The organism is Polynucleobacter sp. UK-Gri1-W3, assembly GCF_018881595.1.
In the GTDB taxonomy this organism is placed as follows: Bacteria; Pseudomonadota; Gammaproteobacteria; order Burkholderiales; family Burkholderiaceae; genus Polynucleobacter.
Window position 1 is genome coordinate 1 of sequence record NZ_JACVQA010000014.1, and the last position, 57,671, is coordinate 57,671.

Genomic DNA, 57,671 nt, shown 5'->3' on the forward strand with positions numbered 1-57,671 from the left:
CGTTCAGTTTGGCTAAGGTGTTGATAGGTCATGGCTACTTTGACTTGCAGGTCTAGAAGCTTTGGATACTAAAACATCCTTAGCCTCCTTAACTAGTTGTTCAAAGTTGCACTTCGTAGTTGAATCCACCCCTTATTATTGGAATAATTTTGATCCTTTGAGTCTGCGAAGCCCTACCTTAAACATCATGCAGATGCATCAATTCAAAGCACTACTGACCGTCCTGATGTTGTCTAACTTCAAGCTTGCGCTCGCTCAAGATGCAAATACATTTTTCGACACACTCACCCCGGGAAAAGAACGGCTTATTTCTAGTGAGCGGCAATTACAAGCTCAAGATAATGTTGCCTCTGTACCCATCTATTTCAACTTTGACCAAAAAGTAGGCCTAGGACATCAAGGCTCAACTCAATACACCCAAATAGAGCCCTGGCTTCCTTATCGTATTAATTCTGACTACAGCTATGTAGTGCATCCCCAGATCACCTATCAATCCTTCAATAATTTCGATGGTTACTCTAGCTCGGGATTTAAACCAGTCATTATTGAAAGTTTTTTTACCGAATCCAATGCGACTAGACTAGAGAACTCATTTGGTTTTGGTCCAATGGTACAGATCGGCACCAATATGCCTACCATGTATGGCAGCTCACAAAACGCTGTGGGATACAGCATGGGCGCTATTCATCGAAGCGAGGATTGGATTGTGGGTGCTTATGCATATCAATCGTTTGGCCTTGGAGCAATGCCGATCAATGGTCCTAGCGCCAATAATGTTGGATTTCAACCTTTTATCACCTACATCACCAAAAGATATGGGAACATTACTCTTGATTGTGAATCGGTCACGAATCTTGATACCGGCGCTCATGCCTATCCAATCAATTTAATGGGCAGCAAATTGATTGAAGTGGGTGACCTCCCCCTGCTTTTTACAGTCGGTGCTCGTTATTACACTGTCAACACCAACCAAGGTGGCGCGCAAGGTTGGGGTGGGCGCGTTGGGATTACCTATGCTTTTTCACATTAATACCTTTTAAAGAAACCTCATGACATCAAATCAAACCCTCTACTTCAACGGCAATATTTTGACTATGGCCGGAGATAAACCTGAGTATGTCGAAGCAGTGTTAGTTGCAGATGGAAAAATTGCTTTCGCCGGCAGCAAACAAGAGGCAAATGCTTTGGCGAGTCCAGATGTCAAAAGGCATGACCTTCAAGGACATACCCTAACCCCAGGATTTATTGACACTTGGGGGCACTTTGGTTTGTTTGCCCAGCAAACATTAAGCTTGAATGTTGGTTACTTCGCCGACAATCCTCCACGCAGTAGATCTGAGTTAATTACACAACTGAAAAAAGACGGCAAGCTTCTTAATGGATGGTTGATCGCAGCCGAGTACATGGATGGCTTAATGAAAGACGGACCATTAACCATTGCTGATTTAGATGCTGCTTTTCCAGATACGCCGGTACTTGTTCAAAACATTTGCACACTAGCGGGCTTATTTAATACAGCGGGCCTAAAAAAACTAGGCATTACTGCAGATACTAAAGTTGAGTCTGGCACGATCGTAGTTGATCCCACTACTCATCAAATGACGGGCATCATTATTGGGCTACCCTATCTGAACGCAGTAGCGGCGGCTTATGACCAATTTTCTCAGGATCTCACTTTTAAGACTTATCAAAGCGCAGAGAAAATTTATGCCTCGTATGGCACTACGACTGCCCAGCACTATCAAGCCAGTCCTGAAGACATTCAATTGATGCGTCTCGCATCTGATAGCGGTGTTATTTCAATTGATTTAATTGCCCTCCCAATGAGCGATACGGTAGACACCCTACTAAAAGGGAATCCCAACTATTCCTTTGGTGTCTACAGCAACGTTGATCGAGGCTTTAAGGTTGCAGGCATATTGATGTCAACAGATGGAGGGCCGCAGCTCAAGCTGGCCTACCTCTCTAAACCCTACAGCGATACCACAGGCTTCCCAGATGGCTGGCGGGGTATGGCTTACTACACTCAAGATCAGGTTGATCACTACACTAAGCTGGCCTACGAAAAAAATATCCCGTTCTTTTGCTACAGCAATGGTGATGCAGGCATTGATATGGCCTTAGCCGCGATAAAAAAAGCAATTGCGGAAACTGGGATTACGGAAGATCGCCGCTCGACCATCTCCCATTCATTTTTTGCAAGGGAAGATCAGCTTGACGACTACAAAGCCAATCATATTATTGCCATTACTTTATCCAATCATATATGGCTGTATGGGGATATCTATTTAGATATCGTTGGCGAAGAACGCGCCGATCATTTTTGTCCCATGGTGACAGCACATAACAAAGGGATAGTGGTAGGAATCCATAATGATGTTCCCTCTTCTGGGCCAGATTGCTTATTTACCATTTGGAGTGCAGTCAATCGCAAAACAATGTCTGGAAAAACATTGGGTACTCAGGAAAAGATGGATCCTTACCTAGCATTGCAGGCTTTCACATGTAATGCTGCTTATGTATATCGCGAGGAGAATACGAAGGGTAAGATCCTGCCTGGCATGTTGGCAGATTTAGTGGAGTTAGATCAAAATCCTTTAACGATTGATCCAGATGCAATCAAAGATATTAAGGTGGTCAACACCATCAAAAATGGCAAAGTGATTTACTCCAGGAGTGTCGAGTAGACTTAAGAATGCGTCGCATTCATCCACGAAGGTATTCGCTGAAGCTTATAGCAGCCGCCCCACTCTTTGAGGGCCATTTTCTGAGCTCATTAAACCCCCTTTTGGCCTGCTGGTTGTGAGCTCGAATCGCCCAACCTACCAGCTATACAAAAGCCACCTTCGGGTGACTTTTGTATATCGCTGCCCACATGGCATCATAGAAGCATGGCAAATAAACTATACGACTTATTTCTAGAGAAAAAACCTAGCCTGCAAGAGCGGCTAGATTTAGGAAAATCTATTCGCAAACAGGTTGGTCGATCTTCGATCGGGCAATTGAATGTCGAAACTCTACGTCAAACCTCAGTTGATATCTTGCTTTCTCAAGATCAATCACGAATTCCTGAATATATACCGATTCGCCATGCACGCATGGCAGTTGATCCCTTTGCGTTTTATCGAGGTGGGGCTGCAATTATGGCCAATGACCTAAGCCGCACCCAAAGCCCACCTATTAAAGTGCAGTTATGTGGAGATATGCATGTCAGCAACTTCGGGTTCTTTTCCACAACCGAACACCAGCTCGTTTTTGGAATTAATGATTTTGATGAAACACTTCCCGGTAACTTTGATTGGGATCTGAAACGTCTTACAGCAAGCGCAATGATTGCCTCTCGGCAATTAGGCAAAGACCATATCTTTGGTGAAATGATTGTCAGGACGATAGTGAAATCCTATCGTAATCTTCTACAACAATACTCAACCCTACCCTATACCGATCTCAAGCGAGCTTATATTGATGAAAAGGTATTAACGCAAGCTGCGGCAAAATATGCGAATCCGGTAAGTCAAAAATACTTACAAAAATTGCTTGATAAAGCAAGGAAAAATAATGGTCACGGCCTCATTGGAAGGCTTACTGAAGATACCCCAGAAGGTATGCGATTGGTTAATAAACCTCCATTGATTGAGCACTTAGAATTTTCGCTTCATGGCAGCAAAATATCGGAATTGAATAACGAAGGACTAAATTCTTACATTCAGTCACTAAACCCAGATCGCAGGCATTTATTATTGCGTTACCAATTGATTGACTGGGCTAGAAAAGTTGTTGGCGTAGGAAGTGTTGGCAACGCCTGCTGGGTAATGTATTTTGAAGGTCTCAATGCCAATGACCCACTTTTTCTCCAAACAAAACAAGCCCGAAAGTCGGTATTGTCTTCATTTTTTCCGGACACGCATTTCGAATCAGAGGGAGAACGCGTCGTTCAAGGTCAATCCCTCATTCAAGGTGCCCCAGACCTCTTTCTAGGCTACGGCAAGACCACAGAAATGGATTTTTATGTTCGTCAATTGCGTGACATGAAGGGTGGAATTTCTGTTGGTGATGACGGCATCAATGCCAAAGTATTTCCTGACTTTGCAAAACTCTTTGGATGGGCGTTAGCCAATGCACACGCTCGGTCAGGTGATGCAGCGCTACTGGCAGGCTATTGTGGCAAGAGCGAGGCATTAGATGATGCCCTTGTGAGCTTTGCAGCTTCATATAGCAAGCAAAATTTGGCAGACTACGACACTTATTTAAAGGCGATAAAGTCAGGCAAGATTTCCTGCGCGACTGAAAACTTTTAATTCGCTGGTTGCGAGTTTAAAAACAAATTTTTGGCGCTGCCAATCTCGCCTGACTCACCAGTATCAAGAAACCCTCACTAGCAGTAGTGGGGGGTTTTATCTTTCTGGGTTGGTGAAATATGGCAACTACCAAATATCAAAAGTTGATCTATAGGGTCGTTGCCGGTCAGGAAGGTCTACGCTAAGTAATCGATTGGACTATGAGCGTCTCGAAACAGGATAATTCTTGGGTAAATACTTGAATAGCTGGCGGGTAGCTAACAACCCAAAGCGGAGAATGGCCGAAAATCAAAACCCGCCGAAGCGGGTCTTGATTAAAGAGTTTAAACACTTACTTTCACAAAGTGTTTTTATAGATCTTTCCATCTTTCATAATGACGCGGAAATTTTTGGCTGGATCGGCAATGATGTCCAAGTTTTGCGTTGGATCGCCATCCACCAACAACAAGTCAGCGTAAGCACCTTCTTGAATCACACCCAACTTACCCTCTGTATAGGGGTTACGCTTACCAGATAATGCAAAAAGCTGGGCATTGTCATGGGTCACAATTTTAAGGGCATGGGCTGGAGTCATGAACTGCTTCATGTTAACTAACTCTGTGTTTTGCCTGTACATATTTTGAGGCTCGAATAATAAATCCGTTCCCCATGTGTAGTCACCCCTGTGGATGCCATCTTTTTCAAGGTACCTTGAATGGCACCCATTAACTGAGCTTCAGTAGGAGCAGGCATCTTAGCCATAAATGGCAAATAAGAAGGTGGCTCTACCAATTTTCCAGTGAGCTTACCCTTAGCATCCTTCACAAAAATACCGCCACCAGCAGGATTAGGCGTTTGATCAGTAACACCGGCAAGTTCTAGGGCCTTATGATTAACATAACCGATATGCCCGGATTGGTTCACAATAAAAATTGGAACTTCCTTAGAAACTTTATCCAAATCGTCTGCAGTAAGCTCAGCCATAAAAGGGGTGGTACGTGATGGATCAACCCCAAAACCAAATAGCCAACCCCCAGCAGAGACGTCTTTGAGTGCGGCCTTCATTTTCTGAGTCAATGACTCTTTGGTGTCATAAGGCAAAGTAAAGTTACTTAAATTAAGCCCAAGACCTTCGAGGAAGGCGGTAACAATAATGTGCACATGCGGCTCAACAAATCCTGGCATTAGAGTTTGACCCTTGAGATCAATTACTTTAGTGTTATCAGCTTGCCATTCTTTTGTAACTGCATCTTTAGTGCCAACTGCAACAATCTTGCCATTCTGCACTGCAAGCGCCTGCACTTCTTCATTCTTAGCATTGACAGTAACAATGGGGCCACCATAAAAAATAGTGTCAGCATTGCCTTTGGCAAATACCAATGCGCATTGCGCCATTAATAATGTGGAAAGTAGTTTTGGTGCAAATTTCACATTAGTCTCAGATTGGGTTTAAACGATAGGTATCGAATCTGTAAATATATCAATATCTAATAGCAAATCCTTGCAAAACTTCAAAAATGCCAAGGCATCGATCTCTATTTAGGGAAAACCATTAAATAATTATTAAGAACTAAGAGCGTTTCTTATTGGCCTTGGATTCAACCGATCGATGCAACAGATTGGACAAAAGTCACCCAAAGGGGTTAAACAAAAAGCCACTCCGAAGAGTGGCATAGATTTATTGTTTACTTCTTGGCGGTATTGATACCCAGTATTGAGTAAGCTGGGCAATTACCGATCATTCCCGTTAACAGAGGAACGATGCCTATCCAAGCCCAAGGGCCAGTGATACCAAAGCCAGCTAAACCCATTAGCGTTACACCAACAGTCATTCGTAAAACGCGTTCAGTATGTCCGATATTGCATTTCATTTGAAGCTCTTTTTTTACTAGGCAGCTTTGTCAGTTGCCTTATTTGCTTACTTTAGCTAGGCGCTGTCTTAATGCCTCATATAAGCATACGCCACTTGCAACAGATACATTCAGACTTGAGACAGCACCTTGCATAGGAATACGTACCAACTCATCACAGGTTTCTTTTGTAAGGCGGCGCATGCCCTCGCCTTCAGCCCCCATCACAATCGCAATTGGGCCTGTGAGGTCGAGGTCATAAATTGATTTTGTGGCCTCATCATCCGTGCCGATCAGCCAAACACCTGCTTCTTGCATCTCTTTCATACTGCGCACGAGGTTAGTAACCGTAATGACTGGTATCACCTCTGATGCACCGCTAGATACTTTACTAACAGTGGCATTGATAGATGCAGAGCGATCTTTAGGGACCACTACGGCATCTACGCCAGCGCCATCCGCTACACGCAGACAGGCGCCAAAGTTATGGGGATCAGTAATGCCATCTAACACTAGGAACAATGGCTTTTTCTGAGCACCCTCAGCATCCTCCACCACTTCAGTAACAGTGCGCGCAACAGTCATTTTGTCTGCCAAGGCAACGACACCCTGGTGACGATCATGACCTGTCAGCTTATGCAAACGCTCAGCATCAGCGGCGTGCAAGCGTTCACCTAAAATCTCTTCCGCTTGTTTTAAGAAATCCCCCATACGCCTATCGCGACGACCAGAGTCAAAGTACACAGACTTCAAACTATCTGGATCAACTCGTAAACGCGCTTGCACTGCATGAAAACCTACTAGTATTTGCTTCATTTCGTTTGCTTCATCTTATTTTTTTGTTATTTTTCTGATTAATCTTTATTTGCGGCGTGCTTTAGTGCTGCGAACCGGAGGCTTGCTGCCTGCCGGCTTGCCAACAGACCTGCCTGGGTTAGCAGACTTGCCGTTTTTACTATTTTTACTGGCCTTACTCTTTGACTGCTTAGCCCCTAGAGTTCCAGCAGATTTAGCGGCATTGACATTGATGCCGCTTGGCTTTTGCGGAACCCTATTGTCAGAACGGCCTCTTTGAGGAGCTGCCTTTTTATTAGGCCTACCTGTGTCGGTTGCTAATATCAACTGACGACGATTGGAAGAACCACCAGGCTCTGCACCAACTGATTTAACAAGACTAAATTCAATCTTGCGCGCATCTAAGTCAACGCGACTTACCAATACATGCACTCGATCGCCTAAGCGATAGCGGATACCAGTTCGTTCACCACGCAACTCTTGACGAGCTTCGTCATATTGGAAGTAATCTCCGCCAAGCTCGGTGACATGCACCATACCTTCAACAAAAAGATTTTCTAACTGAATGAATAAGCCAAAGTTGGCAACACCAGTGACTGTACCGGCATATTCTTGGCCTAAATGATCGCGCATGTAGTAACACTTCAACCAAGCTTCTACATCACGTGATGCTTCATCAGCACGACGCTCATTAGATGAGCAATGCACACCTAATTGACCCCAGATTGGCAATGCGGCATTGGCGCCCTTAGGTGTTTTTGCACCCTTGGCCACTCCTGCTTTGGCATCACTTTGGGACTTCTTAGCATTGACGGCATTCTCACGACCTTTGCCTTTACGCGGCAAGGTGAGATTGAGTGGAACCATTGGTGGCAATACTGGAACGTATGGTTTTTTCTGGAGAATCGACTTGATCACTCGATGCGTGAGCAAATCAGGATAGCGACGAATCGGACTCGTGAAATGGGAATACGCTGGGTAAGCTAAACCAAAGTGGCCTTCGTTATCGGGCTGATACATCGCTTGTTGCATAGCACGCAGAACAACCGACTGGAGCATATTGGCATCAGGGCGATCTTTAATCTCCCGAATCAATTTAGCAAAATCACGTGGTTTAGGCTTTTCACCACCGCCCAATGACAAGCCTGAGGTTCTGAGAACCTGGCGCAGGGTGACCAACTTCTCTTCTGATGGTTCGCCGTGCACACGATAGAGGCTCAGGTGCTTATTTTTATCAATAAAGTCAGCAGCGCAAACGTTCGCAGTCAACATGCACTCTTCAATTAAGCGATGAGCATCATTGCGCAGACGCGGCTCAATACGCAAAATCTTACCAAGCTCATTACTAATGATTTGCGTCTCAGTCGTTTCAAACTCAATAGCGCCCCGCTTCTCACGTGCAGCCAACAGAATCTTATAAAGTGAATATAGGTTGCCTAGTAATGGGCGGAACTGTGCAAAGCGCGTTGCCTCAGGACCCTTACTATTTGAGAGAATCTCCCAAACAGTGTCGTAAGTAAAGCGCTGCGCTGAATGCATTACCGCTGGATAAAACTGATACGCCAAAACAATACCGTTGTTGTCCACAACAGAATCACACACCATACACAGACGGTCTACGCCGGGATTTAACGAACAAAGACCATTCGAAATCTTCTCAGGGAGCATCGGAATGACACGTCTTGGGAAATACACTGAAGTGGCGCGCAATAAACCTTCATCATCCAATGGCTGACCTGGCTTCACATAATGAGATACGTCAGCAATCGCCACAATCAGACGCCAAGCTTTAGTCTGACCGTACATGACGGGCTCACAATAGACAGCATCATCAAAGTCGCGTGCATCAGCACCATCAATAGTGACTAAAGGTATATCACGCAGATCAACACGGCCTTCTAAGTCTGACTGCTGCACTGTATCTGGTAATGCTGCCGCTTCTTTCATGGCAGCAGCAGAGAATTCATGGGGGACGCCATACTTACGCACAGCGATTTCAATTTCCATACCTGGATCATCAATCTCGCCCAAGACTTCAACTACTCGACCTACTGCTTGGCGATAACTATCTGGGTAATCAATAATCTCAACACTCACCACTTGACCTAATTTAGCGTTTCCCTGCCCTTTAGGTGGAATTAAGATGTCATGACCAATGCGCTTATCTTCTGGCGCAACAATCAAAACACCGTTTTCATTTAAGAGACGACCGATCACTACTTTATTGGCGTGCAGAACGACCTCGACAATTTGCCCTTCTGGGCGACCACGTCGATCTGTTCCTAATACTCTGACATTGACTCTGTCACCATGCATGACACGTGACATTTCTCTTTCTGATAGAAAGATATCTTCGCCACCATCATCGGGAATAACAAATCCAAATCCATCTCGATGCCCTTGAACTGTTCCTAAGCGGTCAGCCTCACGTGGCACCAAGTCTTTTGCTTTACGCATTTAATTCCTTCGGCAATACATGCCCTGTATATATCTAGTGATATCTATTTTTGTTATGAATAAGGCTACTGTATCAAACCACCAAGTCTGAAGGGAAAAAGCCAAATGGGGGCGGAAATGACCTCAAAACGCCCATCCCTCTATAATAAAGGTATGCCCAGGTGGCGAAATTGGTAGACGCACCAGCTTCAGGTGCTGGCGATCGTAAGGTTGTGGGGGTTCGAGTCCCTTCCTGGGCACCAAACAAGGTTTAACGGCTCTCTACGCCCGTTATTACATGGTCAGTATAAAGAAAACTGGCCGATTCTACATAAAACTACATAAAGTCTATATGGGGGTGCTTTCTTAGAATGCAACCCCGCCTTTTTAAGATTTGCTTAGGAGTCACGGTGGTCCCTGCAAGATCTCAAGCCCGCCAATTTTTTTTAAAATTTTTTCATTCATGAAGTTTAAAGACGGCCTAATGGTTCGGTCTTGTTGAGTTATTTTTTCAGGCAAATTGTTGTGAGATACAAGCCTTGGCCAGGGGTTGAGATTGCCGCCCTAATGCAGAACGGATTGATATCAAACTCTATAATGGGCACATGAAAAAACATCTTTTTGGTCTTGTCTGCGCCACCCTGTTAAGCAACTCCTACAGCGTCATTGCCGCCCCAGAATCTAGCAGCTCTAGCACCTCAAACATCAACTTCTTTGCGACCGTGAACAACACGATGCTGACAAAGGGCTTGCTAGATCTGAACGTGGAAGCTGCTGTAGCGCAAGGTCAGAAAAATACACCGGAGCTTCAAAAAGTCTTAAAAGATGAGCTCATTAATCGCGAGCTACTAGCCCAACAGGCTGAGCGCATGGACTTGGAAAAAAATATTGATTTAGATGATCAATACACGCAGCTACGCCAAACGCTTTTAATTCAGGCTTTAGTGGAAGATCACCTTAAGCAATCCCCTATTACGGATAAGCAGCTACGTGAGGAATATGACCGCCAACGCAAGCTAACTGGAGATGCCACCACTGGTTTTCAGTATCGCGTGAGTGAAATTGTTGTCGCTAACGAATCGGATGCTATTGACCTCATTAATCGCATCAACAAGGGTGAACTGTTTGGAAAATTAGCCCAGCAGTACTCTATCGCTGAGGGCGCTAAGGGTAATGGCGGTCAACTGGGTTGGTTATATCCAGGGCAACTTAATCCAGAACTACAGCCGCTTGTTGCCAAGTTAAACAAGGGCGCAACTTATGGCGCACCCATCCAGGTACAAGGTGGCTGGGCCATTATTAAGTTAGATGACAAGCGCAACTACAAACTACCTACTTTTGAAGAATCTAAACCCCAGCTTCGCCAAGCTTTTATCCAGCAATACTTGGTAGAGACTGTCAAAGACCTGCGTGGACGCGCCAAAATTACCCAGTAAACAGGTAGCCTAGATCATGATGTCTTGAAGAAGTCTTGATCCCGGTAAGGGCTGGAAAGGCTGAGCTGGCGTAGGAGCTACTGGTTTTGGCATCACCTTTTTAGCGTTGCCCGCTTCTTGCAATGCTTTTCTCACGGCCTCAAAGCCGCCATTCAGACTAAAGCGGGAAACTCCAAAGGAACTGTTTTGCAGTGGTACTGCAAAGCTCACCATGCCACCTCGCCTAACCTCATCCAGTACCGTATTAAATGGCTCAAGAATCTGAAAGAGGACCCCATTTATTTGGGCGCACTGCATATTAAGGGATGCCGCATTGCCCAGCCCACTCATCAAGATAGGTGATCTACTCCCAGGATGGCATCTTAAGCTGTCATGAAGGTAGAACATGCACTGGTCTGACTGACAGTACATTCCAAAAGAGGTTGAGCCCGCACTTGTTGAGGCCTCAATAGACCCAGGAGAGGCTTGAACAATCCAATTGCCAATAACTACCCTCTCAATTGCCCATAGATTTCCACTAAAGAAAGCCAGTAGAAAGGCAATATAAAGTCCTCTCAAGAAAGACTTCATTACTTCTTTCTCAGAAATTCTGGAATGTAAATATCATCATCGGGGTTATTGTTAAGCCCCTCAATATCCTTCAAGCTAACACCCAGCACTTTAGCGTATGTTTGGATTGCCACAAGAAGATTAGATTGTGAGCGCGCAAATGCCAATGTGTCGCCGCGCTCTATCGCTGTTAATTGCACAACTGAAAGATCGCATTGCCCAGCAAGTATGGCCAAGTTATGACCTTGAGATTCTCGGGCTTCTTTGAGTTGCCTACCTAAATTCCGCACATGCTTCGGGGTGTTAACTGAAACCATGAAATCAATCAGGATGGTTACTTAGTAACCACCATAATCTTCTGGCTCAATGTCTGAGTGCCACGCATTAAGGTTACTTTTACCGATAGTGGCAATGTAACGTTACCTAGCTTAGGCACCACAAAGGTGTTAGTTCCTGCGTCGTACTTAATGCCGGTCGGTAATGCTGCACCATCTGGCAGGGTTACCACTAACTTACTTCCCTTAGGTAGCAACAGCAACTTATAGCTACCAGCCTGTTTAGCCAATGCAGCATTCTCACCTGATAAGTTAATCAAGTCTTGAATAATCGAATCCGGTACTGGGAATTTGAAAGCACCAGTTGAGGGAACTTCAATCGCTTGCAAGTACTCAGGCAAGTTGTCTTTATCGCGGACATAAATCAAGTCGCCCTTATTGATGAGATAAGTTGGGCGCTCTGGCACAAATTCTGGCGTAGCCTGCTGCTGCACAATTGCCATGTTGTTGATGGTTTGTGGTGGAGATGTAATATCCGCAACCAATGGGAAAGTCACATCGGCAATGTAATAGTTAGGGTTTCCTAAAATTAAAGCATCTAACATAGCTTTAACCAAAATTCTATCAGCCGGATTTGCACTGGCAAAAATACCAGCAAGTACAGAGCCCGATAAAGTAGAAACATCAGATCCTAATAGCCCCGCTATTACAGGGTTGCCCGTGATGATGGCCGCAGTAGTGCCATCAAATACCTTGTTCTGAGCAAGCAACCCACTAATCGTCACGGGCGCTTTAGTAATGTTGGCATTCGCTGTTACCGGCGCTGTTCCTAATACATAGTTTGCCGCAGCAGCACCAGACAGGGTAATGCCGTTAAATGTCACTGTTGTACCGTTATTGGCATTAGGGCTAGCAAATGATGCGCTTGTGTAATTAGCTGTCACAACATCGCCCGGGAATAAACCAGTCATCGCCAAGCTACCGGTTGCGCCAGTAGTCGTGTTGTAAACCCTGTTATTAGCAGAAGCACTAATTGCCAGGCCACCCACAACGGATCCCAATACGTATGGAGTAATAGTCAGATTAGCGTTGATAAAGCTTGTTTGATAGTTTCTAGCATCTGTGCCAGTCGTGGCCAATGCAGAGAAATAATTACCGACATTCTTACCTGCCGTTGCATCCGAAATAGTTACCAAATCTCCCGCAACAATACCTGCTGTTGAGGCGTTATTAGCCAACACCCTAACGGTACCGTTGTATACATAAGAGGCAGGTGTTGCAGTAATCGTGATTGCGCGTGGGGTTACCGTTAGGTCACCAGTAACCACTGGAGCAATATTAGTAATGTTATTACCTGTAATGGCAAAGTTAGCAGCCGATAGGCCATAAGTCCCTACGCTCACATTATTCGAACCACTCATTACTGGATTAGTTGGTGCAAAGTTAAAGCTCAAGCTTGCCCCTGCCCCATCAGAATAGGCGTAGGTTGTAATGCCATTCACAGTGCTACTTGCTGTGAGGTAAAGATTGTTAATAATGGCGCCGCCAGAGGTTGCATAAGCCACGATTGGATTAGCAAAAGTAGCTGCGGTTGTATAAGGCGTCACCGCCCCGCTACTCTGAATCAGCAGCTGACCAGCAGGAACAATGGTGTATGTACCTGGTATGTAGGTTACTTGGTAGTTAGCAATCGCTGCGCCAGTAGCGCTTGCTGCGCCAATAGCGTAACTACCAGCAGGCATGGAGCTTGATGCTGTAGTTGTCAATGTAACTCCGGAAATCACATCGCTACCCAACAAACCTATAGATGAATATGACAAGGGATTAGTAGCCTGGGTAACAAACGAGGCCTGATTATTGGCGGTGATCGTTAATGGGGCTTTAGTGATGTTGGCTGTTAATGCAGTAGTTGGGCCGGTCACATAGTAATTACCTGCAGCGGAACCAGATAGGTTTACGCCTGCCATAGTCGTATAACTTTGGCCGTTGATGAGGGTTGTGACTGTAGCTTGAGAAACTGTTAATCCATTGCCAATGCTTGCCTGACTAAAGCTGCCTGTGTATGGACCGGAAGAGCTGACAGCTAAATTCGCTGCATCAGAGCCAAGGACGCCAGCCAATGTTTGTGTACCGATGGCTGCGATAACTCCTGCAGCTGTGGTGTCGTACACCTTATTCTGAGCCACCAAGCCAGAGCTAATCGTCAATGGCGCAGGCGTGATGTTAGCAGCCAAAGGCGCCGTCAAGCCTGTAATCACATAGTTACTGTTACTTAAGGTCATACCACTTAAATTTGCTGAAACCGTAATGCCGTTTGCTACATTTGGTGATGCGAAGGTTCCGACTGCTGTGCCAGTAGCGGTAGAGGTATCAGAACCTAACAAACCAGTCACAATTGGCGTGCCTGAAATGACATCAGCGGTGGTAGATGTGTACACCTTATTATTTGCAACCAAACCACTGATGGTGACTGGCGCAGGCGTAATGTTGGCAGTGGCAGTAATTGCCCCGCTAGCAATGCTGTAGTTGCTTGCTGATGCACCAGACAAAGTCACACCACTAAATGTCACAGTTTGTGGGCTAGCTGGCAGATTGACGTTGGCACTAGCAAAGGCAGCGCTACTGTAATTAACAGCAACAGAATCTCCCGGGAACAATCCAGCCATCGCCAAACTACCTGTGGCAGCAGTAGTCGTGTCATAGACCTTGTTATTAGCTGCGGTTGTCAAACGAGGGCCGGTGGTAGAGCCAGGTGTAACGACATAAGGCGTAATGGTGATGTTCTTATTCACCAAGGTGAAGGTGTAATTAGAGGCATCCACACCGCTAACAGCCAAATTCGAGCCATATACCCCGACGTTTTTACCGCTAGCTGCGCCAGAAACCGTTACCAAGTCATTTGTCAAAATTGCTGGCGATGCTACTGCAGGACCCTGGGTCTGAACTTGACCGTTGTAAGTCAGTGCAGCAGTGGTTGGCGCAGTAATCGTTACAGCCAACGGAGTAACAGTCAGATTACCGCTGGTGATCGCAGATCCAGAGGTCAATCCAGAGCTGGCAGATACCAAATTACTTGCAGCGTAGGCATAGCTACCCACCACAATATTTCCGGAAGTGCTGGTGGTTGTACCGGTTGGGATGAGATTAAAGCTCACTAAAGCGCTAGTCGCATCACGGTATACATAGCTTGTGACATTACCAACTGTAGCTGCACTAACAAATGTTAACGCACTGATATTAGAGCCGCCAGTGCTATAGGAGGCAACTGGTTGTGCTGGAGTAATGATATTGCCAGACGTGCTGGTGCCGTATGGTGTAGTGGCACCAGCAGTTGTGATCATCAAGGCACCGGGGGCAACAATCGTATACGTCGCAGGAATATAGGTGATCGAATAGTTACCGATGCCGCTGCCAGTAGCCGCGCTAATTGCAATTGGGTAAGCACCAGCCGAGGCATTCACCCCAGTAGTTGATGCAGTTGTGCTAATCGTTGCGCCTGTAACGGTATCGCTACCTAAGAGCCCTACTGCTGGGGCTTGAGTTAAGGTCGCTAAAGATTGGCTATAGAAGCTTGATTTATTTACTGCGGTAATTGTTAGAGGGGCTGGAGTGATATTGGCTGGTGCAGTAATTGCAGTTGAGCCAATTGAGTAATTAGCAGCGCTTGCACCAGACAGGGTTGGCGTGTTGAATGTCACGGTAATGCCGTTAGCCACATTTGGGCTAGCAAAAGTAGCAGTCGCGTAACTAACCGCTACTGAATCGCCCGGGAATAAATTGACCATCGACAATACGCCGTTTGCAGTATTGGTGGAGGTATAGACCTTGCTATCTGCTAGCGCTGTGATGTTTGGACCTGTGCCAGCAGCACCGAAATTGATGATATACGGGGTGATATTGGCAGTAATTGGGCTAGTAATACCTCTCACGTAGTAGTTAGAGGCTGCACCACCAGTAAGTGTTACACCGCTCATAGCGTTATAGGTGCCGCCAGCAATCACTGTCTGGGTGGTATTTGGTGTAACGGTAATGCCGTTAGCCACATTTTTACTTGCAAAGGTAGCGTTGTACGGACCGGATGAGCTTACAGCCACGTTATTTAAGTCCGCCGCCAATACACCCGCTAACGTTTGAGAGGCCGAGCTGATGGTAGCTGCAGTTGTGCCGTCGTACGCCTTATTGTTTGCAGTTAAGCCAGCGTTAATGGTCAAAGGTGCCGGTGTAATGTTAGCCACTAATGTCTGAGGCCCTACTCCCGCCACGTAGTAGTTATTTGCTGCTGCGCCTGTCAAGGTTACGCCGGTCATGGTTGTTACGCCATTCACAACAGAAGTCGCCGGTGTCACTGTCAAACCTAAGCCTACGTTGGACTGGCTAAATGTTGCACCCGTGTATGGGCCGGTAGAACTTACTGATACCACGTCTGTACCCAGCACCCCAGCTAAAGATTGCGTACCCGTTACGGCAATCGTAGCGGCATTGGTTGTGTCGTAGACCTTGTTATTAGCAGTCAAGCCAGCGCTAATGGTTAATGGCGCAGGAGTGATATTGGCTGTTGCAGTAGGCACACTTGCAACTGAATAGTTAGCAGCTGCAGCACCCGATAAGGTAACCCCACTAAAGCTTACTGTTAGGCCGTTAGCCACGTTAGGGCTTGCGAAAGCTGCGCTTGTATAGGCAACCGATACAGAATCACCAGCAAACAAGTTCGTCATCGCCAGTGCGCCAGAGGCAACAGTCGTAGTGTCATAGACCTTATTGTTAGCTGTAGCTGCAATGCTTGGAGCGCCACTACCACCAGAGCCGATGATGAATGGCGTGATAGTGAGGTTGGCATTCACATAGGTAAAGTTGTAGTTACCAGCATCCAATCCGCTTGTCGCTAGATTTGAACCATAAACACCCACGTTTTTACCGCTAGCCGCACCACTCACAGTGACTAGATCATTAGTCAAAATTGCAGGCGATGCTGTTGCTGCCAGTTGAGTTTGTACGGCGCCGTTATAGGCATGAGTAGCTGCAGGGGCCGTAATTGTTACAGCCAATGGCGTAACCGTGAAATTACCCGATGGAATAGCTGAAGTTAAGCCGGTGGAAGATACGAGGTTGGAAGCTGCGTAAGCGTAGCTGCCAACAGTAATATTGCCTGAAGTGCTAGTAGTAACGTTAGATGGGGCTAAGTTAAAAGTCACGTCATTGTTAGACGCATCGCGGAAGGTATAGCTAGTCACTTTAAGGGTTGTAGATGAGCTGACATAAGTTAGCGAACTAATTACGCCGCCAAGAGACGATGTGTAGCTAGCTGTTGGCAATGCAGGTGCAAGGATATTTCCCGATGTACCCGTGCCATATGGTGTGGTAACACCAGCAGTGGTAATCACTAAGGCGCCAGGCCCTACGATTGTGTAAGTTGCTGGCACATAGTTAATGCTGTAGTTCGATAAACCAGAACCGGTTGCAGCGCTAATCGTAATTGGGTATGCACCAACAGCAGCATTTGTACCTGTAGAAGTTGCAGTAGTCGTAATCGTTGCGCCAGTTACCGTATCGCTACCTAAGAGCCCTATTGCTGGCGCTTGAGTTAATGTTGCCAAGCCTTGGCTATAGAAAGAAGACTTATCCACCGCAGTAATGGTCAGCAATGCAGGAGTAATGTTTGCAGTCGCTGTCACTGGAGTGGAGCCAATGCTGTAGTTAGCTGCAGATGCACCCGATAAAGTGACGCCATTAAAAGTAACGGCAGCGCCAGTAGCTACATTCGGGCTTGCAAATGCAGCGCTGGTGTAACTTACTGATACTGAATCCGTACCAAACAGGTTCACCATACTCAAGCTACCGTTTGCTGCAGTAGTCGAGGTGTAAACCTTGTTATTTGCCACAGCAGCAATATTAGGACCCGAACCACTGCCGAAATTAATGACGTATGGCGTAATGTTGGCAGTAATTGGTGCGCTTAAGCCAGCAACATAGTAGTTTCCTCGCGCGCTACCAGATAGGGTTACGCCAGTCATCGCGTTATAAGTACCGCCAGCAATCGTAGTTGGCGTCGTACTTGCGCTTACTGCTAAGCCTGTACCGACGTTTGATTGGCTAAACGCACCAGTGTATGGGCCAGATGAACTAATAGCGACATTACCAACATCAGATGCCAATACGCCTGCCAAGGTTTGGGTAGCTGAACTAATAGTAGCTGCAGTAGTGCCGTCATAAGCCTTATTGTTAGCAGTTAAGCCAGAGCTAATTGTTAATGGTGCCGGTGTAATGTTCGCTGTTAAGGTTTGCGGCCCTACTCCAGCTACGTAGTAGTTACCTGCTGCAGCGCCTGTCAGAGTTACGCCAGTCATAGTTGTTACACCATTTACAACCGAAGTTGCCGGCGTCACTATTAAGCCAGATCCAACATTAGATTGGGTAAACGTAGCGCCAGTGTATGGGCCAGTTGATGACACAGTAACCACATCTGTACCGAGTACGCCAGCAAGCGTTTGATTACCAGTCACCCCGATAGTTGCAGCATTGGTGGTGTCATACACCTTATTGTTAGCAGTCAAGCCAGCGCTAATAGTCAAAGGCGCTGGTGTAATAGTCAAAGTACCATTTGTAATAGCGCCAACGGTGTAATCACTTGACGTATTGAGAACGAGGTTGCTGTTGTAGGTACCAACATTAGTACCAGTAGCCGTACCAGAGCCTGCAGTTGCAGTGTCAGCACCTTTGAGGCCTGTCACCACAAAACCAGTAGTTTGTGAGGCAGCGTTGTACATCACGGTTGCAGTATTGACCGCAGCAGTAATCACGATTGGCGTAATTTGCAAGCTGCCCTGTACATAAGTTACGGTGTAGTCAGCTGGACTAGACACGGTAGCTACTAATACATCAGGAACAATACCTTGGGCTACGTGCGTAGCAGTTGCATAACCAGCAACAGTTGCTGTGTCAGACCCTTTGAGGCCGCTGACAGATGCGCCAGTATTGGTTTGTAATGCACCGTTATAAGCGTATTGATTATTGGTACCAGTAACTAACAATGCCGCTGGATTAATAGTCAATGCACCATTGTTGTAGGTAATGCTGTAGTTGCTTGCGGCAGCGCCAGTCGCTACCAATGCATCAGCCGTAGTTCCAGCATGAGTACCAGTAGCTAAGCCAGCTACCGTCAAGGTATCGCTACCCTGCAATCCAGCAATTGTAGCTGCTGCATTAGTTTGTAATGTGCCATTGTAGGTACGGGTTGTCAATGCACCATTCACTACCAACGGAGCGGTATTAACAGTCAGCGCACCTGGAACAACAGTCACTGCATAGTTTGAGAATCCACTACCTACTGAACCATTGATTGCATATGGTGTTGAGCTCGCATTAATAGCGCCAACTGCTGGGCCGGTATACACAACACCACCTAAGCCTGCAATAGTTTGGCTATTCATTAAAGCACCGGCAGTTACAGTCACACCGTTAGCCACTCCGCCAGTGAGGCTTGCCGCTGTAATTTGGGCCGCAGTTACGGCATTGGCGTTGTAGGTTTTGGATACATCAGCAACTGTCAGCGTCAATGGTGCTGGAGTAATCGTCAATGTATTGGTAATTGTGGATACGCCGGAGAACGGGCTGCCTGACTGTGTGTAGTTATTAATATTGCTTACAGCATTGGTATATGAACCCACATTCCAAGTAGTGCTGGAACCACTAACTACCGGGGCAACGCCAACACTAGTAGTTGTTGGCGTAATCGTGATGGAATAACTGCCATCGGTCCAGATATTGCCAGAAGAATTAGTCAAGGTGGTAACTGTTACTGGACCACTTCCTGCTGGGGTAGCGTACTGAACCGTAGAGGTTGTTGGTGTTGCTGCTGTGCCATAGGTTGTCGAAGCAGCATTCATGGTAATTACCAGAACACCTGTTGGTGAAATCGTAAACACACCCGGCACATAACTAATGTTGTAGTTGCTATTACTGCTTACTCCAGCTGCAGTAATTGGATATGCCCCTACCGTATTTCCAGCTGCGCGAGTTAGTGAATAGCTTGGCGCTGTATCGCTACCCTGCAATCCAGCAACTGAGGCTGTCAGAGTTGGTTCTGGTACAACACCGTAGAAGGTATTGGCATTATTAGCAGTAATGACCAGGTTGGCTTTATTAATCGTAAGCGTCGGTGTATTGGAGGTGACGGTGTAGTTGGTTGCATCAGTACCGCTCGCTGAATAACTTGCGCCATAAGTGCCCGCATTTGCGCCAACACCACCAGTTGTTGCTACAACCACGTTATCGCCTGCAATTACACCCGCAACGGTTGGTGATGTTAACGATTGTGCTGCACCGTTATAGGTCGTTGTTAAGTTGCTACCAGTGATCGTTAATGGTGCAGGTGTGATATTGGCTGTAGTCGTCGTGTTAGCACCACCAGACAGTTGGTAGTTCGCTGATGAACTGCCACCAAGTACTACCCCACTAATATTGACAGTTTTAGCTGTTCCAACATTCTTGTTTACGAAGGTACCGGATAAGTTAGAGGTGTTTACTGAAACGGTATCACCAGCAAATACACCGCTGTAGGTAATCGTTCCAATGTTCAAGGTGGCTGCAGTTGTGGCGTTATAGACCTTGTTGTTAGCGGTAATGCCGCTGATCGTAATGGTTGCTGGAGTAATGGTAATCGATCCATTGGTTACACCGATTGTGTAGTCACTTGAATTGCTAAGGCCAACAGTTAAGGCATCAGCATAAGTACCTACATTTTTACCGGCGCCATAAGAACCACCAATAGTGGCTGTATCGCTAGCTTTTAGTCCAGTAACAGTTGCTACAGAATTCGTTTGAGTAGTCGCGTTATAGACCTGAGTGGTATTAGCGCCAACAACAGAAAGTGCTACCGGAGTAATGGTAATTGAGCCAGGCGCGTAGGTGAAGGCGTAGTTTCCTGATGCACTACCCGATACCGAGAATACGTCTGGCACTGTGCCTTGGGATACGTGGGTCGCAGTAGCGCTTCCGGCAATAGTGACATTGGCGGTATCACCACTCAAAATACCGGTGGTTGTGTAGGTATTGGTTTGTAGAAGCCCGGTATATGGATTAACCGTAGTTGCACCAGTAACAGTGGCAGCCAATTTTGAAATCACCAATGAACCATTTGTCTTGGTAATGGTGTAGTTAGAGAGCTGAGTTGCGCCAGCTGCTGTAACGGATAAAGCATCGTTATAGGTGCCAGCATTAGTACCTGAAGATTTACCAGTGACGGTGACGCCATTACCGGATTGCGTATCAATTCCAAGCAATCCAGAAACTACAGGATTGCCGTTATTTTGCAAGCTACCGTTATAAGCAACATTGCTTGTAGCGCCTGCAACAGTTAATGGCGCTGGGGTAATCGTGAGTGAGCCTTGTGCTGAAACACTAATGTTGTAGTTACTAAGTGACCCGCCGTTCGTTACGCCTGTAACGGTTGGATTGCTTCCTGAGGTAGTAATCGTATTAGCATAAGTTCCAACATTTAATCCAGATGCCAGGCCATTAGTGCTAAATACTAGGGCTTGGCTATTCTGCATACCAGTTACGGTAAATCCAGTAGATGGATTGAATGTTTGAGCTGCCCCGTTGTACATCACGGTCTGACCGGATGCGGAAACGTTCGCTGGTGTAATCACTACGTTAGCAGGGGTAACGGTGAGATTTCCTGGGCTGTAAGTGATGGCATAGTTAGTTGCGCCAAAGCCGCCAGTACCTGTTGCACTGCTTGCAACGATTCCACCGGTATAAGTAAGCGCATTAGTAGTGCCAGGAACAGTTGCGGAGCTGTTGTACTGCAATGTCACCCCAGAAATTGTGTCGCCATTCGGCAAGCTTGACAGGCTGCTGGTGTAAGCCGTTGTTCCTAATGCTAGCGCTGTTCCATATACAGTGCTTTGGGAATTGGCAGTAAGGGATACAGCCAATTTATTAACCACCAAGTTGGCTGGCGTATAGGTAATGTTGTAGTTGGTAGAGTTAAATCCGCCGGTACCAGTCGCTGCGCTTGTAGTAATCGCAGCGTTATAAGTAGCTGCCCCAGTGGAACCGGGTACGGTTGTGGAATTCGTAGTGCCATTGTAGTAATTGACGGCGACGCTTGTTAATGTGTCGCTTGCACCCAAACCAGAGCCGCCTATTGTGTAGCCTGTTGTTTGATTTTGTGAAACTGTAACCGGCGTGCCATATGTGGTGGTGATACCAACGGCAGCAATCGTAATTGGCCGAGGTTGAACTGTCATTAGCGCAGAAACATAGTTCAGCGTGTAAGGAACAGTGCCGGTAATCACTGCTGCAGATGGGGTGATTTGGTAACTACTACCTACTGGCGCTGTTGCTATTCCACCCAAGCTAGTTAAAGACAGTCCAGTTAAAGCATCTCCATTGGGTAAGCCAGCGATGGAATAGCTTGTTCCGCCAATCGTCACCACTCCCAAGCCATTACTGTTATAAGTTACGCCGTTAGTAGTTGTACTATTACCGTAAATTTTGGTGTCAGCAAGTGCGGTGATGGTGACGATTGCACTTGAAGAAGATGTAAGGGTTCCGCCCACATAAGTAATTGCATAATTCGCAGCACCACGTGATCCAGAAACCGGGGCAAATACCGCAGCGCTTGGGGTGATGCTATTGACGTTTGGAGGAGCATAAACTCCAGACGCCAAGGTTGTCGGAACCGTGGTTAAACCATTGGATGTTAAGGTTGAACTCGTAATGGAATCCCCTAAAGTTACTCCATCAACTGTAGTTATGAGACCGGTGCTAGTGAAAGCGGTGGTTCCCAAAGGCAAGGCTGTTCCTGACTGCACAGCCTGATTCGATGCGGTAATAGTCAGAGGTGTAGGTGTAATAACCAGGCCAACATTGCCAAAACTTGAGCTATTGATAGTCACGCCAGAACTTACGCTAATGCCGTGTGTGCTTGTGATGTTGTAGGTGTAGCTTGTGCTATTGGTATTAACCTGCTCACCCGCAAGCGTGCCATAACTTGTGCGTGGAGTTGGGGGCAAAGCCTGCAAAGAGTTAACAAAGGCGCCCAATGGAACGACAAAGTTCACGCTATTAACAGTGATCAGCGCACATCCATCTGTACTTGCACAGGTAATCGCCGAAGAACCTGTTCCTACTACCGTACCATTAGACACCCAGCCTGAATTATTAGTCGTTTTTGTATAAAGGGCCTGTAATTGATAGTCAAGACTGCCTGGAGTAGTAAGGTTACCCGCAGTAGCTAATGGGTCGTTTGTTCCATAAACCTTAGTCACGTTGCCTGATAACGTGGCTGTGTAACTTGGTGAAATACGGAACTGAATTACTGGGCCAGTATTTGTAGAAGTAATTGCACCAGTATTCCAGCTAGTACCGCCTGTACCACCTGCTACGTTTGCAGTATTAATGCCGCCTAATGTAAAGATAGGCAATGATGTAGCTGCAACGTTACCAGCGGCATAAGCCTGGCTAAACAATGTATTGCTGAATGTGAAATCACCCAAGCTAGGAGAAAGCAATCCTAAGGAGGCTTGTGTGGAAGTTGTTCCGGCGGTAACTCCAGGCGAACCGGCATACAAATAGACGTTACCGTTTGGCGACGTGATGTTGTTACCAGAAACAGCCGTGATCTGACCACAAGCAGTGGCAGCGCATGATGTAGAAACAGTGCCAACCGCAAGGTAAGCACCAGCTTCAATAACTACTGGGCCAGTGCCGTTATTAACAATTTTCGGTGGTGTTACGTTTCCGTTATTGGATGTTGCAATGAATACGCCAGCATTAGAATTTTGGGTAAACAGGGTTCCAGCAACAGTTACGATATCAGCACTTGTTCCAATGGCGCTTAACTCAAGAGCACCTGCAGTAGATGCATTTGTAATTGATACCGCATCACTATAGCGGCCATTATAGGCAATGATGTTGGTATTACCGCCATTTGCATTATTGGTGATCGTTACCGCACCTGAAATCCCAATGGCATTACCCTTCACCGTACTTGTGGGTAAGGCATTTGTGGTGACTACAAACTGAGGTGTGATGCCAACGATATTAATGGCGTCTTGTCCAGCTGCAAATGTGCCTGTAGTGACAAAAGTAAGAGGTGCTACACCATAAATCGATACAGCATCAAATAGCTGATTAGCGGATGAAGTGGACGCCCCCACTACTCCACGCAAATAAATACCGAAATTCGCATTTAAGCTACCGCAGGCTGCTGTAGTTGCACAAGTAATTGCTAAGCCATTTGATGCGGTGGTTCCATACTGCCAAGCATTTGTAGCATTAATTCCGCCCTGTACACCTGCTAAATAGGTATTGTCAAAGGTGATTGAGCCAGGAACATTAAGCGCACTATTCACAATTATTGGAGCACCGCTAGCGATGTTGTTGTAATTGATGTGGCTTGTTGAAGTGCCTAGGAAGGTTACTGCACCTGCATTAATAGTGGATAACTTATTGCCATTGGTGGTGTTATAGCTAATGACGGAATCGATACCGCTAGTATTTTGAGCAATCGAAATGTTTCCAGCCTGGCTGATCTGATTGTTCGAGATGAAATAGATACTGCCGCCATTGGCATTTTGGGTTATTGCGCCTGTCTGGGTAATGCCTGTATTTCCACCAGCAGCAGTATCGTTGCCAGTCACAGAAATATTATTGGAGTTACACGCAACCCCTGCCGAACAGGCATTAATTGTCATTGCACCCAAGGAAACCACGGTTGCTGCTGTAGTACCGGTACCTGTAACAGCAATAGAGTTACCAGTAATGAGTGCGGTATCCGATACAGCCATAGCAGTAGTTGAAATTCCGGTGATACTTACAGGTCCAGCTGCAGAGGTAATGGTTGCCGTATCTGATACACCCCCACCAGTTGCAGCGCCATTAGGCCCGCCAAAAATAGTGACTCCAGCGTAACCGTTGATAACTCCAGTAATATATGCGCCATAGTAAGCAGCGCTTGAGGTAGTTCCCGTGACTGAAACGGTTCCATTGTTAGAAGTAATGGCTGCAGATAAATTAAGTGCTGCAGCAAGACCTGCATCAGTTTTAGACGTGCTAATTACCACGTTAGCATCTGCAGTAATAGTGCCAGCAATATATGCAGCGCTATAATCAACTGCAAACCCTTGAGCGTAAATATTAATATTGCCACCAACACCACCAACAGTAGTTGCCCTCAATGTATTGAAGGATGATGTGACGCCATTGATACCTAAAGCACCTTTAATAGGGGTGGCTGATGTGCCGAAGTTAATGTTACTACCATAAGCATTGGCTGATACTTTTGCAGTTACAGCAGTATTCATAAAAAATCCGCTACAGCACGACGAGCTAGTAACAGCTAACACATTAATGTCGCCACCTACCAAAGTAGGACCAGTACCGGAATTAATGGTGACATTACCCATAAAAGCTAAACCATGTCCTACGCCATTACTAAATCCACTAATATTGATTGTGTTACCTGCACTTACCTGGGAGCCAGAAATAGTGCTAGCAGCCAGAGTAACCGCACCACTATTTATACCTGCAATTTGACTCGCGCTTGCTCCATTAATCGTAATGGAACTTCCCGCACTCAACGAACCAGTCACATAGACACCAGTTGAAGCATTTGATGTACTAATGGTAGACATGTTTAAATATCCGCTCGCTGGAGTACAACTAGCCACTGTGCAGCCATAGGTATTGTCTACCAAAATATAACCAGGAACTGTTGTTGCGCCAATTGCTAATGCAGAGCCGCTTGATTTTTCTATGTAATTAATTGCAGAGCTGCTAGTTCCAGCGCCAATGGTTAATGCACTAGTTGAAATCGTAGATAGTTTATTTCCGCTAGTAGTGTTGTAAGTAATATAGCTAGCGGTACCGCTGGTATTGGGAGCTACCGTTACTGCACCACTTTGACTAATCGCATTGTTAGAGGTGAAAGTGATACTGCCGCCATTGGCATTTTGGGTTATTGCGCCTGTCTGGGTAATGCCTGTATTTCCACCAGCAGCAGTATCGTTGCCAGTCACAGAAATATTATTGGAGTTACACGCAACCCCTGCCGAACAGGCATTAATTGTCATTGCACCCAAGGAAACTACTGTTGCTGCTGCTACGCTTGTTCCGGTTACCGCTATAGAGTTGCCTGTAATTAAACCAGTTGCAGTAACTGCCGTGCCGCTTGTACCAGTGCCTTGGTTGATGCCCGTAATGGTCGCCGAACTATTATTTGAGGTAATGACCGCGTTTGTAGCAAGCGCAGATACAGTTGACGTTGATGCAGAGTTCTTAGCATAGATCGTAACAGCTGAATCAGCTGTGATAGTTCCACCAAATGCTGAATCTCCACCGCTTATGGTACTTAAACCATAGATGTTGATGTTCCCACTCCCTGCGCCAACAGTGGTAGCACGTAACGTACCAAATAAATTACCACTATTTGCAAGAATTGCATTGCCACCAGCCAAAGGGGCTAAGGAAGTTCCTAAGTTGATGTTTGCACCATAAGTGGTGATGCTGATATTCCCTGTCGAATAACCATACAGCGCGATCCAACCACTATTGACTGCATTTGCTAAGAAATTCACATCCCCACCAACCAGGGCAGTAGTACCAGATGTAATCGTGACTGAAGCAGCAGCTCCGGCAGATGTTCTCATCATGATGCCGTCACCGGAGAGACCAGTGGCAGCAGTGATATTGACGCCTTGGCCACTAATGAGCGTTGACGAACTTATGTTTGCACCCAATTGAACCCCTGCATTAGAAGCATTTGTGCCGGCGGTTGCACCGTTAAGGGTTACATAAGTACCCGCACTCAATGCGCCCGCAACGAGAACACCACTAGTGGTGGTTGTATTGCTAGTAGTAATAGTAGCTGCGTTTAAATATCCGCTCGCTGGAGTACAACTAGCCCCTGTGCAGCCATAGGTATTGTCAGCCGTTATTGATCCCGAAACAGTTGTAGCACTAACAGATAGATACCCACCACTTGCTAACTCACTGAAATTGACTGGATTGCTTGCAGGAGAAGAGCTAGCTGTGTATGTGAGAACTCCAGCTACGATAGAAGCATTCTGATTCGCTGATGTTACGTCATATGTTACTGCCTGAGCATGGCCGGTATTATTCGCGGCCAGAGTAACGGCCCCAGACTGAGATACATCTCCATTGGATTTAAATAAGATATCTCCGCCGCTTGATTGGACTGCAAGCGCACCTGTTGAAGTAATTCCAGGATTACCGATATTGGCCGTGTTTTTATATCCGATTACTGAAATTGCGTTTACACCTGCAGTCAGGAATGAGGCAGCACTAGTAACGGTTAAACCATTTGCGCCTAATGCAACGGCAGCATTAGAGGCGCTGGCATTAATGCCGTTGATAGTAATACCCTGCCCTGATGTCTGCGCACCTGTTAAAGAAATACCAACAGATGCGGTGGTGTTAACTGTTGTGGCAGATGAAGCAGTTAGCGGTGTTGAACAGGTATAACTTGCATTTGATGCGCAAGTATTGTCCAGCAAGATTGTTCCAGACACGGTTACAGCTGGGACAGTTAATGCAGAACCATTAGACAGAATCTGATAGTTGACCTTACTTGTGGCACCGGTTGCGTTAAAGGTAAATATGCCAGCTGTAATCTGACTATTTAAATTACCAGTACGGGTGTCATAAGTTAAGGTTTGTACGTGATTTGTAGTGTTTGCTGTTGCAAAGCTGACCGCAGATGTTGCTGTAATGTCGCCATTGGTCTTAAATGTGACATTACCGCCATTGGAGTTATTAGTGATGGCACCTGTAGTAACGTTGATGCCGCCAGTTGTTCCGTTGGTACCAACAGTAGTGGTGATATTTAATGCATCCCCTACTGATGCATAAGTGTCAGCCACGTTCGTTATCGTAACTCCACCGGTAACAGACGCACCCAATCCACCTGCAGTGCTATTAGTTCCAGTGATAGTCACTTTTGGCGCTGTAATTAGACCAGCCAGCGATTCAGCGTAAACACCAGAGCCAGTAGATATGCTGGTAATAGAAATCGTGCCGGCTGTTGTAGTGAGGGTTCCAGCAGCATAACTCTGTACGCCTATGGCACCAACGTTGGTATTGTTGATAGTGATGCCAGTGGCCGCAGAAATAGCTGCATTAATTGTGATTCCACTTCCATTGCCGGTACTGGTGTTGCTTATATTTACACTACCGGTATAAGAAGTTAAAGTTGTACCAGCACTGAGATAGATATCCTGGCCAACTATTCCAGTTGAGGAGCTATTGGCGGTAATAGTAATATTGCCAGCCGCATTAATTGGTCCAGCCCCGTAACCGGCAATTACATAACCGTACGAATTGGTACCTGCAGATTTTGCTTGAATATTAACGAAGCCGCCAATATTTAAGGTGGCGCCACTACTCTCATAGGCACCCATGGTTCCTCCGGATACGGCATCGTAACCGGCACCAATAAAGTTGCCACCTGTTGAAGTAGCGCTTACTACTCCAGCATTTGTGGTGGTGTTGATGCTTGCTTGGGGATAAATGTTTTGTAGATAGCCAACATTGACTGTGCCCATTGTGATGGTTTGATGAACTAAATCAATAGTACCGCCCGTACCGTCCATGATGACATATCCACCCCTCGTCGTTATGGGGGCAGTATTTAAAACGGTAGCTCCTGAGCCAGAATTGGTAGTGTTAGTCTGCCAATAAGATTGCATGACCACATTTATTGGGCCGCTGCTTGCTGTAATTGCACCACTAACGAGTGATTGACCGCCAGCAAGGAATTGCAAATTAACCGTACCTGCGCCTGAAGAAGTAATTCCACCTGAAGAGGTAATGCTTGACCCTTGAGTTAAATGGTTATCCAAAATCAAGGTGCCTGTGATGCCTGTAGCTGGCGCAAATGCTAAAGCGCCAGTCTGAGTAATTGCGCCTGTTGCTACTACGTTGACCGTATTGCCGGCATTAATGGCCGCAACAATATCCGCCGTGCTGATATTTGACGTACCAGTGGCTGCAAGTGCGTTAGCCAGTGTGCCGCCCGTTGAAGCAGTAGCGGTAATAGTGACGGTGGTTGGGTCAAGCAGCCACTCATTTGATACAACCGCTGTATTTTGAGTGCCCAACAAATCACCAGAGGTCTCTACGCGGTTTGCAGTCAATGTGGAGTTAGAAATTGCAACTAAGCTAGCTACTGCGCCTTGACTATAGCTTGGACGGCCAATAGCAATGTCGCCATTGATGGCTGCTAGAGATGAATTGTTGATTTGGATCTGGTCACCGAAGACGACGATAGTGCCGTTTGGTGCATTGATGCCAGTTTGGCTATCAAGATTGATGTTGCTGCTAGTGATGCTGTTGTTTGAATCTACTGCCGCTGCTACTGCTGTGTTCACGAAATTTGTGAGTGCTGGAGGTGCAGTTGCTGGTGGCGCAAGGATAGTGCCATTACCCAAATTATTTACTTGGCCAAGATTAATCACGCCGCCCTGACTTACACCCTCGGAACCAATGAGGGCTGCAATGATATCAGTTTGGGTTTTGCCAACAATGGCGATATTGCCGCCGTTAGTTGCTTTACCGATTGAATCGACAATACCGTTAATCGTTGTTTTGCCGGCTGTTGAAACAATCGTGATTATTCCCCCATTAATACCATTTGCTGAGATATAACTATTGCTGCCGATATTGATATCACCAGTTGCCAGAATATTAATTAAACCGCCGTTACTTGTATAAGTATTACTGTCTGCATTTAAACCATTTTGACCATTGCGACGATTATTCGCAGTAGTCGTATTTGCAGAATTTAAATTGCTTAAATTGGTATTATTCGAATTATTACTGTTGCTGCCATTGGAATTAATATTACCGAGAATATTAATAATGGCACCAGCTAAATAAATATTGGAATTATTTCCACCGTTGGTATTAATAGAACCATTCACATTAATAGCCTGGGCTACTGCATATACTTGTCCAGCAGTAATGTTGCTATTGATATCAATCTGACCGCCAGTAGCGATCAAGTTCAATGAGGTTGCTGTATTGCTTGAATAGATATCGGCACCAGCCATGATACGAATCAATGCAGATTGACTGGCCGTGCATGAACCAAACGCGCAGGCGCTACCCGTTGCATCTAATGTCACGCTGGTGCTATTCAAGGCATTGCTGATAGCGGATGCTGCTGCGCTATCAATAATTAAGGCTTGCGGATCTATTGTCCACATGCCGGTTTTGCCTTTTGGGGCAGATGTATCAATGATTGAGCTAGCTGCAATGGAGACGTTGCCCTTAGAGCTAGTCTCGATGAAGCCACCATTACCGCCTTGTGCCCCACCCTTTGCGAAGAGGTTTCCAGCAATTAAGGTCTTGATTTGAGACCAAATATTGATGGTTCCACCGTTACCGTTTTGGGTAGCAGATGCATCTACAGTTGCGTTAGTTTGTACGGAAACTGTGTTTGCTAAGGAATTGTTTTGTATAGCGTCTTGAACTGATTGATTGTTTGCGTTGTTTACGCCAACATTAATAGTTCCGCCGGCTGCTGCACCAGTGGCAGTGGTTTTTGAACCGCTTGCTAAAGTAATGTTATTACCTTTAAGGCTAATATTGCCACCCGTTGCTTGTGCAGAATTGGCTTCAATCACACCACTTTGCTCGATTGTGTCGGCAGTTAATGAGATTTTTCCACCAGAAGTATTAATATCGGATGCAGAAATAGTGCCGGTATTTTTAATGAGTGAGCCCATTAAATTCTGTGCAGCATTTGCGCCAATAATTACTTGACCACTACCTGCATTAATTAATAATTTATTTGAAATTAATGCATTTACTACTGAAGCATCAACTGAAACGCTGACAAATTGACTGCCAGAAAATTTCAAAGTCACTTTTTGACCAGCAACTAATGCAATCGCATTATTACCACTCATTGTTGCAGTAATAACGCCGGTATTAACTACTTGTGGCGCCATTAATGCAATATAACTATTAATATTATTGCCAGTAATATGGCCTTTATTAATAATTTTGCCAGTAGTGCCACCCTCGTAAACCTGGGTGTCCTTACCAGACATAAATTCTGTTGCAGAGATGTTCATGGTGGTTGCCACCATGCCACCCACATTCACCTCAGCACCCTTACCGAACACCACGCCATTGTTATTTACAAAAATCACCTGACCGTTGGCATTGACTGCGCCATTGATCATCGATTTTGAAGCACTATTGACGTAATTGAGGGTTGATGCAGAGGAATTGGGTTGATTAAAGTTCACTGTTGCCTTTGAACCTACATCAAAACTATTCCAATTAATCACAGCACGTTGACTGGATTGATTGATATTCATAGTGTTACCCGCCTGGGAGATGGCTGCTGTACCAGCAACAACTTTCCCGCCTGTTGGCAACGCATTAGCGGCGGGAGGGGCAGCTAGCGCCTGTCCAGCCAGACCAGCAATAGCTAAAGCCACTAATAACTTAGCGGCTTTGAACTGTGATTCACAGCTCTTTCTATGCGATGGTTGCGTAATTTTAGGTATCAAACTTGGTATTTCACTTAAGTGCTAGAGAATTTAACGAAATTTCTCTAATAAAAAAATCCCTCGATCGTGGGAGTTTGTAAATATTTTTGCAATTTCTTATACATTCTTAAAAAAAGATTGTGCCCTTGATCCAACCTTGTACCGATCTGTACATGTTGTCTGTATTTAACTGTTGGCCACTTTGTGTATAGAGCGGATTGTTGCCTACGCGCCATGCCAATGAACCAGAAAGTTGAACTTTTTCGTACTGATACTTTGCTGACAAACCTGTTGCGTATAAAGAATAGGTATTGTTAGCGTTGGTCTGCCCTTGCCAGTTGTTATAAGTGCTTACATATTGCTGAACTAGTCCAGCATCAAAAAAAACACCAACTTGCAAGTCTTGAATCAAGTTATGGTTAATTTCTACAGAAGCAATTGCTCCTTGTGCACCACCTCCCTGGGCTACAGGGTAAGCACGTACACCATAAGGGCCACCCATATAGATCTGCTCGGCACTATTGAGGTTCTTATTAGCCAATTGACCGTAGATAGAAGCCACTAAATTGGTTTTATCAATCGGCAGTGGCTGTGTAATCGAGCCATTAAAGCCCAGCTTTGCAAAAGTACCTTTTGTTGCGGCACCCTGTGCGTCGTTATTAGCTTGATTGGTGTTATTAATACTTAAAGAGCCCAAGGTAGCTGTAGCGCCCCAGCTTGCATAAGCTTGACCAATAAAGTTAGTGCCGTTGATGCCAAGACTTAAATCATTGAGCTGATAGTTACTGCTCTCGATACCGTTAGTTTGGTTGTTGTAGTTCTTATTTTCAAAGTTGATGATCACATTCTTAGTGGAACGTGCAGTGCGCTCTAGCGCATAGATTGAGTAAATTCCGTAGGTTTGTGCTGTACCTTGTGAAATCGTTGTTGAGTAACTTGATAAGCTTTTGTAATCCAAGGCGCTAACGCCTGCAGATACTCTCCAGCCATCATAACCCACTGGCAAACCGTATCTAAGCTGCCCATAGACAGAGCCTTGTGAGCCAATCACATCTAAAGTGGCTTGGTCGCCATTACCACTAGGGTTGTTCAAGCTTAAGCTAGCCGTTGCTTGTGCAGGCCCTGTATTGGCTGCGCCATAGTTTGATAGATCTACCCTACCTGCAAATAAACCCGTATCTTTGGCATTGACCAAGATATTCGTTGTCTCTTCCTCGTCACCCTGCGCTAACTCTCCGCTAACTTCATTACCTGGCGTTTCATTGAGGATGGCTAAACTTCGCTCCAAACCCTTCAGGTCAATAAGGTTGCCAGGCTCGTTGCTGTTGGTAATGAACTTTTGAATAACTTCAGACTTGAGGCGACTTGGTGATTCTTTATTGAGTTCAATAATGACATTGCCTACCTTGCCTTCAATAATCTTGATGGTGATAACGCCATTAACAACGTCTTGAGGTGGGATGACGGCTTGGGCCATTCTTCCCATCTGAGCGTAAAGATTAGTTAATGCATCTCCAGCCTCTTTGATTTGATCCAAAGTTAACTGGCGATTAGTAAAAGGCTTGAGAGCTTCCTGTGCTTGCTCTTGCGTAATCAGCGTAATACCAACCACCTTAAAGGAGCTCACCTCAATTGTTTTGTCACCTGATTTTGGCCTACTTGGTTTTGTGGGCTTCTTAATGAGGTTATCCGGCGCAACATTTTGGCGATCGCGGTCAACTTCACGTTGTAATTGTTGCTGTAATGCACCAGCATCAGGGCCAACTTGTGAATATGCCGAACCACTCAAGACCAAAAAACCTGCCGCTAATGCAATTGCACGACGTGCAGAAGCAGGGGCGCTAAATGGTGAATGCTTTACGGCAGTGCCAGATTGAATGGAATGGCGAATGTGAGGGTGCATCTTGTTGTCTCTAATAATTGAGCAGACATTAAAACGCTAAATCTAGAAGCTGAAAATCCCTCGAACGAGAGTTAGCCTTACGGCTAACTGACCGACTTATTTAGCTCGTTTTTTGAAAGCAATGAGCTGGGCTAGCGAGCGCAAGTGCAGTTTACGCATGACCTGCGCCTTGTACTGCTTGGCTGTGTACAGTGAAATCTGTAGTTTTTCTTGAATTTCTGCATTACTAAACCCTAAAGCAAGCAATTCAAGCACCTCAAGCTCCCGTGGAGCCAAGGCCTTAACGTGCTCCTCAAAAGCTTTTTGCTCAACATAGCTGCGCATATTGTTAGCATCTATATCTAAAGCCTTGATTACCGCATCCAAAAGGGCGTCTCGCTCAAATGGTTTGACTAAAAATTCAATAGCGCCCTGCTTCATTGCTGTAATCGATTGTGCAACAGTGCTTTCGGCGCTAATAAAGATAATTGGCACCTCACGACCACGCTTTATCAACTCCGCCTGTAGTTCTACCCCAGTCATATCCGGCATGCGCATATCAGTAATAACTACTGCTGGCGCAACGTGAAGTGGAATCTTTAAAAACTCTATAGCAGAAGCAAAGGGGTAAACCCGGTATCCAAGAAACTCCAAAAGACTCGTTAAAGTAGCTCGCATCGAAGCATCGTCCTCTATTAAGAAGACATGTTTCAAAACATCATGGATTGCAGCTTTACCGGTCATTGTTACTTGTTGCCCAAAAATTACTCTCTCGGATTATGACAAACATACTGCCCATCAATATCCCTCGATCGCGGGATACGCTAAATCCTCAAATCATCGACTGGGATTGGGGGGGGGAAGACGAGGCTAAAAGTTGCGCCAGCATTTGACCCGCGCTTATAAAAAATATCTCCGCCATGTCTAGTCATGATGTGTTTGCACAACCAAAGGCCCAAGCCCATGCCCGATTCTTTCTGTGAGTCTAGTAACTCAAATAATGAATGCTCTCTTTCAATAGGAACACCCGGACCGTTATCGCTAATATTGATTGTGACTTGTTCGCCCTGAAGATTGATGGCAATAAGGATATGTTTTTTCTCTATATTGTTCTTACTTTTCAGGGACTGAATAGCGTTATTTAAAACATTGAGAATGGCCTGATGAATCTCAATCGAATTAGCATTGATGTAGCACCGCTCTGGCATCTCAATTAATAATTCAATATTCGAGCCTCTGCACTCTGGCCCTACCAATTGGGCTATTGAATAGAGGAGCCCAATCAAATCAATTCTCTCTAACGTAATCGCATCACCGGAGAACAGTGCGCGCAGTGAGCGAATGATTTGTCCCGCTCTTCTTGTATCAGCCTCAATAGAATTGACGATATCCTTTTCTAGATCGAGTTTAACTACATTTCTGTCCATTAGGGATTTAAGATGCTGCGCATTTAAAAGAGATGCGCCAAGTGGTTGACTTAACTCGTGCGCTAATGATGCAGCTAAAGCGCCGGTGCTAGCAGTCTTGTTGGACTTCAGTAGATAAGAGACTAATTTTTCGCGCTCAACTAAAAGCTCTTGTATTCTCGTCCGCTCTTTTGATGCAATGTCATACTTATAGGTTGATTCACGCTCTTTTTTCCACAGTCTGCGGTAAAGGTAAGCGTTGATCAATATATAAACTATCACGTTAATCCCATTTGATGTCCATGACATCATGCTGGACAATAGATCAGCGTTTACGATATTTTGTATATTTAAGTGAGGGCTCCGATTAACCGTAATTATTCTGAATGAGTAGGCGGTAACTTGTAAAGCCAAGAAGAAAATTAATACGCCAACAACGTAATCTCTTTTTTTCCGTAGGTAGTATGCAATGGAAAAAAACTCCCAAATCATCAATGGAATTTGTGTGCCTGCCACCGTATTTACGCGAGCAACAAAGCTATTCTCCTTTAGAAAAAAATGAAGGAACACAAAGCAAAATATTACATAGCCAATAGCTAGGATATACATCACCGACCTCTTAATAGGAGCATTCCAACTGCTTAAGAAGAGAGCAAGCAACACAACAGATGCTATGTATAAATAGTTTGCAGGAAGTAAACAAACGGAACCAAAAAACGGAACCAAAAACCAAAAAAAATAAGCAATGCTTCTCAGCAAAACTGTATATCGCCAGAATAGAGAGGATTCTAAGGAGTTATGGAGTTGATTATCAACTTGCACGGTCAAGAATATTCCAAATAGGATTAGTCCGAATATTCCAAACAGCAGTTGATTCATTAATTCCATGGTTACTCTCTATTCATTTTCGGTTTGGATTATTTATGATTATCATCAACATTCTAGATCATCAAATTTACGCCTAGATTCTTTGGGCGTCTCCAGTCGAGGTCTCTGACGGCAAGGTTTAGGTGCGCTTTAAACGCAAAACTAATTGGCGAGAAGACGATTGGCGGCTTAATTGTAAATAACTTGAGTCTCTTAACTGTCAAATAGACCCAACTGATCCCCAATAGATTCAGTGCTCTTCTTGGTTAAAAAGGCGCTAGGATTTTTTGGTTGCAACTCTCCGCCCAAGCTTTGTGCCTGATGAATCATCCACTGAACTCTGCGACTAATTTGGATGCGGTAGGCATTGGGAACATTGATGGCAGATAAGGTTTCCCTAAGTCGAATTGCACTGATGTGCAGCACATAAGCAAGCTCGGTTAACTCAAGATTAGTAGTCAGTAGATTGCGTTTTTTAGTACGTTTATTTGGCATTTTTATCCTTAATTTAGTTGATTTACACCCTTTTCCCATTCTTTTTGGGGTTAGTTTTGTTGGCGCCTTAACTTTGTTTGATTAAGACAACCGCAGAGCCAGCATCAAAACAAGAACATTGCTTTCTCTGCGGTGTGCCTACTTGCGAACAATCGATCCAAGCCCCCAAAAACTAGGGTCAAGATAGACCTTAGGCCCTCGCGCGCGTAACGTTAGTGAAGCATCCTGTCATCGCTCAATAAATCATCAGGTATGTGTTGCTCGACCTCCACTACGTTTTCAAATAAGCAATCGAGTGCCCCATAGGGCTGCATGGCCATTTCCAAGAACTCACGATGAGTCATGTCGTAATCCCAGTGATGTCGCAATACATCATCCGTACTCATCTCTACACATTCAACCAGCTCAAAAAATAATTCATGCTTAATGTCATCTTCATAGGCAAGAAAGGTGGGTTCGCCATAGCTGCGCCAGACTTGTCGCCGAACCAGCTCCAATGCATCCAAGTATCTTCTTCGCATCGACTCATGGCTGTCGCCGTAGTCAAATAGCATTTCAATGATCACCGAGTAATTCTCTTCTGATCCGTAGATGTCTACATCTTCATAACTGCTTACTTCATTCTTCCAACTTATTGCACGTCATCGCGTTCTAGCCAGCACTCTGTTCCTGGCAATCTTCCCATTCATCATGCCGTACGAAGCATTAGCGATCAATATTTTGATCTTTGGTTTGTTCGCTATGGGCTTTAACTTGCTGTTTGGTTACATGGGGCTACTATCATTTGGTCACGCAGCATTCCTAGGTATTGGCAGCTACATCACTGGCATTAGCATTGTTCACTATGGGATGCCATGGGGGGCTGCAATTCTGGTTGGCATTCTGGGCGCAGCTATAGGTGGCCTCATCATGGGCTACCTTGCCATTCGCACTCGCGGCATCTACTTTTCTATGGTGACCCTAGCGCTTGGTCAAATTGTGTATTACCTCTTCTATAAGGCGGAAAGCCTTACAGGTGGCGAGAATGGTTTACGTGGAGTCCGAGCCTCTCCCCACGGAATTAATGAGGCTTTGGTGACCTCCCAAAGAAAAACCGCCCGAAGGCGGTTTTCAGTGAGAGTGCCAATCTATTAATGGGAATGAACCCCTTTAAGACTTGCTTCACCTAGAGCCTGATGCTCGCTTGGATCAATCGCTTTAATTTCTTTCAAGAATTGAGCAGTATCGATTTTTTTACCACCAAGCCAAGTGCCTTGAACTTTCACTTTATCCGTAATCTCATTCGGATTAATAGCAGTGATATCGGCTGAAAGTTCTACCAAATCCGCATACTTACCAACCTCAAGTGATCCAATTTCAGTATCACGCTTTAACTGATATGCACCATTAATAGTAGAAGCTTTGAGTGCCTGATCTAAGGTGACTGCTTGATTGGCGCCGTGAACTGTACCAACGTCAGTTGTACGAGTCACCATGTGCTGAATATTTCTCAAAGTATCTGGCGGTGAAACAGAGCCGTCGTTATGGAATGTAGTATGAATGTTGTACTTGAACGAATCTCCAGCACGCTGCCATTGTGCGCCATACTCAGGCTTAAACATGGTGCCATCCAACAAATCACCCCAATAAATATATTGGAAAGGTGCTAGTGACACTGTTACGCCAAGACTTTCTGCGCGCTTAAATTGGTCTGCACGTGCGGCACCCAAATGCTCAACACGCCAACGGTGATCAGTACCGATCAGGTTGTATTTATTAAGTGCATACTCATAGGCGTCAAGGACTACGTCAAAGCCTACGTCACCATTACAGTGAAACGCCATTTGATAACCCATCGGGGAATATTTATCAAGTAACTCATCAAGCTGCAAGCGGGTATAGTTCATACCTTTCTCACCAAGCGGCCCTAGAATAATTTCGGCATTACGAGTCCGCTCGTTATCTAAATATCCAAAGCTTTGAGCAACACTTCCTAACCAAGGGGTTCCATCTGCCCAGAGTTTGATACCGTTTTTGCGAACCATACTTGAATCGGGCCAAGTAGCTTTAACGCCAGCATCAGCATCAACAGCCATGTGATAGACGCTCATCCTCAGCGGGCTATTAGGTACAGAAGCAAGCGCCAAGTAACCCTTATACATGCCTGTGCTGTATGTATGCTCTGAAGTAGCCGTAATTCCGAGAGAGGCCATGTAGGCATACCACTCTGCTCCTGAGAGCAATAGATGCGGAATAGCCTTAGGGAGGATAGGACCTGCTACGGCCATGATGGCAGCAGTCTCATTGGCAGTTCCGTTAGAGGTGCCGTCTTGGTTGCGGCCAAAACTTCCACCTACAGGATTTGCTGGCGGTTTGCCACCTTTCCAACCCAACATTTTAATTGATGCAGTATTGAAATACACCGCATGCCCAGAATTGTCGATCACAAGCACTGGGCGGCCACTTGGAGTTAACTTATCAAGCACATCTTTTGTCGGTGTTGGAGCTTGTTGTAGCAATTTATCAACACCATTAAATATCAATGGTACTCCAGCAGGAGCTGCTTTGTCTTCCTTCAAAATCTTGGCCTGAACATCTGCCCAAGATTTATAACCCACATAAGGCGCGATCCAAAATGCAGGCGCCTGAGTTGTAATACCCGAGAGGAAGGGATGGTTGTGTGGGTCAATAAAACCCGGCATCAATACTGTTGTACCTAAATCTTTTACTGTTGCATTAGGAGCGGATGCGCTAACGTCTTTCAATGATCCAACTGCGGTGATCTTCTTGGTATTCGTATCAAAAGCAATTGCTTCGGCGCGTGGATTTTTTTCATCCATAGTAATAATGTTTGCAGCCTTTAAGACCACAACTTCCGCTGAAGCGAATAGTGGTGCTGAGCACATCACTAGGGTAGAAATAGATTTAGAAATTAAAGTACGGTTGATTTTTCTCACAAGAGTCCCAATAGGTAGTTATTGTTCCAGAAATTATGCCATTTATTAGCTATTTAAATGACCCTCCATAACCCTAATTAGCTTTAATATAGGACACTTAGCAATAGCCCTAAACATCCCTTGACCAGCCAATTGACTCCCACCTTACTTAAAAACCCAGGCAAGAAAACCAAAGGAATTAGCCTTTTTTCTGCCACCGCCCTAGGTATTGGGGGGATGATGGGTGCCGGACTCTTTTCTCTTTTGGGAACTGCCAGCGAGCATGCCGGTTCTCATATTCCCCTAGCCTTTTTACTGGGCGCTCTAGCCGCCTCTTTTTCGGTCTACTCTTATGCCAAATTAGGCGCTACTTTTCCTAGTAGTGGGGGCGCTGCCACATTCACGGTAATGAGCTTTGGCCCAGGGGTAATTTCTGGCGGCCTCAACATATTTCAATACCTTAGCTACCTCATTGCTGCCGCACTCTATGCTGCCGGCTTTTCTGAATACGCCAACACTTTGCTTGGTGGAAATTTATCCCCAAACGAAGTCAAGCTTATGGGTGCCGGCATTGTCATACTTTGCGCCGGCATCAACTTATTAGGCACCAATATTGTTGGTAAAGCAGAAATGTTAGCGATTGGTTTTGTCACTATTGCCCTTCTACTCTTTTCTGTTGAAGGTATTCATGTTGCTAACGTCGGTGCATTTCAGCCTTCCATCTGGTCTATCAATGGCATTGCGATAGCTACCGGCATCTTATATATCAACTATCAAGGCTTTGGAGTAGTTACTAACTCGTCAAACGCCATGCAAGAGCCCCAAAAAGAGTTGCCCCTTGCCATGTTCTCTGCGCTTATTTTGGTAACGATTGCTTATGTACTGGTCGGCACCGCCGTAACACTATTGCTTTCCCCTGCTCAAATGGCGCAGTACAACGGCCACGTATTAGCAGATGTAGCCCAAATCGTAGCCGGAAAGGCAGGCTTTATTGTTATCGGTGCTTCAGCACTACTGGCCTGTGCTGCCGCACTCAACGCAACCATCTTTGCCGCAGCGAATATTGCGGCTGATATGGCCAAGAAGAGTTCAGTCTCCAAAGCTTTGAGTGAGTCTGTTTTAAAAACAGAGTTACGTGCATTAACCATCTCTGCATTTTTGGTAATTGCTTTAGTGTTGGCGTTCCCGCTAGATGTCGTTGGGAAGATGGCTAGCCTAGCCTTTTTATTGGTATATGCAGCGATTACCTATGGGCATATCCTGGTGCGCAAACAAACTGGCGCAAAACTATGGCCGCTCTGGGCGGCAATTATTATTAACTTAGGTTTGTTTGCCACCCTATTTCTCAATGTTATCGAGAGTGCACCGGGTAGCGCTATCGCGCTGGGATGCGCTTTAGTTGGCTCTTTCGCTCTTGAGGCAACTTCCCGAAAATTTCTCAGGAAGAAATTAAAGACCCATTGAGCGGTGTAAGATTTTGGATTTCATTTCCAGCCAGAGGCTTTCGAAATCCTCAGCCCTATCGTCAGAAAACTGAACTGACTCAAGTAGACCGCCAAAAATAATAGAGCTCTTCTTTACCAGGGTCTTGTCAAACTCACTTAAGCTAATAGGCTTATCGTCCATATCCCTTGTGAGCTCGGCCGAGCAGACAATTGCATCCGTATCATCGCGGTCAATCACCGCAAATTCAATAAACTGCTGATTCTTAGCAACAATCACCAAGGTGCCGCGGGCATAGCAAACCGACTCATGCGCTTGCACTATATATGCAAGAAACTGGTTTCTCTCTTCATCACTCTGCATGGGAAGATCGTCAATAAAGAAAAGGTATTGATCACCTTCGCCATTGACCAAAGTAAACACCTTGGGAATGACGCCATGACCCAAGGCTAAGTTTCGGTAATAACTAGAAATTTCTACGGCAAGATTTTCGGCAAATAAGTGCATGATGATTCAGAGAAAGAATTACTCTTTACGAGTTTTAATGGATTCGATAATTTTATAGAAGGCATCCGGCTGAACCGCATTTTGACCTTTAAATGGCTGATCGGTAATAACCAATAAGGAAATCAACGCCCCCATCGTAATCGGCAAAATCTTCAAGCCTAGAAAGAATGAGTCTGAGGGCAAGAAAAGTGTATTGATGCTCATCAATGCAAACATACAAATCAAAATAACAATCCAGAATAATCCAGGCAAGCGAATGTTGGAGCGCTCGATACGGGCCTCCCTGCTCTCAGCAACCTCTTCTGATTTTTTAATGATATCGGTATACATCGCTGTTTGACGATTAGTCTGAGGCTCTATAGACATCAATTTTCGTGAAATTCCCCGCCAGAGCATATGGGTCTTCGAGCATCCCTCACCCTTTTCTAACAAAGTCCATTCATCATTGACGATGGAATTCATATACTCGAATAACTCAACACGAATGGGCGCTATAGACGGATCTCCAAAACGGGTTAGCAAGCGATCTAAGTTATTAATACGCCCAGCCTCTTGAGAGACCAAGGTATGCACTTCTCTAAAGTTAGATTGCGCTTGATTGAGCAAAAAACCAATCAACAAACCACTTAAGGTAATGATCGACCCAAAGAGACCCAGGCCTAATCGAGTGCTATCTTGCGTGGGAGCAAAAATCGGAATGTGTTGCAATAAGCGTGGCATCACATCCAATAAGGTTACGAAAAAGAGAATCAGCAGTATCAGAATTTGAATATTGCTTCTTCTGTACATCCAATTAAAGAATAGGTTTTCTTTGGAAGGAGCCTTCATATAGACTAGCTATTGATATATTTTTGTAGAAAATTGAGTGTACGTTCCCAAGCCAGTTTGGCCGCTTCAGCGTTGTACTGCAGAGGTGGCAAGCCGCGTGAATCAGACTTTGGGTTTGCAAAGGCATGCTTTGTATCGTAGCGATGAAATTCATAATTGACGCCCGCTTCTTTTAGTTTTTCCTCTAATTGATCAACTCCTGCGATCGGGAAAAACTCATCATGCAAGGCCCAATGCCCCAGCATTGGCTTAGTAATGGCTCCAGCATTAACGTACTCCAGCGGAGGATTACCGTACCAGACAACAGAGCCATCTAACTCTGGCACATTGCATGCCGCAAGAATAGTTAACGCTCCGCCCATACAAAATCCAGTAACAGCAACCTTTGCACTACCAGTAGCCTTCAAGTATTGAACAGCGCCACGAATATCTTGACCAGCGGCATCCCCAAAATTGAGATCGCCCATCAAATGCTCTGCCTCATTTGCTTCTAAGGCTAACTTACCACGATATAAATCTGGGACTAACGCGCGATAACCCGCTTTAGCCAGTCGATCAGCTACTGCCTTCACCTCATCATCAAGCCCCCACCACTCTTGAATCACAACAACACCTGGAGCATTCGCTTTATCAGTGGGTTCAACTAAATAACCATCTACTGTCTTGCCATCGGGCCGTGCGTATTGAATCATGTTTATTCCTTAATAAATTTTGGTTTTCAGCTTCTAAATTAAGCCACTGATTGAGACTTGTGATCTGAGTGAATATATCCCACAACCCAAAAAGTGAGCAAACCACAAATGGCAGCCCCATAACCAACGAGGTTGTAGTGCTCCATCCTGCCATCAGCTGTAATTGTGACTACCAGGCCTGCCACAACGGATGCTATACCGGAAGCCAACATCTGCACTGAGCCAATTAGGCTCATAAAGGTTCCCCGAATTTTGGGCTCTACCATTTGACTCACAATAGCCATGGCCGGAATCATCCGTCCTGAAATCAAGACAAAGAAGGCTGTCTGATTAACCAGCACCACCCACAAAGGAACCGGTATCAAATTGGTTGTTACTAGGATCGGTACCAAACTAATGATGGCTAGCACGCGAAATACTTTGACCTTGCCATACTTATCGGCCATATGCCCAATAAATCTGGAGCTCATCAAAGTCGCCAACCCGCCACAAAGATAGATTAGAGAAATGTAGGAATTCGCGATTCCAACGTTAGCGGTGAGGTAGAGGGCAATATAAGGAATGACAGTAAAGCCAGTCAACATAATTAGACCCACAAACAGAAAGGCACGTAGATGACGATGAGCAACAAAGACTTCGTAAATTTGCTGGAAGCGACTTCCCTCCTGAACGTGGTGCAAGTGGCCAGAAATTTTTGGAATATTACGATACGCCAGATAAAGAATCAGGGTAGATATCAGGCCAATAAACATAAATGGCGCACGCCAGCCCAATGAGGTGACATGGTTTGCCAAAAATAAACTTAATGGGACACCTGCAACTGTTGAAACTGAGAAAGCAGCCATGACTGTCCCTAAGGCCTTACCCCTTCGCTCAAACGGAATCGCATCCGCCACAATAGTTTGTACCAATGATCCTAAGATTCCACCAAAAGCACCCGCACATGCACGAGCAATAAATAGCGCATGATAATTCGGCGCAAAGCCACACACCACAGTGGCAATAATGAAGCAGACATATAAGCCCAATAACAGCTGTCTACGCTCAAAGCGGTCTATATAGTAGGTTGCAAATACCCCAGCGATCGCAGCAGCAAAAGTATAAGAAGATAGCAATAGACCAAATTGATGCGTATTGATCGATAACGCGCTGATGAACTGAGGCCCAAGCGGCATCATGATCATAAAATCCAGAATGTGGGTGAACTGAATGCCAGCCAAGGCAAGCAAAAAGAATCTTTCTTGCTGAGGGGTGCGAACTAAACTCAAAGTAGACTCAACAGTGCATATAAGGGGGACAAGAAGCTATTATCCTCTCTAGCGCATGAATCTGCTTTGGGGTAGGATTACTGCTATATCGCCAATCAACCTATTGCTGAATGGAAATTATGGCCTTGCCAACCTTGTCAGACACGACAACAACCATCTCACTTACCTTTGTTCTTGTTGATATCTTTTTTGGGGTTACGGGCTTAATCCTGATTCTCATATTCCATGGCAGCGGCTTAAATCACATGGCCATGCGTTTCGAACGTCTTACCAAGGCGAATCTGGATCGCAATCAATATGATTGGATCTTTTTTCACTTCTATGTAGCCTTCATTATTATTGCCTTGATTCATATTTGCGAGATCTTCATTTGGGCAGCCATTCTCTTTTGGTTAAACCTAATCCCCAACGGGGTAAATGCCATTCTTTTTGCAGGGAGCTGCTATACGACTGTGGGTTTTATATCCGACATTCTTCCGTATGGATGGAAAACAATGGCCTTCTTTATTGCCTTTTCGGGTCTTTTTTCAATCGCCTGGACTACTTCCACGATGATTGGAATGACAGGACTTTACAGACAAGCTTGGAATCTTAAATATCTGGGTCGCCAGAAATAACTTTAAATAAATAACCTAAAAATAGCCCTTTATAGGATTAATTTAGGGTATTTTGGGCTAAAAGAGCATGTTTTCCAGAAGCTAAGAACTACCTTAAGTTTTAATGTAGTAGCCATAAACACATCGATTTCCACCTCTAGAGGGGTCATGAGTATCGTAAATGACCCCATTCACTATCGCAGTCAAGTGCTTAGAAACCTTCACAATCAAGACTCCTGGAGGAAGTTCATCTATCCTTAAATGAACCTGGCAGCCTGCTCCGACTTTCATGGTGGGCACCCATTCAAAACCCAGACCCAATATATAGTCATGAAATACATTGCGGTGATTCCCATTTCTGGGGGACGACCCTTTTATGTTTAGCCTCTTTGCTAGACGATCGTTGCGACGCTGGGCATAACGCTCATTTGCCAGCCTTAAGTCTTCATAGACTTGCATATAAGGCAAGTTCGCAGCAATTGCGATGGATCTGACGACGCAATCTCCTGCACCACCTTTAAAGCCAGCCTCTTCCCTACCGCCATCATTCAATTGAAACGGAAACTGGGAATGTGCTTTAGAGAAGGGGTTTAGAAATCCGAACATTTGCTTGTGACCAATAAAAAATGGATTTGCTTTGTGGGCAAATCCATTCTAATTAGGGCAATAGCTAAATTACTTAGCGTGCGCCTTTTTCACCTCTAAACGCCAAGCGTGCAGCAAAGGCTCTGTGTAGCCGTTAGGCTGCTCAAGACCTTTGAAAATCAAATCGCTAGCGGCTTTATAGGCGTACGAGTCTTGGTAGTTAGGCATCATTGGCTGATACAAAGGATCACCAGCATTTTGACCATCAACCACTTTAGCCATACGCTGCAAAGCCTCGTTTACTTGGTCAGCGGTCACGATGCCATTAAGCAACCAGTTCGCAATGTGCTGACTAGAAATACGCAAAGTTGCACGGTCTTCCATCAGGCCTACGTTATGAATATCAGGCACTTTAGAACAACCAACACCTTGGTCAATCCAACGCACTACATAGCCCAAGATACCTTGGCAGTTGTTATCCAACTCTTGCGCAATCTCTTCCTTAGACCAATTAGCCTTTTCAACAACCGGAATAGTCAATAAATCATTGATCAATGCTTCAGCTTCAGCAGCGGTATCGAGCTTTTCCATTTCTTTTTGGAGCTCAGCCACGTTTACTTGATGGTAGTGAAGCGCATGCAAGGTAGCCGCTGTTGGTGAAGGCACCCAAGCAGTATTGGCACCTGCTTTAGGGTGAACAATCTTCTGCTCAACCATGGCTTTCATCATGTCTGGCATTGCCCACATCCCTTTACCAATTTGAGCACGACCACGCAGTCCGCAATCCAATCCTGCAAAAACGTTACGACGCTCATAAGCGGATAACCACTTGCTGGTTTTCATATCCCCTTTACGCATCATTGGACCTGCATACATCGCTGTGTGCATTTCATCGCCAGTGCGATCCAAGAAACCAGTATTAATAAAGGCTACACGTGCACCTGCAGCAGCAATGGCTGCCTTGATGTTGGCACTCATACGACGCTCTTCATCCATGATGCCGAGCTTTACGGTATCGGCTGGTAAGCCAAGTAATTTCTCAACGCGGCCAAACAGTTCGCCTGCAAAAGCCACCTCTTCTGGGCTGTGCATTTTTGGCTTCACGATGTATACAGAACCCTTGCGAGTATTACCAATCTCTTGGCTTGCTGGACGATTGATGTCATACAAGGCAATCAATACTGTTACTACTGCATCTAAGATACCTTCGTAGATCTCTTTGCCTTCACCAGTAATGATGGCTGGGTTAGTCATCAAATGGCCAACGTTACGAAGGAACAAGAGTGAACGGCCATGCAATGTAACGATGCCATCTTTTGCGTCAACAGCGCCGATACCAGCTTTGTACTTACGATCTGGGTTAAGAGTGCGTGTAATTGTCTTGTCGCCCTTCTTCACTTCCTCAACTAATGTACCCTTCAGAATTCCCAACCAGTTTTCATAGGCAAGAACTTTGTCATCGCCGTCTACTGCTGCAATAGAGTCTTCCAAGTCCAAGATTGTAGAAAGCGCTGCCTCAAGAACTACGTCATTGATGCCAGCAGGATCACTTGCACCAATCGTTTTGCTCTTATTGATTTCAATATCAATATGGACACCGTTATTGCGGAGCAAGATGGAGCTTGGAGCAGCTGCATCACCTTGGTAGCCAACGAACTGCTTCTCGTCAGCCAAACTAGTAGAGGTGCCGTCTTTTAACTTGATGGACAACTTATTACCGTCTACTGTGTAAGCCACTGAATCACGGTGTGAACCTTTAGCCAATGGTGCGGCTTGGTCCAAGAAGTTACGAGCATAAGCAACCACTTTTGCGCCACGAATGGGGTTGTATGCACCAGTCTTAGTAGCGCCATCCTCTTCGGATAAAACATCAGTACCGTAAAGAGCATCATACAAAGAACCCCAACGTGCATTGGCAGCATTTAAGGCATAACGTGCATTCAATACCGGAACCACTAATTGAGGGCCGGCTTGAAGTGCCAACTCATCATCTACATTCTTGGTAGTGGCCGTAATTTTTCCTGGGACATCAACTAAGTAATCAATCTCTTTCAAAAACTTGCGGTATGCAGGCATATCTTTGATTGGGCCTGGATTAGCTTGGTGCCATTTATCCAAATCCAATTGAATGCGATCACGCTTGGCAAGCAATGCATCATTTTTAGGAGTTAAGTCTTTAACGATTTCATCAAAGCCCTTCCAAAAATCCGCACTCTTAATACCAGTGCCTGGAAGTACTTTGTCTTCGATAAATCGATATAAAGGAGTTGCCACTTGAAGGCTATTACAGGTAGTACGCGCAGTCATGTTGTTATCTTCTTAAGCAAAAAGTTAATGAATAGGGTTAGTTAAATTAATGAATCAGTTAATTAGTCAGTTTTGGAATATTTTCCATTAATCCTGGAAAGGATGCTGGAGGAGAATGGTTTCATCGCGCTCTGGGCCGGTAGACACCATAGCGATTGGCTTACCTGCAACTTCCTCAATACGGCGCAGGAAGTTTTGTGCCTCGATCGGAAGCTTGTTCCACTCACGAATACCGAAAGTCGTCCCCTTCCAACCAGGGAAGTCCTCATAAATTGGCTGGCAACGGGCAACAGATTCTGCGCCGCGTGGCAATACATCTAACTTCTGACCATCCAAGTTATAGCCAACACATAAACGAATTGTTTCGAAACCGTCGAGAACATCCAGTTTAGTAATGCACAGACCAGATAGACCGTTAATCTGAATGGAGCGCTTCAATGCAGCAGCATCTAACCAGCCAGTACGGCGTGGTCGTCCAGTAACAGAACCAAATTCTTTACCAACTTCAGCCAAACGAACACCAACTGGATCTTGCTTAGCAGGATTGTCATGATCGTAGAGTTCACTTGGAAATGGCCCAGCACCAACGCGTGTGCAATAGGCTTTGGTGATGCCCAATATGTATTGCAATGAATCTGGTCCAACACCTGAACCAGCAGCGGCGTTACCTGCCACACAGTTACTGGAAGTGACATACGGATAAGTGCCGTGATCGATATCTAGTAACGTTCCCTGCGCGCCTTCGAATAACAAATTCTGACCAGATTGCTCAGCAGCATATAAAGCGCTAGAGACATCTACTACCATTGGTTTCAGGCGTTCAGCATAAGACATCGCTTCAGCCAATGTTTTCTCGTAGTTCACTGGCTCAGCGCCATAGTAATTCGTGAGCATGAAATTGTGATATTCCAAGTTCTCACGCAACTGCTCTGCAAATTTTTCTGGGTAGAACAAATCTTGAACGCGCAATGCACGGCGTGCTACTTTGTCTTCATAAGCCGGCCCAATACCGCGACCAGTAGTACCAATCTTGGCCTCGCCACGCTTCTTCTCACGTGCATGGTCAATCGCTACGTGATAAGGAAGGATCAATGTTGTTGCTTCTGAAATCTTCAAGCGAGATTGCACATCTAAGCCAGCTGATTCAAGTTCGCCAATTTCTTTGAAGAGCGCCTCTGGTGAGAGCACAACGCCATTACCGATATAGCAAATTACATTTTTATGCATGATTCCAGAAGGAATCAAACGCAGAATAGTCTTCTTGTCGCCAATGATGAGGGTATGACCTGCATTGTGACCACCCTGGAAGCGGACCACTGCTTGCGCATGATCAGTTAACCAATCAACCACCTTACCTTTGCCTTCATCACCCCACTGGGTACCAATGACAACTACGTTACGACCTTTAGTTTGCTGCTTTGAAGACATAGTGAAATCCAAAAAGATAATTACAAAATAAGTTAACTGCTTAATGCCAAATGTATTGCTTTATTTCTGGGGTACTTTTTATTTACTTCTTATTAACTTCCCAAGAGTTACCTTGCTGAACTAACTCTCGATCATATTCATATTCAGCAGCCTCTAATGAAGTGCCTACTGGAATCTGTATCACCACTTCACCCTTGCTTCTGAGAGTTTCGATAACCGCACTTAACTCTGCATCTTCAATCCAAGGGGCCAAGATGGCCAACTTGCGCGTACTTAACGGCGATAAATTGGCTAAAGTTAATAGGTCTAAAGAAAAGCCCGTTGCAGGACGTGGACGACCAAAAGCTTGGCCAACATGGTCATAGCGACCGCCTCTTGCGATTGGTTGTGGGAATTGGTCAACATAAGCGGCAAACATCACACCGCTGTGATACTGATAGCCACGCAAATCGGCCAGATCAATACTGAGTTCCAAATGACTAGACATCTTCGCTGCAGCACAAGCCAAACGCTCAAGATCTGCCAAAGCCTGGTCAATCGCCGCATGCTTAGGCAATACTTTCTTGGCATTTGCTAAAACTTCAGGACAAGGGCCATTTAATTCAGTCAACGCCATCAGCGCTTGAGCAACATTTGCAGGCAAGCAAGCCGCCCATTGACTTAAGCGAGGACGGTCCTTGCTTTGAAGCAAGCCATACAACGCTTCAATTGTTTCTTTATTAAGATTCTGACCATCCAATATCCCTGACAGAATGCCAGCGTGCGACAAATCTAGATATACCTTCTTGATTCCAGCAACAGAAAGTGTTTTAAGCAATAGGGTAATCGCCTCAAGATCGGCTTCCCAGGTTGCACAACCGTAAATCTCTGCACCGAGCTGCAATTCTTCGCGAGCTGAGCTACCAACCGGAGTGCGAGCGTGCGCTACAGATCCGGCATAACAAAGACGGGTGACGCCAGCGCGATTTAGGAGGTGTGCATCAATGCGAGCAACTTGCGGAGTGATATCAGCACGCAGGCCCAATGTACGACCAGATAGCTGATCTACCAACTTGAATGTTTGTAGGTTGAGATCGGAGCCGGTGCCAGTCAATAAAGAGTCTAAGAATTCCAGAATGGGAGGGGCAACTAATTCATAGCCATAAGACTGATACAAGTCTAAGACGGCACGACGCAAAGACTCAACCTTGCGAGCCTCGGCAGGCAAAACATCTGCAATATCTTCAGGAAGTAACCAGCGATTCATGATGTGAACTATTTGCTTTCTTATTTTTTGTGCAAGAACTTAAAGAACTCGCCATTCGGCTCTACCACCATGATGTCTTTCTTATCCTTGAAAGAGCTTCTATAGGCTTCTAGGCTCTGATAGAACTGGGCAAACTGAGGATCACGCCCGAATGCTTCCGCATAGAGTGCAGTAGCTTTCGCATCCCCTGCTCCCTTAATTTTTTGGGCATCACGATAGGCTTCCGCCAAGATCGTGTCACGTTGACGCTCTGCATTTGCGCGAATCTTGTCTGACTCTGCAGCGCCCATAGAACGCAACTCATTGGCCACACGCTTACGCTCTGCTTCCATACGGCGATAAACAGAATCGCTAATTTCTGCCAAGAGGTCAACACGCTTTAAGCGAACATCGACAATTTCTACGCCAATATCAGATACATCATCAGCAACCTTCTTGCGAATACCTTGCATCACTTCTTCGCGCTGATCAGAAATCAACTCACGAACAGTACGCTTAGTGAACTCTTCATTTAGAGCCGAACGAACTAACTGGGTCAAGCGATCTTGAGCCAAGCGCTCATCACCTTTGAAGCTAATAAAGAACTTACGTGGATCGACAATGCGCCATTTCACATAAGAATCTACTAATAAGTTTTTCTTTTCAGCGGTTATGAAGCGCTCTGCTTCTGGATTATCAATCGTCAAAATGCGACGATCAAAGAAGCGAACACTTTCAAAAGGGGCTGGAAATTTCACCTGAATTCCGGGCTGTTCAATCACGCGAACAATCTGCCCGAATGAAAACACCACAGCAAAATTACGTTGATCCACAACAAAAACACTAGAAGACAAAACATAGATCAGCGCAATAAAACCAATACCGGCTGCAATTAAACGATTTGCATTCATTATCTGGACTCCCTATCGCGACTACGGAGGCCATCACGTTTATCTGCAGTGCTATTCGTTACTGGCGCTACAGGGGCAGAGGTAGAGGCAGAGGTGGGGGATGAGCTTATAGGGTTTGTATTTGTACCAGTTGCACCACCCACAGTAACACTACCAGTTGGAGTGCTTGCTCCCGATGAGCTTGTTTGTGTATTAGCTGCTTGAGCACTTTCTGTGCTGACTTGCGCGACGATCTTATCGAGCGGGAGATATAGCAGGCTATTGCTCTTGGTAGTGTCAACCAAGATCTTAGTAACGTTGTTGTACATCTCGCGCATGCTATCGATATACATGCGATCACGAGTCACTTGAGGCGCCTTAGAGTATTCAACCAAAATTTGTTTAAAACGTGTGGCATCGCCCTCAGCGGTAGCTACTACCCGAGCTTTATAACCCTCGGCCTCTTGAATCAGGCGAGCTGCTGTACCTTTGGCGCGCGGAATGATGTCATTAGCATAGGCTTGACCTTCACTCTTGAGTCGCTCTTGGTCCTGCCCTGCTTTCACGGCATCATCAAATGCAGCCTGAACTTGCTCTGGCGGTTGAACATTTTGCACGGTCACGCTAGTTACATAAATGCCCGTTTTGTAGCTGTCCAAAATCTTCTGAATGGAGTTGGCTAAATCAATGCCAATCTTTTCACGACCCTCATACAAGACGGTATCCATCTTGCTACGAGCAACGATTTCACGCACAGCTGTTTCAGCAGCTTGCACTACCGCTGCATCGGGATCGCGGTTATTAAATAAATAATCCGTAGGGTCCTTTAAGCGGTATTGCACAGCAAAGCGTACGTCGATGATATTTTCATCTTCAGTAAGCATTGAAGAATCTTTTTGATTGGTGGCCTTAATCAAAACAGGGCGCCCTACTTCAACTGAACGCACACCAGATAAGTTCACCGTCTCTTCAGACTGAATCGGCCAAGGCATACGCCAGTTAATACCTGGCTTGGCGGTGTAATCGTACTTACCAAAAGTAAGAATAACGCCGGCTTGACCTTCTTGAATAATGAAGAAGCCACTGCAAACCCACATAAAGAAGACAACTGCTCCTGCAATCAGAAAGCTTGCCTTAGAGCCAAATGGATTGCTGAAATTAAAGTTAGGGGCGCTGATACCACCATTGCCACCGCCACTACCGCCGCCATTGCCGCGCTGTGAAGGCGGAGGAATATCAGTGCTGCTTGGTTTATTCGCTGGCTTGCTAGCGGGGTTACTTGTTACCCCAGGCTTCTTCTTACCACCAAAGATACCGGCAATTCTGTCATTGAAATCACGCCACAACTCATCCAAGTCTGGTGGGCCATCGGGCTTAGTTACAGGATTTGTTGGTTTTGCATCTACTGGCTGGTTAGTTTCTGGATCCGCTTTTGGAGCTTGACCTTCTGCCTGCCCATCTTTGACATCTTTGGATCCACCTGAATTGTGGCTATTGCCCCAACCTGGATCATTCACCGAAAAAAGGTCTAGAAATTTACGCGTCATTAGATAAATAGCTTCGGTTGGCAAGAGGATTAAATTCAGAAGTTTCTGGTCGTTCAGGTAAAGGTTCTAAAAACTCATCCGGGGCCAATTGCTTCTTGGCACGGTTGTGCTCGACCCTTATTCTATCAGTCATTTGAGAGCATTCGGCCAGGGCTGAGCGAAGTAAATCAAGGCCTAAGCCCGTCTTGGCTGACAGGAAAACCTGGCTTGGAAAGCCCTGCCCATCACGCTCTAAAACAGCCCCGCGGGTGAAGGTTTGAGGCATCTGGTCGATCTTATTCATCACCTCGATCCGAGGGATGTCATCAGCGCCAATTTCCCCCAAAACAGCCTCTACTTCGGCCTTTTGCTCTCTAGCAACCGGGCTACAGGCATCAATAACATGCAATATGAGGTCGGCATGGATAGTTTCATCCAAAGTTGCCCTAAAGGCCTCCACCAACTGGTGGGGTAAATCTCGGATAAATCCCACGGTATCAGAGACCACAATTGACCCAACTCCGTCCAAATGGACCTTTCTAGAGGTGGTATCTAAGGTGGCAAAAAGCTGGTCAGCCGCGTAAGTCCCTGCTTTGGTTAGGGCATTAAACAAAGTCGATTTACCAGCATTGGTATATCCAACCAAAGAGACCGAAAACACATCTTTGCGATTTCGAGCCCTTCTTTGCGTTCTTTGTTGGCGCTGGAGTTTTTCCAACTCATTTTCCAAGCGCTTCGCTTTGGTAGCCAACATCCGGCGATCCAACTCCATCTGAGTTTCGCCAGGACCACCGCGCACACCAATACCGCCACGCTGTCGCTCTAAGTGACTCCAGGCTCTGACCAAACGAGACATCCGATAACGCACTTGCGCAAGTTCAACTTGGGTCTTACCAATATGACTTTGCGCTCTTTGACTAAAGATATCCAAAATCAAACCGGTGCGGTCCATCACATGAAAACCAATGTGGCGCTCTAAATTGCGTTGCTGAGTTGGAGAGAGGGGATGATTGAAGATCGCAAGTTCTGCGCCCTGCTCTTCCATCACCCGCTTGAGCTCATTCGCCTTACCTGAGCCGATAAACAAAGCGGGGTCAGTCCTTCCCTTGCGGGCAATAACAGTGGCTGCGGGAATGGAGCCTGCGCTATCAGCCAACAGGCTGAGCTCGGCCATGCTATCTGCAAAGTCTTCACGCCCTGTGTCTACGCCAACTAGAACAGCGCGTGCAGCATCTACTCCGGTTTTATACAGGGCTAGCTTCTTCTAAACGGAAATCAATCGCACGAGCAGGAACGATCGTAGAGATTGCGTGTTTGTAAACCATCTGTGTCACCGTGTTGCGCAAGAGCACAACATATTGGTCAAATGACTCAATATTGCCTTGCAACTTAATGCCATTGACTAGATAGATCGAAACAGGAACATGTTCTTTGCGTAAAGCATTGAGGAATGGATCCTGAAGTAATTGAATTTTGTTAGGGTTGCTATTGCTCATACTGCTCCTTAATTATCTTTTGGTAACTACTTTTTTGGGAGTCTTGCTTTTTTTATTAACTATCAATTTTTACTGCGCATTTCTAAATACAAACTACTAGAACCAATGACTCATCAAGTTCTCTATATTGGGCTGATTTTCGAAAAAATCAAGCCCAATTGACATGATTCTGAAAGCTTAGCCCAAATTAGCGCTTTTTGCCCTTTTTACCCTTATCGTCATCAACGTATGGGTTTTTAGCGGTATTCATCTGAATCCGTAAAGGCGTGCCACGCAATTTAAAGACATCTCTAAAGCGGCCTTCCAAGTATCTCTTGTAGCTATCGGTCACTCCACTCAAGGATGTGCCATGGATGACCACAATTGGGGGATTCATGCCCCCTTGGTGGGCATAGCGTAATTTTGGACGACCCATACCAACCCGTTTTGGCTGTTGATGCTCGATTGCCTCTTGCAAGATACGAGTTAAACGAGGAGTTGGTAACTTCGCCATCGCTGCGGCATAAGCTGCATCGACGTCCTTAAAGAGATCCTTAAGACCTGTACCTTTTTTAGCGGAGATTGGGTGAACGTTTGCAAAATCCAGAAAGCGCAGTTTTTGAGCAATCTCCAAACGAGCGCGCTCTTTAACGTAAGCATCCAGACCATCCCACTTATTCACAGCAACCACTAATGCGCGCCCTGCCTCAACGATAAATCCAGCGATGTGCGCATCTTGCTCAGAAATATCTTGCTGAGCATCTAACATCAAAATCACCACATTACAGTCAGCAATTGCTTGCAATGTTTTAACCACTGAAAACTTCTCAATCGCTTCAAATACTTTGCCGCGGCGACGCAGGCCTGCAGTGTCAACTAAGATATAAGGCTTACCGTTGCGCTCAAAGGGAACTTCAATCGCATCACGCGTAGTGCCCGGCATGTCAAAGGCAATCACACGCTCTTCGCCGATCAACTTGTTGATCAACGTAGATTTACCGACGTTTGGACGACCTACTACCGCAATCTTCATTGGGCGATTAGGATCGTTAGCCAATTCATCTTCATCCGGTTCTGCAATACCTAGAGAATCTAACGCGTCATCAATCAGGCCACGCACACCATCGCCATGCGCAGATGAAATTGGGAAAGGCTCGCCTAAGCCAAGCCCATGAAAGTCTGCAGTGACAACGCCAGCCTGCATACCCTCAGTTTTATTCACTGCCAAAATAACTGGTCGACCAGTCTTACGCAAGAAATCTGCAATCACTCGATCTTGCGGCGCCATACCCAAGCGACCATCAACCAAGAAAATCACAATGTCAGATTCAGCAACAGCCTGCTTGGTTTGTTTTGCCATTTCGGCAACGATTCCGGTCTTTGCTACTGGCTCAAAACCGCCTGTGTCCACGCAAATGAATGCACGCTCGCCGATGCGGCCTTTGCCATAGTGACGATCTCTGGTTAGGCCAGAAAAGTCAGCCACCAAAGCATCACGTGAACGCGTTAAGCGATTAAAGAGGGTCGACTTCCCCACATTGGGACGGCCGACAATAGTGATAACTGGATTCATTTTGGACTGTACGCCGCTATTTTTCCACCTTGAGATTGAACCAAGATGAGGCCACCTACCGCAATGGGGGCAGCCGAGATTGGACTACTGTCGTGACGAATGCGCGCAACCATCTCGCCATTCGCCTGTGAAAATGCATGGATATAACCTTGAGCATCACCCATCAACAAAACTTTTCCAACTGCAAGTGACTCACCTACATCACGGAATATCAGCTGCGTGTTTTCCCAAACTTGAGTACCGTCTTTAGTTGCAAAAGCAGTGACATAGGATTTGTCGTTTGCCGAGAAAACCATATCGGAACTTTGTGAGGTGCCGGTGTAACTTGAATAGTCCTTAAACCACAGAAGGCTGCCTGTACGAGCTTGGCCACAACCAATACGGCCCTGATAAGAAACTGCGCAAAGAATATCCCCTTCCATGCTTGGTTTGGCGGTGACATCATTCAAGCGCTCGATTTCAGAGAAGCCTTTAGGAAAAGATACGGGGGTTTCCCAAATTAATCCGCCATTTGCAATTGCAATCATCCCAAAACGACCGCCAGCAAAACCAGTAACAATCACTTCATTATTAATAGATAACATGCCATAGCCCACACGCAATGACAAAGCAGACTGCTGACGCTGATAAGTCCACTTACGTTTGCCAGTTTGTGCATCTAACCCAATGAAACGATTATCAAGTGCGCGCACGACCACGATGCCACTAGCAACTATAGGTTCGCTTAAGACTTCACTGCCAACACTCACATTCCAAATAGGCTTGCCCACATCGTCATAGGCATAGACCATGCCTTTTGTACTCACTGCAACCGTAGTACGTCCATCAGAGCCAGGGCCAACAGATAAGCGATCAGGCACGGACACTTCCCACGTTTTATTACCTGATGCTAAATCGATCCTAGCCAAGTTCCCGCCGTGGGAAGCTACGTATACAGCATCGCCAGCAACAATGGGATGAAAGTTAAAGGTTTCTGATGAACCAATGCTGTTTGACCAAACAGGTCGAAGATCAAATTGATTGGTAACCGCCGGTAATTCGGCAGGCTTTCTGACCTTCGAGCTACCGGAGCAAGCTACTAAAGCAATTACCACGGAACCCAACACTAAGGCAGTGCCTATGCGCATCGGCAAACGCTTCATCTCTTTAGTCATCACTGAGCAACTCCTCCAACGGCATCCAATTTAACTTTTAAGAGACGACGAGCCTCTTCAGGAAATTCTTTTGCTTGATCTAACTTTTTCCAGGCCTCTTGATAGCTAGCTTTAGCTTGTTCATTTTTCTTCTGCGCTAAATACCAATCGCCACGACGTTCAAGCCACAAAGATTCAAAACCAGCAACAGGCTTCTCATTCAAGATTTGATCGGCCTCTGCAAAATCTTTTTCAGAGCCTAGCTCAATCAATTGAGTCACTAAGCGTAATTTTGCCAAAGCAAGGTAGCCGTCATTTGATGCATTCTTAGCGGCCCAACGCAAATAATCTAAAGCCTTGGCACTATCACCTGCATCTGATGAAATACGCGCAGCAATCAAACTAGACATTGCCGCATAAGGAGTCCGCCCAAAATCTTTTTGCAAATCGTCAGTTGCGCGCAAGGTCTGATCTTTATCGCCTTTCGCAATCGCACCCACCATCGTTTCATAAAGCTTAGAAGCTTCAAGCGACTGGTTAGTACGCCACCACTGGTATCCGCTGTAAGCAGCGTAAGCGAATAAGGCAGCCGTTACTACCCCAGTAATAATATTGCGGTACTTTTGCCAAAACGCTTTGAATTGGTCTAATTGTTCTTGTTCTTCTAGATCTAAAGGCATTTCAATCCAAACTCACTAATGGGTAATTAAAAGGTAATTTATAAGTAATTGGTTAATTCTATTCTGAGGTGCCAACCAGGGCATCAATTACCGCCCCCAAGACATCGTCCAAAGGAACGGATTTCTGCTCCCCCGTGCCGCGTAAGTCCTTCAGTGCTGCCTCATTCTTGGCCAATTCATCAGGGCCAATAATGACTGCAAAGGCTGCCCCACTGCTATCAGCTTTCTTCATTTGGGACTTAAAGCTGGCGGATTGACCGTCTGGAGGGCAGAAAAGAACGGTGTCAATGCCAGCACTTCGGAGTCGCTCGGCGATGATCATGGCGGCAGTTAAAGTCTCGCCACCTTGGTGCAAAACAAAGATATCGCATTGGGCTTGAGCTTCGGGCAAAGATCCAGAGACCTTCATCAACTCGAGGACGCGCTCCATACCCATTGCCCAGCCACAAGCAGGTGCTGCTTTGCCGCCCATGCGCTCAATTAAAGGGTCATAACGTCCACCGCCAGCAATCGTACCTTGAGCCCCTAACTCATCAGTCACCCACTCAAATACCGTAAGGTTGTAATAATCCAAGCCACGGACTAAACGGGGATTGATTTTGCAAGGGATATTATTTGCTTTGATTAAAGCCTGTACTATATTGAAGTGTTTGAGCGACTCTTCTCCCAAAAAATCCAATAACTTTGGTGCACCTTCGATCAATGCCTGCATCTCTGGATTTTTAGAATCCAGAATACGTAATGGGTTGCTAATGAGGCGACGCTGTGAATCTTCGTCGAGTTGTGATTTATTTTTCTCAAAGTAG

37 protein-coding genes and 1 tRNA gene (1 of these 38 running past the window's edge) are annotated in these 57,671 nt (G+C 45.6%); 8 read left to right on the forward strand and 30 right to left on the reverse strand.

The genetic code is table 11. The features are described from left to right. Positions 1–187 precede the first annotated feature (187 nt). From ICN36_RS11315 to ICN36_RS11325, 3 genes are all read left to right on the forward strand, one after another. Positions 188–1,030: a hypothetical protein gene (locus ICN36_RS11315; RefSeq protein WP_216228461.1), complete on the forward strand. Its 843-nt coding sequence runs from the start codon at positions 188–190 to the stop codon at positions 1,028–1,030. Between the two features lie 19 nt (positions 1,031–1,049). Then, positions 1,050–2,687 carry an amidohydrolase gene (locus tag ICN36_RS11320; RefSeq protein ID WP_216228462.1) on the forward strand — a complete coding sequence of 546 codons (1,638 nt, stop codon included), beginning with the start codon at positions 1,050–1,052 and terminating at the stop codon, positions 2,685–2,687. Positions 2,688–2,891: 204 nt separating this feature from the next. Further along, entirely contained in the window at positions 2,892–4,298 is a 1,407-nt protein-coding gene (locus ICN36_RS11325) for a DUF2252 domain-containing protein (RefSeq protein ID WP_216228463.1), read from the forward strand. A 337-nt stretch (positions 4,299–4,635) separates the two neighbouring features. On the opposite strand, the gene ICN36_RS11330 is transcribed toward ICN36_RS11325, so the two are convergent. From ICN36_RS11330 to rnr, 5 genes are all read right to left on the reverse strand, one after another. After that, complete coding sequence (locus tag ICN36_RS11330) at positions 4,636–4,884, reverse strand: hypothetical protein (protein WP_255531318.1); 249 nt, start codon at positions 4,882–4,884, stop codon at positions 4,636–4,638. A 5-nt stretch (positions 4,885–4,889) separates the two neighbouring features. Further along, on the reverse strand, positions 4,890–5,708 hold the full coding sequence (locus ICN36_RS11335) for an amidohydrolase family protein (RefSeq protein ID WP_216228464.1): 819 nt from the start codon (positions 5,706–5,708) through the stop codon (positions 4,890–4,892). Between the two features lie 254 nt (positions 5,709–5,962). Continuing rightward, entirely contained in the window at positions 5,963–6,148 is a 186-nt protein-coding gene (locus ICN36_RS11340) for a DUF2892 domain-containing protein (protein ID WP_216228465.1), read from the reverse strand. Positions 6,149–6,187: 39 nt separating this feature from the next. After that, on the reverse strand, positions 6,188–6,943 hold the full coding sequence (rlmB, locus tag ICN36_RS11345; RefSeq protein ID WP_216228466.1) for a 23S rRNA (guanosine(2251)-2'-O)-methyltransferase RlmB: 756 nt from the start codon (positions 6,941–6,943) through the stop codon (positions 6,188–6,190). A gap of 45 nt (positions 6,944–6,988) precedes the next feature. Beyond that, on the reverse strand, positions 6,989–9,379 hold the full coding sequence (rnr, locus tag ICN36_RS11350; protein ID WP_216228467.1) for a ribonuclease R: 2,391 nt from the start codon (positions 9,377–9,379) through the stop codon (positions 6,989–6,991). Positions 9,380–9,534: 155 nt separating this feature from the next. Between rnr and ICN36_RS11355 the strand changes: the two genes are divergently transcribed. Together ICN36_RS11355 and ICN36_RS11360 are read left to right on the forward strand one after the other, a co-directional pair. Then, positions 9,535–9,621: transfer RNA gene (locus ICN36_RS11355), tRNA-Leu, on the forward strand. A gap of 342 nt (positions 9,622–9,963) precedes the next feature. Continuing rightward, positions 9,964–10,794 carry a peptidylprolyl isomerase gene (locus ICN36_RS11360; RefSeq protein WP_216228468.1) on the forward strand — a complete coding sequence of 277 codons (831 nt, stop codon included), beginning with the start codon at positions 9,964–9,966 and terminating at the stop codon, positions 10,792–10,794. A gap of 9 nt (positions 10,795–10,803) precedes the next feature. Here the strand turns inward: ICN36_RS11360 and ICN36_RS11365 are convergent, their stop codons facing one another. From ICN36_RS11365 to ICN36_RS11400, 8 genes are all read right to left on the reverse strand, one after another. Then, a complete protein-coding gene (locus tag ICN36_RS11365; protein WP_216228469.1) occupies positions 10,804–11,364 on the reverse strand; it encodes a hypothetical protein in 561 nt (186 codons plus the stop codon). Next, complete coding sequence (locus tag ICN36_RS11370; protein ID WP_216228470.1) at positions 11,364–11,660, reverse strand: RodZ family helix-turn-helix domain-containing protein; 297 nt, start codon at positions 11,658–11,660, stop codon at positions 11,364–11,366. The genes ICN36_RS11365 and ICN36_RS11370 overlap by 1 nt, the downstream gene beginning before the upstream one ends. Positions 11,661–11,677: 17 nt before the next feature. Then, positions 11,678–31,093: a YDG domain-containing protein gene (locus ICN36_RS11375; protein WP_216228471.1), complete on the reverse strand. Its 19,416-nt coding sequence runs from the start codon at positions 31,091–31,093 to the stop codon at positions 11,678–11,680. A 178-nt stretch (positions 31,094–31,271) separates the two neighbouring features. Then, positions 31,272–33,047 (reverse strand): ShlB/FhaC/HecB family hemolysin secretion/activation protein, encoded by a 1,776-nt coding sequence (locus tag ICN36_RS11380; RefSeq protein ID WP_216228472.1) that lies wholly within the window; start codon positions 33,045–33,047, stop codon positions 31,272–31,274. A gap of 96 nt (positions 33,048–33,143) precedes the next feature. Then, complete coding sequence (locus tag ICN36_RS11385; RefSeq protein WP_071467889.1) at positions 33,144–33,770, reverse strand: response regulator transcription factor; 627 nt, start codon at positions 33,768–33,770, stop codon at positions 33,144–33,146. Positions 33,771–33,850: 80 nt separating this feature from the next. Beyond that, on the reverse strand, positions 33,851–35,320 hold the full coding sequence (locus ICN36_RS11390) for a sensor histidine kinase (protein WP_216228473.1): 1,470 nt from the start codon (positions 35,318–35,320) through the stop codon (positions 33,851–33,853). A 192-nt stretch (positions 35,321–35,512) separates the two neighbouring features. Continuing rightward, a complete protein-coding gene (locus tag ICN36_RS11395; RefSeq protein WP_216228474.1) occupies positions 35,513–35,794 on the reverse strand; it encodes a hypothetical protein in 282 nt (93 codons plus the stop codon). A gap of 212 nt (positions 35,795–36,006) precedes the next feature. Continuing rightward, complete coding sequence (locus tag ICN36_RS11400) at positions 36,007–36,360, reverse strand: hypothetical protein (RefSeq protein WP_216228475.1); 354 nt, start codon at positions 36,358–36,360, stop codon at positions 36,007–36,009. A 124-nt stretch (positions 36,361–36,484) separates the two neighbouring features. Between ICN36_RS11400 and ICN36_RS11405 the strand changes: the two genes are divergently transcribed. After that, positions 36,485–36,928 carry a branched-chain amino acid ABC transporter permease gene (locus tag ICN36_RS11405; protein WP_216228476.1) on the forward strand — a complete coding sequence of 148 codons (444 nt, stop codon included), beginning with the start codon at positions 36,485–36,487 and terminating at the stop codon, positions 36,926–36,928. On the opposite strand, the gene ICN36_RS11410 is transcribed toward ICN36_RS11405, so the two are convergent. Further along, positions 36,925–38,730 (reverse strand): amidohydrolase, encoded by a 1,806-nt coding sequence (locus tag ICN36_RS11410; protein WP_216228477.1) that lies wholly within the window; start codon positions 38,728–38,730, stop codon positions 36,925–36,927. The genes ICN36_RS11405 and ICN36_RS11410 overlap by 4 nt on opposite strands. A 120-nt stretch (positions 38,731–38,850) precedes the next feature. Here ICN36_RS11410 and ICN36_RS11415 point away from each other — a divergent pair, with 120 nt between their 5' ends. Next, positions 38,851–40,173, forward strand: coding sequence for an APC family permease (locus ICN36_RS11415; RefSeq protein WP_216228478.1), 1,323 nt, complete (start codon positions 38,851–38,853; stop codon positions 40,171–40,173). Here ICN36_RS11415 and ICN36_RS11420 read toward each other — a convergent pair. From ICN36_RS11420 to ICN36_RS11435, 4 genes are read right to left on the reverse strand one after another with little or no spacing between them, the layout of a single operon-like run. Then, positions 40,159–40,659: a hypothetical protein gene (locus ICN36_RS11420; RefSeq protein WP_216228479.1), complete on the reverse strand. Its 501-nt coding sequence runs from the start codon at positions 40,657–40,659 to the stop codon at positions 40,159–40,161. The genes ICN36_RS11415 and ICN36_RS11420 overlap by 15 nt on opposite strands. An 18-nt stretch (positions 40,660–40,677) precedes the next feature. Continuing rightward, complete coding sequence (locus tag ICN36_RS11425) at positions 40,678–41,487, reverse strand: DUF4239 domain-containing protein (protein WP_216228480.1); 810 nt, start codon at positions 41,485–41,487, stop codon at positions 40,678–40,680. Positions 41,488–41,492: 5 nt separating this feature from the next. Continuing rightward, positions 41,493–42,179, reverse strand: coding sequence for a dienelactone hydrolase family protein (locus ICN36_RS11430; protein ID WP_216228481.1), 687 nt, complete (start codon positions 42,177–42,179; stop codon positions 41,493–41,495). Positions 42,180–42,217: 38 nt separating this feature from the next. Further along, positions 42,218–43,447, reverse strand: a complete 1,230-nt coding sequence (locus tag ICN36_RS11435) for an MFS transporter (protein ID WP_216228482.1) — start codon at positions 43,445–43,447, stop codon at positions 42,218–42,220. 119 nt (positions 43,448–43,566) lie between these two features. Between ICN36_RS11435 and ICN36_RS11440 the strand changes: the two genes are divergently transcribed. Beyond that, the gene (locus tag ICN36_RS11440) at positions 43,567–44,064 is read left to right on the forward strand and encodes a hypothetical protein (RefSeq protein WP_255531319.1); all 498 of its coding nucleotides are present in this window, start codon (positions 43,567–43,569) and stop codon (positions 44,062–44,064) included. Positions 44,065–44,157: 93 nt separating this feature from the next. Here the strand turns inward: ICN36_RS11440 and ICN36_RS11445 are convergent, their stop codons facing one another. From ICN36_RS11445 to hisS, 12 genes are all read right to left on the reverse strand, one after another. Then, entirely contained in the window at positions 44,158–44,649 is a 492-nt protein-coding gene (locus ICN36_RS11445) for a hypothetical protein (RefSeq protein WP_216228484.1), read from the reverse strand. A 69-nt stretch (positions 44,650–44,718) separates the two neighbouring features. Continuing rightward, the gene (locus ICN36_RS11450; RefSeq protein ID WP_216228485.1) at positions 44,719–46,935 is read right to left on the reverse strand and encodes a malate synthase G; all 2,217 of its coding nucleotides are present in this window, start codon (positions 46,933–46,935) and stop codon (positions 44,719–44,721) included. A gap of 87 nt (positions 46,936–47,022) precedes the next feature. Next, positions 47,023–48,363 carry an adenylosuccinate synthase gene (locus ICN36_RS11455; RefSeq protein ID WP_216121956.1) on the reverse strand — a complete coding sequence of 447 codons (1,341 nt, stop codon included), beginning with the start codon at positions 48,361–48,363 and terminating at the stop codon, positions 47,023–47,025. A gap of 82 nt (positions 48,364–48,445) precedes the next feature. Further along, the gene (locus tag ICN36_RS11460; RefSeq protein WP_216228486.1) at positions 48,446–49,609 is read right to left on the reverse strand and encodes an ATP phosphoribosyltransferase regulatory subunit; all 1,164 of its coding nucleotides are present in this window, start codon (positions 49,607–49,609) and stop codon (positions 48,446–48,448) included. Between the two features lie 20 nt (positions 49,610–49,629). After that, positions 49,630–50,499, reverse strand: a complete 870-nt coding sequence (gene hflC, locus ICN36_RS11465; protein ID WP_216228487.1) for a protease modulator HflC — start codon at positions 50,497–50,499, stop codon at positions 49,630–49,632. Next, positions 50,499–51,995 (reverse strand): FtsH protease activity modulator HflK, encoded by a 1,497-nt coding sequence (gene hflK / locus ICN36_RS11470; RefSeq protein WP_370623501.1) that lies wholly within the window; start codon positions 51,993–51,995, stop codon positions 50,499–50,501. Before hflK ends, hflC begins: the two co-directional genes overlap by 1 nt. Before the next feature lie 19 nt (positions 51,996–52,014). Then, the gene (hflX, locus tag ICN36_RS11475) at positions 52,015–53,256 is read right to left on the reverse strand and encodes a GTPase HflX (protein ID WP_255531325.1); all 1,242 of its coding nucleotides are present in this window, start codon (positions 53,254–53,256) and stop codon (positions 52,015–52,017) included. Beyond that, positions 53,249–53,500: an RNA chaperone Hfq gene (hfq, locus tag ICN36_RS11480; protein WP_072582173.1), complete on the reverse strand. Its 252-nt coding sequence runs from the start codon at positions 53,498–53,500 to the stop codon at positions 53,249–53,251. The genes hflX and hfq overlap by 8 nt, the downstream gene beginning before the upstream one ends. 187 nt (positions 53,501–53,687) lie before the next feature. Next, positions 53,688–55,052 carry a ribosome biogenesis GTPase Der gene (gene der, locus ICN36_RS11485; RefSeq protein ID WP_216228490.1) on the reverse strand — a complete coding sequence of 455 codons (1,365 nt, stop codon included), beginning with the start codon at positions 55,050–55,052 and terminating at the stop codon, positions 53,688–53,690. Continuing rightward, positions 55,049–56,206 carry an outer membrane protein assembly factor BamB gene (bamB, locus tag ICN36_RS11490; RefSeq protein WP_216228491.1) on the reverse strand — a complete coding sequence of 386 codons (1,158 nt, stop codon included), beginning with the start codon at positions 56,204–56,206 and terminating at the stop codon, positions 55,049–55,051. Before bamB ends, der begins: the two co-directional genes overlap by 4 nt. Further along, complete coding sequence (locus ICN36_RS11495) at positions 56,206–56,865, reverse strand: tetratricopeptide repeat protein (protein ID WP_216228492.1); 660 nt, start codon at positions 56,863–56,865, stop codon at positions 56,206–56,208. Before ICN36_RS11495 ends, bamB begins: the two co-directional genes overlap by 1 nt. Before the next feature lie 58 nt (positions 56,866–56,923). Then, positions 56,924–57,671 carry the 3' portion of a histidine--tRNA ligase gene (gene hisS, locus ICN36_RS11500; RefSeq protein ID WP_216228493.1) on the reverse strand. 602 nt of this gene lie beyond the right edge of the window, so 748 of the gene's 1,350 nt are visible here — the last part of the coding sequence; its start codon lies off the right edge, out of view; it ends in the stop codon at positions 56,924–56,926.

What these genes read in the sequence shown, in the direction of transcription:
- ICN36_RS11425 (WP_216228480.1), bottom strand. Translation starts at nt 41,487, where the DNA reads ATGAAGGCTCCTTCCAAAGAAAACCTATTCTTTAATTGGATGTACAGA.
- ICN36_RS11440 (WP_255531319.1), top strand. Translation starts at nt 43,567, where the DNA reads ATGGCCTTGCCAACCTTGTCAGACACGACAACAACCATCTCACTTACC.
- ICN36_RS11450 (WP_216228485.1), bottom strand. Translation starts at nt 46,935, where the DNA reads ATGACTGCGCGTACTACCTGTAATAGCCTTCAAGTGGCAACTCCTTTA.
- der (WP_216228490.1), bottom strand. Translation starts at nt 55,052, where the DNA reads ATGAATCCAGTTATCACTATTGTCGGCCGTCCCAATGTGGGGAAGTCG.
- ICN36_RS11390 (WP_216228473.1), bottom strand. Translation starts at nt 35,320, where the DNA reads ATGGAATTAATGAATCAACTGCTGTTTGGAATATTCGGACTAATCCTA.
- ICN36_RS11405 (WP_216228476.1), top strand. Translation starts at nt 36,485, where the DNA reads ATGCCGTACGAAGCATTAGCGATCAATATTTTGATCTTTGGTTTGTTC.
- ICN36_RS11380 (WP_216228472.1), bottom strand. Translation starts at nt 33,047, where the DNA reads ATGCACCCTCACATTCGCCATTCCATTCAATCTGGCACTGCCGTAAAG.
- hfq (WP_072582173.1), bottom strand. Translation starts at nt 53,500, where the DNA reads ATGAGCAATAGCAACCCTAACAAAATTCAATTACTTCAGGATCCATTC.
- ICN36_RS11360 (WP_216228468.1), top strand. Translation starts at nt 9,964, where the DNA reads ATGAAAAAACATCTTTTTGGTCTTGTCTGCGCCACCCTGTTAAGCAAC.
- ICN36_RS11370 (WP_216228470.1), bottom strand. Translation starts at nt 11,660, where the DNA reads ATGGTTTCAGTTAACACCCCGAAGCATGTGCGGAATTTAGGTAGGCAA.
- ICN36_RS11325 (WP_216228463.1), top strand. Translation starts at nt 2,892, where the DNA reads ATGGCAAATAAACTATACGACTTATTTCTAGAGAAAAAACCTAGCCTG.
- ICN36_RS11420 (WP_216228479.1), bottom strand. Translation starts at nt 40,659, where the DNA reads ATGCACTTATTTGCCGAAAATCTTGCCGTAGAAATTTCTAGTTATTAC.
- ICN36_RS11430 (WP_216228481.1), bottom strand. Translation starts at nt 42,179, where the DNA reads ATGATTCAATACGCACGGCCCGATGGCAAGACAGTAGATGGTTATTTA.
- hflC (WP_216228487.1), bottom strand. Translation starts at nt 50,499, where the DNA reads ATGAATGCAAATCGTTTAATTGCAGCCGGTATTGGTTTTATTGCGCTG.
- ICN36_RS11385 (WP_071467889.1), bottom strand. Translation starts at nt 33,770, where the DNA reads ATGACCGGTAAAGCTGCAATCCATGATGTTTTGAAACATGTCTTCTTA.
- ICN36_RS11320 (WP_216228462.1), top strand. Translation starts at nt 1,050, where the DNA reads ATGACATCAAATCAAACCCTCTACTTCAACGGCAATATTTTGACTATG.
- ICN36_RS11395 (WP_216228474.1), bottom strand. Translation starts at nt 35,794, where the DNA reads ATGCCAAATAAACGTACTAAAAAACGCAATCTACTGACTACTAATCTT.
- rlmB (WP_216228466.1), bottom strand. Translation starts at nt 6,943, where the DNA reads ATGAAGCAAATACTAGTAGGTTTTCATGCAGTGCAAGCGCGTTTACGA.
- ICN36_RS11495 (WP_216228492.1), bottom strand. Translation starts at nt 56,865, where the DNA reads ATGCCTTTAGATCTAGAAGAACAAGAACAATTAGACCAATTCAAAGCG.
- ICN36_RS11460 (WP_216228486.1), bottom strand. Translation starts at nt 49,609, where the DNA reads ATGAATCGCTGGTTACTTCCTGAAGATATTGCAGATGTTTTGCCTGCC.
- rnr (WP_216228467.1), bottom strand. Translation starts at nt 9,379, where the DNA reads ATGCGTAAAGCAAAAGACTTGGTGCCACGTGAGGCTGACCGCTTAGGA.
- ICN36_RS11315 (WP_216228461.1), top strand. Translation starts at nt 188, where the DNA reads ATGCAGATGCATCAATTCAAAGCACTACTGACCGTCCTGATGTTGTCT.
- ICN36_RS11340 (WP_216228465.1), bottom strand. Translation starts at nt 6,148, where the DNA reads ATGAAATGCAATATCGGACATACTGAACGCGTTTTACGAATGACTGTT.
- ICN36_RS11365 (WP_216228469.1), bottom strand. Translation starts at nt 11,364, where the DNA reads ATGAAGTCTTTCTTGAGAGGACTTTATATTGCCTTTCTACTGGCTTTC.
- ICN36_RS11330 (WP_255531318.1), bottom strand. Translation starts at nt 4,884, where the DNA reads ATGAAGCAGTTCATGACTCCAGCCCATGCCCTTAAAATTGTGACCCAT.
- bamB (WP_216228491.1), bottom strand. Translation starts at nt 56,206, where the DNA reads ATGACTAAAGAGATGAAGCGTTTGCCGATGCGCATAGGCACTGCCTTA.
- ICN36_RS11455 (WP_216121956.1), bottom strand. Translation starts at nt 48,363, where the DNA reads ATGTCTTCAAAGCAGCAAACTAAAGGTCGTAACGTAGTTGTCATTGGT.
- ICN36_RS11445 (WP_216228484.1), bottom strand. Translation starts at nt 44,649, where the DNA reads ATGTTCGGATTTCTAAACCCCTTCTCTAAAGCACATTCCCAGTTTCCG.